The following is a 45799-nucleotide window of genomic DNA, read 5'->3' as shown; positions in this document are numbered from 1 at the left end:
CCGGATGAGTTTTACTTTAAACACCTGCCCGCAACACCCAAGGCAGCTTAAACAGAATCGCAAGATATTTCACTTAAAACTTCAAAGATTCTGTCCAACTAAACGGGGCCACCTCTGCTGGAAGAACTAAAGAAGATGTTGTTGCTGAAGGTTTAGCTAATGATGTAAAAGTATTAAATAATGAAACTCAGCATGGGAATGATTTTAATCAAAGTGAATGGGCATTATTTTATGCACCAAAAATAAAAGCTAAGCTTGGTATTCAGTAATTTTAAAATTATTATCAGTTCAAAATAAGAAACCAGCTAAATGCTGGTTTTTTGTTTTTAGAGGAGGAGTATTTTCAAGCTAGTTCCTAGGACTTGATGTTAGACCATAAGTAAATTTTGCTCTTACTTTATGTGCCGAGTTAAACCTCAGATGTACTCAAAGATTATTAATATTAAATCGCTAAATATTTTAAGCATAGGACGGTAGTCCTTGGGCACTAAAAATATAGGGGTTTTTATGCTGAAAATAAGCCGTTTTGAGAGAAAATTTTTTATCCAAAAATATGATGAAATCTACACATTTTCTATTTTCTGTGTGCCTATAGAGTGCCTACGAACTATTTACCAAAGAAAAAGGACTTACAAAACGGTGATTTGTTCTGTAAGTCCTTGATTTTGTTGGTGGTGAAAGAGGGACTTGAACCCTCGACCCCAGGATTATGAATCCTGTGCTCTAACCAGCTGAGCTACATCACCATTAAAACTGAAGGCGCAATTCTATTGATTTAGTGTTGTTTTGTCAAAGTAAAAAGCATGAATTGCTGCGCATAATTTAAGTGGTTGTGGGGTGCAGGGCTTACACGTTAAAGCGGAAGTGCATCACATCGCCATCCTGCACAATGTATTCTTTGCCTTCGAGGCGCATTTTGCCCGCTTCTTGTGCGCCTTTTTCGCCTTTGTTTTTGACATATTCATCGTAAGCAATCACTTCTGCACGGATAAAGCCACGTTCAAAGTCGGTGTGGATGACGCCGGCCGCTTGCGGTGCAGTGGCGCCTTTTTTCACGGTCCAGGCGCGTACTTCTTGTACGCCTGCGGTGAAGTAGGTTTGCAGGCCCAGTAAATCATACGCAGCGCGAATCACGCGGTTGAGGCCGGGTTCATCCTGGCCGAGTTCTTGTAAAAATGCGAGTTTGTCTTCTTCATCCAGCTCGGAGATTTCACCTTCAATTTTGGCGCAAATGGTGACGACGGGTGCTTTTTCTGTTTTGGCCAGGGCCAGTACTTTGTCCAGGTGCGGGTTGTTTTCAAAGCCATTTTCGGTCACGTTGGTAATGTACATCACCGGTTTGACGGTAATCAGGCATAGCGGTTTGAGCAGGTTGAGCTCGTCGCTATCCAAATTGAGTGTGCGCACGGCTTTGGCTTCGTTGAGGCATGGCAGTACTTTATCCAGCACCTTCATCAGGGCGATGGCATCTTTATCGCCACTCTTGGCTTTTTTGCCTTCGCGCTGCATGGTTTTTTCAACGGTTTCCATGTCGGCCAGTGCCAGCTCGGTGTTAATCACTTCAATGTCGGCCAACGGGTCTACTTTGCCTGCGACGTGAATCACGTTGCCATCTTCAAAACAACGCACCACGTGGGCAATGGCGTCAGTTTCGCGGATATTAGCCAAAAACTTGTTACCCAGGCCTTCGCCTTTGGAGGCGCCTGCCACCAGGCCTGCGATGTCTACAAATTCAACAATCGCAGGCTGCACTTTTTGTGGCTTGACGATATCGATCAGTGGTTGCATGCGGGTGTCAGGGACTTCGACGATGCCGACATTGGGTTCGATGGTACAGAAGGGGTAGTTTTCTGCAGCAATCCCCGCTTTGGTAATGGCGTTAAACAGGGTGGATTTGCCTACATTGGGCAGGCCGACAATACCGCATTTCATAGTGGATTACCTTAACAGTCTGTGCTGCTGCATTTTTTTGCAGCATCAATTGAATAAAAGCAGTATTTTACCGTTAGTAAACACATAGAACCAAATGAATCTTGATGACTGCCTGTTTGCGGGTCGTTTCAACAAATATTAGTCATGTACAAGATAAGGGTGTGGGGGCATAATTATTATCATCGCACCTTATCGAAAAGGATGTGGAATGTTTCGTTTAAATATAGCCTCATTGCGTCAGTTGATGCTGTCGAGGTGGATTGTTGGGCTGTTGTTGCTCAGTGCGTTGCAAACCACATTCATGTTATGGATGAATGAGCGGCAGCATGCTGAAGCCTTGCAATCTTACAAGTTTCGGCAGGCGGTACAGTCTGCTGATGACAGCATTCAGCGCCAGATGGATACCTATCGGCAAACACTCAAGAGTGTGGAGCAGTTGTACGTTTCTTCTAATCATGTTTCGGCAGAAGAGTTTAAGCTGTTTGTGGATGATTACACCGAGAGCCCGCAAGATCATGGTTTGCGCGCTATCGGTTTTATCAAATACATTCACTTGCGGCAGCCGCAAACCTATCGTGATCTCGATATTCCTATCCCGCAATTGTTAAAAAAGGTGCAACCTGTCGCAGGGGATGACGAATTGGCACCCGTGCTCTATGTTGAGCCAAGAACAGATGCCAATCAGGAGCGGTTGTTGCAGAATACCTTTGCCAACCCGCAGTTACGTGCAGATTTGCGCGCGTCGAGCGAGCCCGGCCGGCTGGTGATGTCTACGCAGTTGGCTATTGAGGGTGATGGGCTGCAGCGCCCACAGTTTATGTTGCAGGCCCCCGTGTATTGGGGGGAGTTGCTCAAGGCTGATCAGTTCACAAGGCAGCATCATTTAAATGGATGGGTGTTTTTACGTTTTGATGTGCAGGTTTTTCTAAGTGGCGCATTGCACGCGGTAGAGCAGCGGCAACTGCATATTGATGTGTTTGATATTACACGTGGTCAGCCACATATTCCGCTCTATCATTCAGTCGCAACGCAGGACAATGTGCATGAAACGCGTGCCATGTTTGCAATGACGCGTACATTCAGTGTGAATGGACAGCCTTGGCAGATGCGTGTGCGATCTACACCGGCATTTGATGCCACGATTGATTACAGCGATGCCAACCGGATAGGGATGTTTGGTTTGTTTTTGAGTATTCTGGCGGCGGGCGTGGTCTATTTTGCGGTGATGCGGCATCGTACTCAGCGTGAACTTGAAAAAAATAGTCAGGAGTTAATGACCAGCGAACAGCGCTGGAAGTTTGCGCTTGAAGGGACGGGAGATGGTATTTGGGATTGGAATGTGCCCGAGAATCAAGTGATTTACTCTGATCGCTGGAAGGGGATGCTGGGGTTTGCGTCGCATGAGTTTGATTGTCTGCCCGCCAGTTGGCATCAGCGCATTCATGCCGAAGACTATGCCAGCGCGATATCGATATTGGAGCAGGTGCTCAAAGGCAAGCGCGAAAAGTTCGCGCTGGAGTATCGCTTGCAGTGCAAGGATGGAAGCTGGAAGTGGGTGTTTGACCGCGGTATGGTACTGCTGCGTGATGAGCGTGGCTTGCCGCTGCGTATTTTGGGGACCTTGGCCGACATTACCAAGATCAAACAGTCTGAAGAGGCTGTGTGGCAATATGCCAACGTGGATACACTCACCGGCTTGCTCAATCGGCGCATGTTTTTTGCCAGACTTGATCAGGAGCTCCGCAAAGTCAAACGTAGCGGCCAAAAGTTGGCGATTATCTTTCTTGATTTGGATCGTTTTAAAGAGGTCAACGATATGCTGGGGCATGCCCAGGGCGACAAATTGCTGCAACATGCCGGTAAGCGTCTGGTGGAGTGTGTGAGGGATGATGATCTTGTGTCGCGTCTCGGTGGGGATGAGTTTGTGCTGATGCTGAGCGCTGCGGATGTTAACTATGTGGAAGATGTGGCACAAAAGGTACTTGATGCCTTGGTACAGCCTTTCCGCCTCGATCAAAGTCATGTCTATGTGTCGGCCAGTCTGGGGATTGCCATTTTCCCCGATGATGCCGATAACAAAGAAGACCTGATGAAGCGGGTTGATCAGGCCATCTATGCTTCCAAACAAAAAGGGGGGAGCTGCTTTACCTATTTCACGCCACGTATGCAGGAGCATGCAGAACGCAGAATGCTGCTTTCAAATGATTTGCGATTGGCGATTTCTAAAAAGCAATTCTTCCTTGAGTATCAGCCTGTGGTCAATTTGCAGAACAATACAGTGTTCAAGGCCGAGGCGTTGATCCGCTGGCGCCACCCGGAAAAAGGCGTGATTCCTCCGATGGAGTTTATTGGCATTGCCGAGGATAATCTGCTGATTCTGCAAATTGGGCAGTGGGTATTTAAAACTGCGATTGAACAATGCAGGCACTGGCGTGAGAGCTTGCATCCGGCGTTTCAGGTGGCCATTAATAAATCTCCTGTGCAGTTTGTCAGTGAGCAGAAAAGGCAGCAAGACTGGTTTTTTAAAATGGCGCAGAATCATTTGCCTGGTGACATGGTGACGGTTGAAATTACCGAGCGTTTGTTACTGGATGCCAACCCGCATGTCAGCGAGCGTTTGGCACAATATCGCCGTGCAGGTGTGCAGGTTGCGCTGGATGATTTTGGAACCGGCTATTCAGCCTTGTCTTATTTGAAAAAATTCCCCATAGATTATGTCAAAATTGACCGCTCTTTTGTGCGTGAGCTGGGCAGCTCGCATGAAGATGGCGCCTTGTGTCAGGCCATTATTGTGATGGCGCACAGTCTAGGTATGCAGGTAGTCGCCGAAGGCATTGAAAATCAGCGGCAACTGGACATGTTGCGCGAAATGGGCTGTGACTATGGGCAAGGATATTATTTCTCGCCCCCGTTGCGACCAGCCGCATTTGAAGCCTGGCATCAGGCCTGGAACAAATCCATGCAGGTCTCATGACTTGAGTGAGTGATTTGTTTGTGGGTCGAGAATGGTGACTAAAACGGGTGATGATTTATTTACTGTGCAGTTGCAGCATGGCTTTTTCAAATTGTCCTTGTGCCAGTAAATCGCTGATTGTGCTGGCTTTGATCAGGCTGTCATCTATTGCGCGCTGCTCCTCTTTGCCCGCTGGTTTGAGCACAAAGTTTACAACTTCAGCTTTATTGCCAGGATGGCCGATGCCGATACGCAGGCGCCAGTAATCCGGCGTGCCAAGGGCGGCATGGATATCGCGCAAGCCATTGTGGCCACCATGGCCGCCGCCAAACTTGAGTTTGGCTTGTCCTGGCAGCAAGTCCAACTCGTCATGGACGACCAGAATTTCTGCCGGTAGTATTTTGTAATAGTTTGCCATGGCAGCAACGGCTTTGCCGCTGGCATTCATAAATGTGCTGGGTTTGAGTAGCCATTTGTCAGTATGGGGTTGCCATTTACCTGCGATGCCAAACAGTTTCACTTCAGCTGATAAACGGCTGCCTGACTGCGAGGCAAGCATGTCCACAAACCAGAAGCCTGCATTGTGGCGGGTCTGCGTGTATTTCTCGCCCGGATTTCCCAAGCCAACAATTAATTTTATTCCACTCATGATCATTATCTGGATAAGGTAATGGACGCACAAAACGTGCACCAAAAAAAACGCGCACAAAGTTGTGCGCGTTTATTGTAGCGGACAACCGCTGGCTTTGCTTAAGCGGCTGGTGTTTCTTCAGCCACTTCTTCGCTGCCACCACGTGGTTTGGCAATTGAAACCACTGCAGCGTCATCGCCATGCACCAGTTGCACGAACTCAATGCCTTTAGGCAATTTGATTTCGGACAAGTGAATCGCATGACCAGCTTCCAGTGTGCCCAGATCGACTTCGATAAACTCTGGCAGGTCTTTTGCCAGGCAGCTGACGTCAGCTTCGGTCTGGATGTGTGAAATGTTGCCGCCGCCAGTTTTCACGCCTGGTGCCACATCTTCATTAATGAAGTGGAATGGCACTTTTACGTGGATTTTTTCAGTGGCAGACACACGTTGAAAGTCGATGTGCTGAATGGTGTTACGCACTGGGTGCAGTTGATAGTCACGCAACAATACGCTTTCAGCTTTACCATCCAGCACCAGGCTCAGGATAGAAGCGTGGAAGGCTTCATGACGGAATTGCATGAACAAGTCCTTGTGGTTCAACTCGATAGACACAGCGGCTTGCTCGCCACCGTAGACTACACCCGGCACATTGCCAGCGCGACGCAGGCGGCGGCTCGCACCCGTACCTCTAACGTCACGTTTGACTGCTTTAATTTCGATGCTCATTTGAGACTCCTAAAAACGCCATCATTGGCGGTACTGCACTTGAAATCCGCCTGCCGCGACCAGCAGGCGGGGTAAAAATTAGTCCATAAACAGCGAGGAAACTGATTCCTCCTGGCTGATGCGTTTAATGGTTTCAGCCAGCAGAGGCGCTGCACTCAACTGGCGGATTTTGCTGCATGCCAGCGCACCGGCGTTCAGGGCAATTGTATTCGTGACAACCAGTTCATCGAGTTCAGAATTGGTAATGCGCTCACCCGCGCCACCGGATAATACCGGATGTGTGGCATAGGCAACGACTTTGTGCGCACCTTGCTTTTTCAGTGCGGCAGCGGCCTCACACAGTGTATTCGCAGTATCCACCATGTCATCCATAATGACGCAGGTGCGGCCTTCAACTTCACCAATGATGTTCATCACCTTGGCCACATTGGCTTTGGGGCGACGCTTGTCGATAATGGCGAGATCGGCATTCAGTTGTTTTGCTGCGGCACGCGCACGTACCACCCCCCCCACGTCTGGTGAAACTACTACCAGATTTTCATGGTGTTTTTTAGCCAGGTCTTCCAGCAAAATCGGGGTGGCATAAATGTTATCCACCGGGATATCAAAAAATCCTTGAATCTGGTCGGAGTGCAAATCCATGGTCAATAGACGATTAACGCCTACGCTGGTCAGCATGTTGGCCACGACTTTGGCTGTAATTGCAACGCGGGCAGAACGTGGACGTCGATCTTGACGTGAATAGCCCAAGTAGGGGATCGCTGCCGTAATGCGGCCTGCCGAGGAGCGGCGCAATGCATCAACCATGACCATGACTTCCATCAGGCTGTCATTGGTCGGATAGCTGGTGGATTGCAACACAAACACGTCACGGCCACGCACATTTTCCAGGAGCTCCAGCATGATTTCGCCATCAGAGAAGCGGCCTACATCGGCACGCCCTAATTCAATGCCCAAATGCTTGGCAACTTCTTGTGCCAATACCGGATTGGCATTGCCGGTAAAAACCATCATGTTGGCGTTACTCAACGTTGTACCCTTTTTCAGCGATGACCATGTCGAAAAACTCAGATTATGCTTTTGTTAAGCCGTCTATTTAGATCAGACGGCTTCGGCTTGAATCTGCAAAAAAATTAAGCGTGTAAATTGTCAAATCTACACGCTTATATTTGGCTGAGGAGGAAGGATTCGAACCTTCGCATGCCGGAATCAAAATCCGGTGCCTTAACCAGCTTGGCGACTCCCCAAAAAACTTGTCTTTATCCGCTTGCTACCAGACTTCTTGTTAATCAGAAGTCATCGCGAAAAGCGGATGGTATTCTAACCCTTTTGCCCTAAAACCAGAAGTGTTTTCTGGCCTGTTTTTAAGCAATTCATCGGCTTTTTTCACACTGTCCACGCTGACAAACACAGAAGCACCAGAGCCGCTCATGCGCGCATCTCCAAATTGCTTCAGCCAGTCCAGTGTGTCTGCGACCGCAGGATACAGTGAGCAAACGACTGCTTCCATATCGTTTCTGGTTTGTTGCCAGAACGCGCTTGATTGAGCGCCGTTTGAAAAGTCCGCTATTCTCAATGGTTTTGAATCTCTTGTCAATGCTTGGTGCGCAAAAATTTGAGCTGTTGGCACCTGAACATGTGGTGTCAGTACCACGAAGTACTTTTCGAACATATTTGCATCGAGTGTCACTGGCGTTAATTGCTCACCCACGCCCTCGGCCCAGGCGGTTTGTCCAAAAATAAATACCGGCACATCTGCGCCCAGTGTCAGGCCTATCTGCATCAGTTGCTGCCTGGGGTAATGTAGTCCCCATAGCTGATTGAGTACAATCAGCACGGTGGCAGCATCGGAACTGCCTCCGCCGAGGCCGCCACCCATTGGCGTGCGCTTTTCGCAGGTGATTTCTGCGCCCAGCCGACGGCCGCTGACAGCGCGCAAAGCATGGGCTGCACGGATTGCCAGATCCTGCTCGGCAGGCACACCTGGCAGTGGATTGCCATGCACGATTTGACCATCATCACGTTGTGTGATGGTCAATGTGTCGCCATGGTCTAACAGCAGAAATAAGCTTTGCAGGCGATGGTAGCCATTGGGCAGTTGGCCGGTGATGTGTAAAAACAGGTTGAGTTTGCAAGGTGCAAAAAACGTTGTTGGATGCATGCTCACATTGTAATGCATGCCTGCGCTGGCAGGCTACTCAAGGATCATTCGGCCCTGCCCGTCTTGCAGAGGACGCTGGTTGGCTGCGCCTAGCGCCTTTTGCAGCGTTTCAATTTGCTGTTTGGACAGGTGAACAGGTTCTTTCATGATAATCCATTGCACGCCCTCGCTACATGGGGGGGTTGTGAGTGAGCCGCTGTAGCGATAGTAGGCTGGCTTGTTTGGCATGAGTTCGGCCGGGGTGATGCGCATGGTCAGCGGCTTACTGTCCTCGGTGTCTTTGGGCAAGCTGCTCAGCAGTTTTTCAAATGCTGCATGGGCGCTGCCTTCCTCAAGGATGACGGCAATAATCACGCGATGGCCGGCCTTGTCCTCATGTACCATTTGTATTTCTGCGGCATAGGATTTTTGCTTGATCTGGTGTTCGGCTGGCGCGTGCAGGCTGATATATTTGAGTTGGTATGGTTTTTGGTCCAGCACCATCATATTGCCTGCCCCAGCATCCACTACCAACCCGTGTTCTTTGCGATTGATGCTTTTGAGCGGGAATTTCTGCAGGCGTTTAATTGGTTTTAGTGCCGCAGGGATCGTATTGTCAATATTGATAGGCGATTGCTGGCTACCATTGCCGCAGCTTGCAAAAGCAGGATTCAAGCTCGCCCATTTATCAGGACCTTCGCTGCCAGTATATGCCCAAGGTTTATTTTCAGCTTTATCTGTTTTTGTTTTGCCTGCGTCTGCTGCGTGCTTTTCCTCACTGGTTGGCTTGCCCGATTTGTCTTTGGCTGCGGCAGGCTTGTCATCGTTCAGCTTTTTTTGTGCATCTTTGACAGGGGTGTTTTTTGCCGGTGCCGCTGGTTTTGTCTGTTCTTTGTTGTCGGTTTTTGTGGCGGGTGCCGTGGCTGCTGGCGGGCTGTCCGAAGCTGTGCCAGCCGTGTTGTCTGCCGGACTTTCTTTACTTTTTGCAACTGCTGGCATGACCGGGTTAGCCGCAGCCGCAGCGCGCTTGGCTTGCGTCTCCGCGAGTTGTTTTTGCTTGGTTTGCCATTTACATACGTACTGCTGAGCTACCTCAACTTCTGACTCGGGTAACGGCTCAATGAAGTCCGCTTGTTTGGCTGTGGTGCCTGCGGAGTATACCAGCTCCTGATTTTCATACTGAAACACTTGTATAGTGGCCGCTTTGCGCTTGTCGCAATCGAAGTACCACAAGGCTTTGGCATGGTTGTAGACGCGGTCTACAGACTCAACGTTTTTTTGCGGGGTGCCGTACTCCACTTTAATCCAAGCCTTGATATAGGGTTTTTCTTCAAGTAATGAATGCTTGTCAATCATCAGCTGGCTATTATCAGTTTTTTTAATGGATAGCCATTGAGTGGCCCATGCAGCATGCGGCGGCAAGGCAAGTGCCAGTAGCAGGCACAAAGTCAGCATCTGGCACAAGCGGGAGGTGGGTGAAAATAAAAGACGGCTCATATAGCCGTTATCGACGGTTTGTACGCAATCTTTAGCGCGCAAACTGATGGAAAGAGGCTTACTCCCAGTGTTGAATGAGGAGCTTCAGTCGAATGTCGTCCTGCTGCAGGCGCACAAGGCCGGGCAGACTCTCGGTGATTTCCGGCAGTATCGTTGGTTTGTAGTCATCGTATGCAATCTGCCATCCATCCTGCCGCAAGGTGTGTGGCTCTCCCGTGGAGAGGTAGCTGGCCTCGTACTCTGTGTGGGGATGTGGAGTGCCAAGCACCCACTGGCTCAAGCCGGTGAGCGGCAGGCGCCAGCCCAGCAGTTTTTCCGTGAGACTGGCAACGTCACCGGCATGGTGTTGCTTACCCGACTGGTCTGTGAGGGTCACACTTTCTGCTGAGCGATCAATCAGTGCAATCTGCTGGCCCAGTGGACTAAAAATACGCAATTGGTCGGTTGCAGGTGTGTGTTGCCATTGTAATCTGGCGGTGTAGCCTTTGCCGTTAAACTGCACGGCCAGCTTGGCTTCCAGTGCGAATTGTGTGACTGCCAGCAGCCGTTGATCGCGTTGCTGGCTGGCTGGCGTGGCGGATATCACTGCCGGTGCAGTGGGGACACTGGAGCAGGCAGTGACTCCTGTCGTGCAGGCGAGAGCCAGTCCCACCGCAATCAATGCCTGGCGACCACTGCCAGGCCGGAAGGGGGGGCGCAACATTACAGTGCAGATTTCAACTTTTGTGCCGTGGAAGCCAGGACTTCGTTTTCTGGGTTAGCCGAAAGTGCTTTATCCAGAATGCTTTGCGCTTCATCACGTTGCCCTTGTTTCCATAGTACTTCAGCCAAGTGGGCTGCGATTTCAGGATCCTGCTGAACAGCATAGGCCCGGCGCAACTGCTCACTGGCGTGGGTGAGATCCCCCAGGCGGTAATAGACCCAGCCCAGGCTATCCATAATATAGTGGTCTTCTGGCGAAAGTCTGGTGGCTGTTTCAATCAGGTTTTTGGCTTCTACCAGCTTGATGTTGCGATCGGCATAAGAGTAGCCCAGTGCGTTATAGGCCGCTGCAAAATCCGGCTTCATTTTGATGATCTTGTTGAGCTGATCTTCCATCATCTCGAATTTGCCTGTGCGCTCGGCGGTCAGCGCAAAGTCATACATGAGGTCGGGATTGTCGGGGATGCTCTTGACTGCTTTTTCAAGCAGGGTATACGCCTCATCAGTGCGTTTTGCCTGATTGAGCATCATGGCTTCATTTTGAATGACCAATGCTTGCTGGTCACTGGTCAGGCCGTCGACATTGTCGAGCATGGAAATCGCGCCATCAATGCCATCACGGCGCGCAATGATGGCAGAAGCTGCCAATCTGCCCGCTAGAAATTGTTCACCCTCGCCAATTTTGTCATACCATTGTAAAGCACGCGCATCGTCTTTTTGTTCGGCGGCAGAACGGCCAAGATTAAAGTAGAGCTTGTTCGGTTCTTTAAACCCTGTTTCCAGTGCATGTTGCAGGTAACGGTCAGCAAATGCATACTCTTTCGCATCCAGTGCCAGCAAGCCGACGATGACATTCATCTCCGGGTTGTTTTTATGTTTTTCAACCAGCTTGGAAAACTCCACTTTTGCCTCGGCGTTTTTTTTCTGACCAAGCAAAGCCCGACCCAAAGCCAAGCGGATTTGATCGGCATCGGGATGGGCTTTCACAAAGTCCTTGTAAAAAGCAATGCCTTGTTGCGGGTCTTTTTCCATTAACATCTGACCGCGGATCTGTGCAGGAGGCTCCCACCCCGGTCGCAGTTTGGCGGCCAGCATTAACTCGGCCTCCATCAGTGATTCGTCATGGGCGAAGTAAGCGGCTTGTGCGATTGCAAAATGGGCTTCAGGCAGTTTTGAATAGGTGCCGGCCAGTTGCTGAATCGCTGTCAATACACTCGTTTTATCCGTGATTCGCATCATTAATGCATTTAATTCCATAAATGCATTGGCGCGCACGGCTTCGTTAGACAGGACTTTCTGGATTTGCGGAATGGCTTTTTTCAGTTCACCGTTAGCAATGTACATCTGGCTGGCGGCTTCAGCGGCCTGCATTGAGTCTGGCGCCAGTTCTGCCCATAAGGCGGCAGAAGGCACCGCCAGTTGCGGGATACGCGCAATGGATGCCGCTTGTGTTGCACGCTCTGCCAGGCTCGGGTTGCGCGTTTGTTTCGCCAGATCCAGAAACAGCTGACTGGCCAGTCCGAATTCTCCGCGCTGGGCGGCAACTTCACCCAGCAAATATTTGTAGACGAATTCGGCGGTGGGTTCAGTGATGCTGGCGCTGCTGCTTGCAGACCAGGCGCAGGGTGTCATCAGCGCGAGCCAAAGTGCCAACGCCCCTCGACGCGAAGGCGTCAATGATGCAAGTGAGCGGCTCAACTTTGGAATACTGGACTTTGGAATGCTGAAGGGGGGCATAAAGTTTCCTGTGAATAATGACGGGCGTGACATTCTTTATTTATAAGGGTTTAAGCAAAGTAAATGCGCTTGCTTTATTAGTGTTTAGTCCGTGACAGTTGGTGCAAGTTCATCCATAATGTGCGATTTGTAACTGAATTGTAATTAGCGAAGAAATACAGCGCTTTGCCGTTGATCATCACTATAACTTTTTGGTGAAAACTTTGTCTAGGGATTTACTCGTTCTGCCCTTGATATCGCGCCAGCTGCGCGATAAAGTCGGTCAGTGGTTCCCGGAAATAGGTGTGGTAAATAAATTATGGCAAATTTGACAGTAGAAGCAATTGAATTGACACGGCTGTATGGCGGCCGTGCCGCAGTCAGTGACGTAACATTTAATCTGCAGCAAGGGCAGGTGCTTGGTTTTCTCGGTCCCAACGGTGCCGGTAAGTCCACCACCATGAAAATGCTGACAGGTAATTTGGCACCCAGTGCAGGTAGCGTGAAAATCTGTGGCATCGACATGATGGAAAGCCCGAAAGAGGCCAAAGCGCTGATCGGCTACTTGCCGGAAATGCGACCACTGTATAAAGAGTTTACTGTTGACGAGTATTTGACGATTGCTGCACGTTTGCACAATGTGTCCGGCAAGCATCTCAAAAAAGCTGTCGAGCACGCCAAAGAGCGCTGTGGGTTGAGCCATATGAGCAAGCGCCTGATTGAGAACCTGTCTAACGGTTATCAGCAACGGGTGGGCATTGCCCAGGCGATTATTCATAATCCGATGGTGGTGATTCTGGATGAACCCACGGTTGGACTCGATCCGATTCAAATCCGCGATATCCGCGCGCTGATTAAAGAGATTGGTCAGGCCCATAGTGTGATTGTCTCTACCCATATTTTGCCTGAGGTAGAAATGGTGTGTGACCATGTGCAGATTATTGATAAAGGCAAACTGGTGTTTAACGGCGGCATTGATGTGCTCAAACAGCAGCGCATTGGTAACAAGCTGCTGGTTGGCTTGCGCCAGCCGCCGTCTGCCGAAGTCTTGAAGACCATTGCAGGCGTCACTGAAGTTGAACTGGTAGACAGCATGTGGCGCATCCGTTTTGCCGAGGGCAGCCAGCCACATGAAGCCATTGTGCAGGCAGCCGTGCATCACAACTGGGGGCTCTATCACATCGCACCAGACCAGACCAGCCTGGAAGATGTGTTCGTGCAGCTCACCTATCATGAGTCAGTGCCTGTGGCCGAAGTCGCGCAAGCTGCGTAAAAGTTGTTTCTGAAAGCGTTGTTATGTTGAATATTGCAAGAAAAGAACTTAAAAGTATGTTCGCCTCACCAATGGGGTGGATTATTCTGGCGTTGTTGACGTTTTCGTTTGGTACCTATTATCTGAATGGCGTGAACAACTATTTTGAAGTCATGTCTGGTTCGATACGGCCTGCTGAGCGTGTGGGGGTGACCCAGTTTGTCGGGCAAACAGTGTATGGCCTGGCATCGTTTATTATGTTGTTTGCCGTGCCATTGCTGTCCATGCGTCTGATTTCCGAAGAGCGTCGCAGCCAAACCTTGCCTTTCCTGTTCAGTGCGCCGTTATCGATCAGTGAAATTGTGCTGGGCAAGTTTCTGGGGCTGGTGATTTTTTTGAGCATACTGGTGGTGTACATCGCAGTGATGCTCTCTACCTTGAATATCTGGGCGGATATTGATTTCGGCTACATTTTTGCCAACTCATTGGGTCTGTTGCTGCTGGTATCGAGCTTCTCGGCACTTGGCCTGTATTTTTCCAGCCTGACTGCACAGCCGATTGTGGCTGGTATTCTGAGTTTTGTGGCCTTGTTTGTGCTGATGATCCTGGACCGTTTTTTTGCCGGTGACCCAACCAGTACCATGCTCAAGTTTTCGTTAATGCGGCACTTTCAGTCATTTGCCGGGGGATTGATGGACACGGCAGACCTGGCTTATTTCGGGCTGTTTATCCTGACCTTCCTGACCCTCACCATTCGTCGTTTGGATGCTGACCGGCTGCGCGGCTAGTCCTCACTGTTTTAGAGTAAAAGTATTATGAAAATTAACCGCATTTTAAGACTGCAACTGCTGGCACAAAACTGGATGTTTGTGCTGGTGTTTTTATTACTGATTGTGCTGGTGGGCTATCTGACCACCGAGTATCGCTGGGCCAAGGATATCACCCAGTCCAACCGTAATATCCTCACACAGGGCAGCGTCAATGTGCTCAAGCAGATGGACGGTGATATCAATATCACCGTATTCGCCACCAATGATGATGCCAATAACGGGGATACCTTCCGTAAGGGCATGCTGGACTTTGTGGCGCGTTACCAGCGTGAAAAGAAAAACGTGTTCATTACCTTTGTGAATCCCTCGGAAGAGCCCAAACTGGCGCAAGAGGCCGGGGTCAAGGTGGACGGTGAAACGGTGGTGGAATATAACAAGCGCAGCGAGCACATCACGCCGCCGTTTGCGGAGCAGGAGATGACTAACCTGCTGGTCCGCCTTTCACGCACCAATAACCAGCCTGTGATGTATCTGGATGGGCATGGTGAGCGCCTGTTGCAAGGGGTGAAAAATCATGATCTCGGTGAGTTTGGTAAACAGCTGGAAAGCAAGGGCTTCAAGTTTGCCAACCCGGATTTAACCATTGCACAGGAAGTGCCCAGCAATGGCGCCATGCTGGTGATTGCAGCACCGCAGGTGGATGTCAGCGCGGTTGAGGCCAAAAAAATCAAGGCCTACATTGAAGCGGGTGGCAATGTGTTGTGGTTGCTCGATGATGATAATTTACATGGCTTGCAAGAGGTGGCTGATTACCTGGGGATCAAGGTTTCGCCCGGGATTGTGGTCGATCGCGCCGCCGAACAGTATGGCGCAGATCCGAAAATGGCGTTTGCCAGCCTGTATGGAGATCATGCTATCACCCGCAATTTTATGTTGCGCACAGTGTTTCCCGAATCGCACGAAGTGGATGGCAGAGCCTCGGATGATCTGGGTTGGAAAGTGGGGCGGTTGATTGATGTGGCGCCGAATGGCTGGCTGGAGTCTGACAAAATCCCTGAGGGCTCACAGAATTTGAAGGTGCGCTTTGATCAGGGCAAGGACAAGGCCGGGCCGATTAATATTGGTGTGGCGCTCGAGCGCACCTATGGCAAGAAAGGCCAGCGCGTGGTGGTGGTTGGCAATGCCAACTTCCTGGCGAATACCTTTATTACCAATGGTGGCAATCTCGATCTGGGCATCAATATGATCAACTGGCTGGCCGGTGACGACCGTTTGATTACCATACAGCCGATGCCATTGAAAGATATCAATGTGACGATCCCGGCGACAGACCAGGGGCGTTTGGTCGCATGGACAGTGTTTCATGCCTTCCAGTTTTTTATACCGATAGGCTTGTTTGTGTCAGGCTTGCTATTGTGGTGGAAACGCCGCAAGGCTTGAGTCTGGCAGGAGAACGGGCATGAAAAAAAGATGGTTAGTTAACCTGTTAATGCTGTTGCTGGTCGTGGGCATTGCAACATTTTTACACTTGAAGCCGCAGCATGAAGCGGTTTCAAACATGGTTGAAATTTCTACGCTGAAAATGGGAGGCTTCGACGCGGTTAAAGCCGAATTTCCAACGAAAGCGCCGACGATTTTTGAAAAACACAATGGTTACTGGGTGATGCGCAAACCCTACGCGGCGCGCGCAGACCAGTTGTCAGTACAGCGTGTCCTTTCCATTATTGCGGCAACCACCGCGACCAAACTGCCGTTGAAAGATGCGGCCAAATATGGTTTGGATCAACCAAGCCTGAAACTGACCTTGTCCGGCAGCCAAGGCACGCATGTGTTCAGTTTTGGCACGTTTAACCCGGTCACGGAAGAGCAGTATGTCGGTTATCAGAATCAGGTATTTTTACTCAGTGGTCAGTATGGCGAAGCGGCTGCGACACAAGCGATTGAAATGGTAGACAAGGTGCCCTTGGCCAGTGCCGAGCGCAAACAACTGGCCGGGTTTGATCTGGCGCATCTGGAACAATGGGAAGAAAACGCCCTGAAAGTGCAATTGGGTAACGATGGTAAATGGACAGCCAATGACCCCAAAGCCAAGCCCACACAGAATGAGATGAACGAATGGATGGATTTCAGCTGGGTGCAGGCGCAAGCCAAGTCTGTCGAGTTTTATACGCCTGATCGTAAACAAACTTATCCATCGTTTGAAGTGTTGTTGCGCGATGGTAAAAAAGTGCATTTTGATAAAATGCAGGAATCCCCGGAGTATTTGCTGGCCCGGCCAGATGAAGGCATTATTTATCATTTTGCCAATGACGCGGGCTTTACCATGGTGAATCCGCCAGTCAATATCAAATAGCCCCATGCCCGAGTTACCAGAGGTTGAAGTCACGCGTATTGGCTTGCTGCCTGTCACCGGCGCCAGTATATCCACTGTCACTATCCGTCACCATGGCTTGCGCTGGCCAGTACCGGCGGATTTGCCCGGCAAGTTACAGGGCAAGCGCGTATTGCAACTCAAACGGCGTGCCAAATATATTCTGGCTGACATTGGGGATACCGTCTCTGAGGGTGTGTTGCTGTTGCATCTCGGTATGTCTGGTCGCCTGTGTCTGCTTGATCGTCAATATCCCCCCGAAAAACATGATCATCTCGATATTGCATTTGACGATGGCCGGGTGATCCGTCTACGTGATCCACGCCGCTTCGGCGCGGTGTTGTGGCTGGAAGGGGACGGCATGCAGCATCCTCTGTTATCCAGCCTCGGCCCCGAGCCGCTGGAGCCAGGCTTCACCGGAGCGTTTCTGTATCAAGGCATACGCACGCGCAGCGCCTCGATTAAAACCACCATCATGGATGCCCATCTGGTGGTTGGGGTAGGGAATATTTATGCCAGTGAATCCCTGTTCAGGGCGCGTATTCATCCTGAAACGCCAGCCAGCCGCCTGACACGCAAGCAATGTGATGTGCTGGTGCAGGAAATCAAAACAACATTGCAAGAAGCGCTCAACGCGGGTGGCAGCAGCCTTAGAGACTTTTTTGGTGCGGATGGCAATCCCGGCTATTTTCAGCAAACCTATTATGTGTATGGCCGCACGGCTGAGCCTTGTCGTGTGTGCGGTCAGCCCATTTTTAATATTCGTCTGGGCCAACGTTCAACCTTTTACTGTGCTAGCTGCCAGAAGCCATAGCAGACAGAGGATGCACCGTTATTCAGTGGCGGCGGGGTCCGGTTTGATGCAGTTTCTGCCTGCATTTTTGGCCTGATACAAGTGGTGGTCGGCGCGCTCGACGATTTGACCAAGGGTCTCTTCTTCCTGCATCTGGGCAATCCCGGCACTGAGGGTGATTTTCGCCACTGCGTTGTTGACCGGAAACTGTAAAGCGGCGACTGCTGAACGAATCACTTCTGTAATGTCACGGGCATGCGCCAGATCACAACCTGATAACATCACTAAAAATTCTTCCCCGCCCCAGCGGCAGACGACATCTTCTTCGCGCACATGCGATTTAATCAGTTGCGCGACTCTGTTAAGTACCCGGTCTCCTGCCTGATGGCCATAGTTGTCGTTAATCATCTTGAATAAATCAATATCGAGCAAAACCAGTGCGAGTGGCTCATCGCGCCGTTTGCATCTGGCCACTGCCTGTTTGAAGTAAAACTCGAACACCTGTCGGCTGGCGGCGCCTGTAAGCTTGTCTTGCGTGGCCATGGTTTCAAGTTTGTCATGGTAACCACGTACGGCAACATGCGCCAGAAGCAATACAATCGCACTGATCACCAGAGCAACGCCCATATTAATCAGGAATGCCGTTTCAAGGCGTTCGGAGCTTGGGTCGTTGACTTGCTCAACAATCAGGTACCAGTCAAATTCGGGCACCAGACGACTATTGAGGTATAACACACTGCCATTGCTGGTTTTGAATGAAAATGATGCGCTGGGTGAGGTCAATATTTGGACAAAAGCCTTGTCGAGCCCCGCTTTGTTTTGTATGTGAAGCTCTGGATTGTAATGGCTGCTTTGCAGCATCACATCCCCCTCGCGATTCACAAAATATATTTCCCGGCCATAGCGTTTCTGGTAATTTTCAATCAGTTCAACCACGGTTTGTAAGGACAAGCCTACGCCGATGACACCAATAAAATTACCGGATTTATCTTCAATGCGGTAGTTCACAAATATGCTGAGGCGGTGCTGGTCTGCAGTATCGCGGTCTATATTAATGACATAAGGCTGGCGTGCTGCACGGGCTTGAAAGTACCAGCCATCTTCGGGATTGCTGGCCGAGACTTTTTTCAGGACACCTGTCGGATGGTAATACTGACCTGTGCTCTCTGAAACAAAAAATGCTGTGATCGTATGGTATTTCTTTTGAATCTGCGCCAGGTAACTGGTCATCTTGCTGGCATCTTGTTCGCCATTGTTGACCCAGTCAAACACAAATACATCGTTGGCCATCAGTGAGGAAATTAACAGCGGTTGTAACAAGTCACGCTGGATTTCAGAGTATATATTATCGCTGGTGAGCGGTAGCATTTCCTGTTGCAGGCGATCAGTCAGGGAATCTTTGGCCACAAAATACCCGATCAGGCTGGTGGCCAAAAAACCGGCCAGCACGATGATGCTCAATAAAAGGGTATACAACCGTTTGTTTACAACCATTAAAACAGCCTAACTTGATTAAAAAATGCGTTGAATTTATAGCAATAAATCATTATCGCAAATCTGTTCTAAATGCTTTCGGCAGAACAGTGCGAACTTTCTGTTCCATTTCTGCTTGACTCACTCAGGCAAAGCTTGAGGTCCCCGCACGACTATTTAATGAGGATGGCTTCGGGCGGCATGCTCATGTAGGTAGCCATGCGGTGTAGCGGGCGTCCCGCCTATTTTTTGCGGCAGCAATGAGCCAACCACCATGGACAGTGCGCTGATCACCAGACCGATGAGTTGGGCCGGAATCAAACTATGTTCACCTACCCATACTTCCATGAGTATCCAACTGCCTATCCCGAGAATAATGGCGGTTAAAGCGCCCTGGCTGGTGGCTCGCTTCCAGAATGCGCCAAAAAACAACGGCACAAATGCACCTGCCAGGGTGATTTTGTAAGCGCTTTCGACCATGCCAAAAATAGAGAGCTCCGAATTTAATGCATATAGCAGTACGATGCCAGAAAATCCGACCAGGCATAGCCGCATGACCCGCAAAAACGCATGGTCATTCAAATGCGGCATAAATCCTTTTATCACGTTTTCAGCAAAAGTGACTGAAGGCGCCAGCAGGGTGGCTGATGAACAACTCATGATTGCGGAAAGGACTGCCCCAAAAAAGATGGCTTGCGCCAGTAACGGTGTGTGCGTCAGCACCAATGTGGGCAGTACGCGCTGTGAGTCAGTTTGAACCAGCGTGCCAAATACGCCTGGGTCAATCAGCGTGGCTGCATAGGCAATAAACATGGGCACAAAGGTAAAGCAGAAGTAAATGCTGGCACCCAGTAATGAGCCCCAGAAAGCAATCTTTGCTGTCTTTGCCGAGGTGATGCGCTGAAAAACGTCCTGCTGCGGAATTGAGCCCAGCATCATGGTCAACCAGCCGCCGAGAAAAGTCAGCCATAGGGTCCAGTTGGCTGATTGCGGAAAAAAATGCAGTTTGCCAGCTTGTCTGGCATGTTCAATCACTGGTGCCACGCCACCGGCTTGCCCCGAAACAATGTTGGCGATATACAGCAGCCCACCAATCACCACGATCATCTGGACAAAGTCCAGAATAGCTACCGACAGCATGCCGCCCAGCGTAGTGTAGGTCAGTACAATGGCAGTCCCCAGGATCATGCCGCTGTTTTCAGAAATGCCGCCATTGGTAATCAGGTTGAAAATCAGGCCGAGTGCCTTGATTTGGGCCGCGACCCAGCCCATGTAGGAAATGACAATCGCAATCGTGGTCAGCACTTCCACCGTACGGTTGTAGCGCATGCGGTAGAAGTCACCCAGTGTCAGGATGTTGAGTTTATACAAGCGGCTGGAGAAGAAAATGCCGGCAAAAATGAGGCACATGCTGGAACCGAATGGATCAGCCGCAACCCCATTTAAGCCTTCACGTACGAATGTAGCAGACACGCCAAATACGGCCTCGGCGCCAAACCAGGTAGCAAACACAGTGGCCGTTACTACAGGCAGCGGTAGATGACGACCTGCAACCGCATAGTCTTTGGTGCTGTGAACATTTCTGGCCGCGATCAGGCCAATAGCGATAGAGACCAGTAGATACGCCACTACAAACCAAATGAGCACCGCTTGATTTCCTTTGAGTTTATGACAAAAGCCTGATTTTAAAGCAAAACTATACCAAAACATGGTTTTTCTGACCGGCATGAAATTAAAAAAGGTCTGAAACTCAGACCTTGTTCAACTCTGCACCGCCTACTCACCTGGAAGTTGTAATGTGGCATGCCGCTGGATGACAATCGCCTAATCAAAAGTCAGACTTTAAAGCACAAGCTAAAAAAACTCGACGTCTAATGCTCAGTCTGAATGGTGTGTGTTTGGCACGCACGCAGACATTCCTTAATCGTTAAATAGCAGGTACATGCTTACCAGTTGCACCACCACCAATGCAATAATGGCTGCTGTGGCCCATTTTTGCCAAGTAGCTTGTTTGTGCTGAAGGGTGATGAGTGCATGCATGCGTTGTTGTTGGGTAGCTATTTCGGTTTGATTGCGCAGGTACTGCTCAACCAGTCTGGGCATTTCAGCCGCATGTGTCAGCATATAAGGTAACTCGCGCCGGGCAGACTTAATCAGGCTGCGCCAGCCTATCTGTTCACTCATCCAGCGTTTGAGGAAAGGTTTGGCACTTAGCCAAAGATCAATATTGGGATCCAGTTCGCGTCCCAGCCCTTCGATGTTGAGCAGGGTTTTCTGCAACATGATGAGTTGCGGTTGTATGTTCACGCCAAAGCGGCGTGACATCTGGAACAGACTGAGCAGGGTGCGGCCAAAGGAAATATCCTTAAGCGGTTTTTCAAAAATAGGCTCACAAATCGCACGCACCGCGGTTTCCAATGCTTCAACACTGGTATCTTTGGGCACCCAGCCAGATTCAATATGGGCGACAGCCACATCCCGGTAATCACGGTTAAAAAAAGCCAGAAAGTTGCGTGCCAGATAGTATTGGTCGGTGGGCGACAGACTGCCCATAATGCCAAAGTCCAGTGCAATAAACTTGCCTTTGTCTGGCCCGGCCGTCGCCACTTGTATATTGCCGGGATGCATGTCGGCATGAAAAAAACCGTCGCGGAAGACCTGGGTGAAAAAGATTTCCACACCCTCATGAGCAAGTTGGGTGAGGTTGATGCCGTATGCCTGTAGCGCTGCAGTGTCGCGTACTGGCGTGCCAAACATGCGCTGCATGGTCATTACCTGCTTGCGGGAATAATCCCAGTAAACGGTGGGTACCAGCAGTCGGCGATCACTAAAGTTGCGGCCTAGTTGGGCGCATTGGGCGGCTTCTAGCGTTAAGTCCAATTCATGTTCGGTATGCCGGGCGAATTCATCGACCATCTCTTCGGGCTTAAGTCGCTTGCCCTCACTGGACAATGTTTTCAGCCACCAAGCCAAAGTACGCAAGAGTGCGATATCGCCATGAATGATACCGGCAATCCCCGGGCGTAGCACTTTCACCGCTACCTGCTCGCCGCTGTGCAGCGTGGCGAAATGCACCTGCGCGACCGAGGCGCTCGCAATCGGTGTTTGCTCAAATTGGGCGTAGGTGCGGCCGAGCGGCGCTTCAAACGCCTCTTCCACAATGGTTTGTACCTGCACAAATGGAAAAGGCGGCACCTGATCTTGCAGTTTGGTTAACTCGTCAGCCACGTCCGGCGGTAACAGGTCGCGGCGGGTAGACAGCATCTGGCCAAATTTGACGAAAATAGGACCTAGTTGTTCAAGCGCCAGTCGCAGGCGGATTGCTCTTGGCTGCGCCGGTTTACGCCAGAAAAAAATCAGCTTGAACAGTTGATGCAGCAGCGTGGTTCGGCGGTCACCAGCAAGAAAAATATCCAGCCGATACCAGACAAGCACACAGACAATATGAATGAATCTTATCCAGTGCATCAATCACCGGCTTTCTGAGGAGTGTTGCTGCGCAAGCAGAAGTTTATCAAGCCGTAATTGCAGTCGGTCAGTATCCTCACGCAACGTGTCGACTGCACGATTGAAATGATCAATCGCTATTTTTTTTGCAATCAGCGGACGTTCTTCCTGCCAGTATTCCACCAGCATTTCGGTCAGTGTGTGTACGCGATCTCGCAGGGTCTCAATTTTCTTCTGACCGAGTTGCACTATTTGATAAGCCGCAATGTCACCGACCACTTTGCTCAAGTCGCCTTCAATGTCCCAGCGGACAGTTGCCAGAATTTTTGCCACTTCTGTTGCTAATCCGGTATTCCCGTCAATTTTGATCAGGCTGGTTGCCAGCGGGTCTTTGCGCAGCAAGCGCATCGCCAGGCTTGGTGGCAGGTGGATGGTTGTATCAGCAGTTGCTGAGTCTGCGGCTACTGCCAGTTCTCCATTGTCCAATATCGTTAGCGTGGCTTGCGCAACTTTGAAATCGATACAGATGGTTTGATTGGCAAATGGTTGCAGCAGGGGAGCCGTCCAGGCGTTTTGGTGCATCAGGTGTTGCAGTACAAACTGAATCAGGGGTTTGAACATGGCGCTTAAACCTTCACCCCTTTATGTAAGGCCACTACACCAGCCGTCAGATTGTAGTAGTCGACTTTGCCAAATCCTGCCTCGTGCATCATGGTTTTCAGTGTTTCCTGGTCGGGATGCATGCGAATACTTTCTGCCAGATAGCGATAGCTTGGTTCGTCTTTAGCAATCCATTTGCCAAGTTTTGGCAGCAGTTTAAAAGAGTAGCTATCGTAGAGTTTTTCCAGTGGTTGCCAGACCTTGGAAAACTCGAGAACCAACAACCGACCGCCGGGTTTAAGCACGCGCTGCATTTCTTTTAAGGCGGCCTCTTTGTGCGTCATGTTGCGTAAACCAAAAGCAACCGTTACACAATTAAAGCTGTTGTCAGCAAATGGCAGAAACTCGGCATTACATTGTGCAGCAGGAATCGTCAACCCGGCATCTATCATGCGGTCGCGGCCTACCCCCAGCATGGAGGCGTTGATGTCGGTGAGAATCACCTGCCCAGGGTTGTGTGCAGACTGGGTCCCTACTTTTTTAGCAAACAGCTTGGACAAATCACCACTGCCGCCCGCGATATCCAGCACCTTGTCACCTTGGCCGACGCCGCTGACATCTACCGTAAAGCGCTTCCAAATACGGTGCAGCCCAGCTGACATGACATCATTCATGATGTCGTATTTTTGCGCCACAGAATGAAAGACCTCGCCGACTTTTTTCTGTTTTTCATGTTCGGCCACAGTTTCAAAGCCAAAATGGGTGGTGTGATGATCCGAGTGTTCGGATGTCTGCGGTTTATTTTGCATGTGCCGGTTCCTTGCGTGTATGTCCTGCCATGGTCAGTTTGCTGATGTAGTCCTGCCACAGGCTCTCGTAATGCTGTGCCAGATAGTAGAGATAATCCCAGGAATACAGGCCGGTATCATGACCATCATCAAAGATCAATTTGATTGCATAACGCCCCACCGGTTCAATACCACTAATGTTGACGTTTTCCTTGCCAACTTGCAGTACTTCCTGGCCGGCGCCATGTCCGCGTACTTCGGCGGAAGGCGAGTAAACACGCAAGAACTCGCAAGAAAGCATGCATTCTGTCTGGTTGTCAAAGTGAATTTCCAGCAGCCTCGACCCCTGGTGTAGTTGAATCTGGGTAGGCAGTGGTGTATCTGGAGTCAAGCCGCTCATAAATAGTAAAGAAACCCGGTGAACTGACCGTTTAATAGAGTGTGAACTATCATATCAGATGCTGGCATGCTACGCATGGCCTTCATGCCTAGTGTCTTAGGGTTGATAATTCATTTAATTTATGAATTAATGTCTATACTGGCATGATTTATTTGAACTTTTATAGAATCGTGTTAGATTAACGAATAACAGGTAATCATGCATAGGTCACCCTACAAACATTAAGCAGACAATCATTCAGTAGGCGTTATGGAAAATAATAGACTGGCACAACAATTTGATTTGTATGCACGCTGGCGACAAGCAATCGCTGACGCATTGGGAGAGTATCAACGCTGGTTGATGGAAAAGCAACTGGGCGATATGCAAATTGAGCAGCGTATTCAGCATCAACTCAATCGCTTGCGTGAGGATAAGCTGAATGTGGCATTTGTTGCTGAATTTTCACGTGGCAAGTCAGAGCTGATTAACGCCATTTTCTTTTCGGATTACGGACACCGCCTGTTACCTTCCGGTGCCGGGCGCACCACCATGTGTCCGACCGAGTTACGCTACGACATCGGTCAGCCGGTGAGCCTTTCATTACTTCCTATCGAAACCAGTGCACATCAGATCTCCATTAGCGACTACAGGCGTATGCCACAAGCGTGGTCCGTGGTGGAGTTCGATATGCATTCCCGCCAGAGTATGGTCGAGGCATTCAAGGAGGTGAGCCGTACCCGCCGCGTCACGGTAGATCAGGCACAGGCGCTTGGCTTGTATGATCCGGAGCAACCGGATGACTCCATGTTGATTGGCGCGGATGGCCTGCTGGAAATTCCCTGTTGGCGCTACGCCATGATTAATTTTCCGCATCCCTTGCTCAAGCAGGGTCTGGTGATTCTGGATACCCCTGGACTGAATGCGATCGGCGCCGAGCCTGAGCTGACCATGAGTATGTTGCCAAATGCGCATGCAGTGTTGTTTATTCTGGGCGCCGATACCGGTGTGACCAAGTCCGAGATGGAAGTCTGGCGGCGCTATATCAGCGGTGCGCGCTGGAAGCAAAAAGGCCGTATGGCAGTATTGAACAAAATTGATGGCTTGTGGGATGCACTGAAAACAGATGATGAAATAGAAACTGAACTGTATCGTCAATTGCAGTCAACCGCTGAATTGTTAGGCCTGGATCGCGACCAGATTTTACCGACCTCCGCGCAAAAAGGCTTGTTGGCCAAAGTCAAAGGTGACCGCCAGCTATTATTGAAAAGCCGTCTGCCGCAACTTGAAAAAACCCTGTCTGATGAATTAATCCCGGCCAAGCAGGAAATCGTGCGTGAAAGCATCCAGCATGAGGTTGAGGATATGATGCAGCAGACGCAATTTGTTCTGGATGCACGTTTGCAGAGTGTGCTTGACCAGGCCGAAGAGTTGCGATGCCTGCAAGGAAAAAACGAAGATGTCATCGCGCAAATGATGGCCAAGGTCAAGCAGGATAAAGCCAATTTCGAAACCGGCCTGCAGCGGTATCAGGCCTTACGAAGTGTGTTTTCTGTACAGTCCAATCAGCTGTTTCATCATTTGGGCATGCCAGGGCTTAAGGTCAAGGTACGCGAAACCCGCGAAACCATGGTCAAGGCGGCATTTACTAAAACGATACGCCAGGCCATGGATGATTTTTTCAGCGAGCTTAAACGGCGCATGATGGACGCTGATGTGCATGTCCATGAAATCCGAAAAATGATGGAGGCGATGTATGAGAAGTTTGCCAAAGAGCATGGCTTGCTGCAAAAGACGCCGCCACCTTTTTCCACCTCACGGTATTTAAAAGCGCTGAATAAACTGGAAACCATTTACCGGGATCAGTTTAATACCACCTTCAACATGATTGCACATGAAAAACTCGCGCTGACAAGCAAGTTTTTTGAAACTTTGGCCAGCCATGTCATTCTTGAATATGAAGCTGCAAATCGCGATGCCGAAAGCTGGCTCAAAGCGGTGATTGCTCCGATGGAAACGCAGATGCGTGAGCATCATGTGCAGCTCAAGCGCCGGGTGGAAAGCATCAAACGGATTTATCAGGCAACTGATACGCTGGAAGAGCGGATTGAAGACCTGCAACGGGTCGAATTATCCATTCGACAACAATTGACGGAACTCGAACAGTTGCGCCACCACACCATGGATGCGCTGGAGCGTCGAGAGGTGATTGCGCAGGCAGCCTAGATTTGAGGGCATACGCAGCCATCTTGATGACTGATGCTAAAAACAGAAACGGGGGCATTTGCCCCCGTTTCTGTTTTTAGCAGTAAAAAGAGTTACTTGCTTTCCAGCATAAACGTTTTGATTTTTTGCATCGCTTTTTGCTCAATCTGGCGAATACGCTCCGCAGATACATTAAACTCGGCGGCCAGGTCATGCAAAGTGGATGCGCTACCTTCCGTTAACCAGCGTGCCTGTAATACACGGCGGCTGCGATCATCCAGTTGCTGTAAGGCCATACTCAGGCCCTCGCTTTGCAAATGCTCGGTTTGCAGGTTTTCCAGCAAGATAGAAGGTTCCGGGCCTTCATCTTCCAGATACGCAATCGGACTGTAAACATCTTCACCGTCATCATCCATCTGTGCATCGAGAGAAATCTCCTGACCATTCAGGCGGTACTCCATCTCGGACACTTCTTCCGGTTTGACATTCAGTTCGGTCGCGATGCGCTGCACGTCATCCTGACTCAGCGTTTCATACCCTTGCTTCATGCTGCGCAAGTTGAAAAACAGCTTGCGTTGCGCTTTGGTGGTGGCTGTTTTTACCAGGCGCCAGTTACGCACAATATATTCATGAATCTCGGCCTTAATCCAGTGCATGGCAAAAGAAACCAGACGCACACCACGATCAGGGTCAAAGCGTTTAACCGCTTTCATCAGGCCAATGTTACCTTCCTGAATCAGATCTGATTGTGGTAAGCCATAGCCGCTGTAACCGCGTGCAATACTGGCAACCAAGCGCAGGTGCGACACGATCAGTGCGCGTGCGGCTTCCAGATCGCCGCTCTGCTTGAGCTGGGTGGCGTAGGTATGTTCCTCCTCTGCGCTGAGCACCGGAAATTGTTTGATGGTGCGCAAGTAATGGTCCAGACTATCAGCCGAGGCAATCACAGGTAATGTTAAAGCGTTGATAATAAAGCTCCTTATATAGAAGATTTAAGTTAATTTTAGCACTCAAATCATGAGAGTGCTAGTCTGTGAAAAAGTTCTATTCAACTCACTGTCGATGGTTGCAGCAAGGGGCAGCCTTAAAGGCATTTGCAAATAAAGCAGGGGCGTAACTCAACAGCTTGCGCCATCATCTTTAAAAGTATGGCATGGCCCAGTCTCAACCAAACGCTGAAAAAGCACTATTCACTTATGCTTTTTCAACGCTCACTGATTCAATGGACACCACTGAGTGATGATAACGACAGGCTGGAATATGTTTTACCTTAGCCTCTCAAGTATCTTTAGATACTATCCGGGGCAGATGTTTGCACTCTTGATAAGGGGGGGCTTAGTGTGGGCCATGACCTCGGCCGTTTCCTCTACCAGGGCCCTCATGCTTGTGGCCGTGCCCATGGTCATCCCAGTGGTTTTCCGGCCCATGGCCAGGCCTGCCAGCCTCTGCGTTATAGCGGGGTGCGTATACGTTTTGATACCAGGTGTTCTGTACAAAATATACTTGTCGGCCGCATGCACCATAGCCGCCACAATAACGGCCCCATTGTTTCCTGTGGCCAGGTGGCACGCGCAAATACATGGGTGGCTGCACAATGGCCACGGGTGGTGGCTGGATAATCACTGGCTGAGGATAAATGACTTGTGGAGCCGGATAGCTATTGCCCAGCACAAGCTGTCCATAAAAGCCCGGTTGTCCCACGCTGACAGCCACACCTACATCTGCAATCGCAGTCACTGACCCTGCCATGAATAACGCACCCACTATTAATTTTTTAATCATTACGCATCCCATATTTAATTAGCGCATCGTTGCCTGTCTCACTCTAGAGGTGGTCGTCAATGCATGAGCGCATTGTGTAAAAACAGGTCTTCTGAGGGCAGTCATAAAAGTCTGATATGCGTGTAAGAATCTGCTGACAGCCATGTCTGCTGGCAAACGTGAACTGGGAGTAGATGCGTGAACATGCGGTTTGCAGAATAAAAAATGACCGGCGAAAGCCGGTCATAGATTGTGTTGATCAACTTTCCTGACGAAGCCGCTTACTTAATATTACGCACAGCCATCCAGCCAAGGTCATGCATGCAGACGACAAATGCACGCTTATAGGTTTGTGTTTTGTAATCGGGCAAATAATCCTGCCCCAGTTTTTTCTCGCAACTGCGCTGATCCTGCTTCAGCTTGTCAGGGAAGGCGCCCATTTTCCACCACGAATTAATTGCATATTCAACGTCAGGGCCATCATTGAGTGTTGAATGGGCGGGCGGCGTAGTCGCAAGCTCGCTTTGCGCAGGCAAATCAGGGGTTGCTGCAGGCTGTTGTGGTGTTTTTACCACAGCGGCTGGCGAAGTTTTAGGCACAGGTTTTGGCGCTATTTCAATGATAGGGCTGGGTTTGCCCGCCTGATCTTGCCGGTTATCTGTCACGCTGACCGTGGCAAACAAAGGGTCAAACTGATCGGCCTGCGGTTTTTGCCAGCCATGCTCAGCCAGGCATGCATTCAGTTCGTCACCACTGCCACGGCAGGCGCGATGGGCTCGTTCTATATCTTGGGGCGAGCCGCCTTGTTTGTAAGAAAGCTCGCCACAACTCGCAAGTAAGCCAGCCAATATCAGGTAAGTTAAAAAACGCATTGTCCATCCAATCACATATTGTTAAGCGCAGTCTAGCTGCGATTCTGTACTCACGACACTACGCAAATTGACGTATTTGTCCGGCATCGCCTGCTCGTTAAGCTACACCCAAGTTTTGATCGACTGAAGTAGTTTCAATTTAACGAGAAAGGGAGTTTTATGATGAATTTGAAAAAATGTGCCTTACATACTGCAGTAGCCATGGTGTGCGCAACTGGTGCACAACTGGCAAACGCAGGGGCTACGATTAGTTTCGGCGAAGACAAGTATATCAGTGCAGGCTTCGGTTTTATCACCAGTTATAACTCTGTTGAGGATGCGGTAAATAGCAACAGTGATCGTTCCAATGACTTTACATTAGACAGTGCCCGTTTGTATTTGTCTGGTTCATTTAACAAATATATTAAAGGCATGCTGAACACTGAAAAATCAGGTGGCGGCTCTGCTGGTTCTAACGTCGAAGTGATTGACGCGAACGTTCAGTTCCAGTTAACGCCGGAAGTTTCTATCTGGGCGGGTCGTTTCCTATCACCTAGTGACCGTGCAAATATGGCTGGTCCTTACTACTCTATGGGTGGCGGCTACTGGGCCAATATTGCTTCACGTTATGGCTGGAACGGCGGCGTAATTGGTCGTGACGACGGTGTAGCTGTTGTTTCCAGCTTCCTCGAAGACCACCTTGCTATCTCATTTGGTGCGTTTGAAGGTAATCAGATTTTCCGCTTTAGTGGTGTAGGTGCGCAGTCACAATCTACAACAACTAAAGATAATTTGATGTATGCCGGTCGCGTGCAATACAACTTTTGGGATGCTGAGCCAGGGTACTACGGCACAGGTAACTACTTTGGTGCCAAAGATATTCTCTCAATCGGCATTGCTGGCCGTATGAAAAAAGATGGTTCAGTTGCCCCGTCAGTGTCCAATGCGGTTGGTGATTACAAATCTTACAGCGTTGATTTCTTGTTAGAGAAAAAAGATGTGGGCCCAGGCACATTCTCAGCTGAAGCAGCCTACTACTACTATGACACCGACAATGTATTTCTGGGTGAACAAGGCAAAGCGTACTCAGCCGGTTTGGGCTATTTGTTTAGCGAGCCAGTAGGTTGGGGCAAATTTATGCCTATCGTACGCTACCAAAAGTTTGATGCCGATGGTACTACCTCGTTTAATTCGACCACTAATGTTTTCACCAACTCCAGAACAGGTGGCGACACCAAGCGTATGGAAGTCGGTGCTAACTACGTGATTGCGCCATACAACTCTGTCATCACGGCAACTTACGGCAAGACAGATACTTCAGGTGCATCGAGCGACAATTTCTTAAAAGTCGCCCTGCAAATGCAATTCTAATGAATGACTTATAACCCTTTCTCACAAAGGAGATGAGTGTAATGAAAACAATAGTGAAGTTGGATTTGGATAAGAAACCCTGGGAGCAAGACGGTCAGATTCATAACCGTTGGCACCCCGACCTGCCCATGATTGCCATGGTCAAGCCGGGTGACGAGTTCCGTGTGGAATGTATGGACTGGACCGGTGGCCAGATTGGCAACAACGACAGCGCCAATGACATTCGTGACGTGGACTTGACCCAGGTGCACTACCTGAGTGGCCCGATCGGCGTTGAAGGTGCCGAGCCGGGCGACCTGATGGTGGTGGATATTCTGGATGTGGGTACTTTTGAGGATTCTCAGTGGGGTTTTAACGGTATTTTTGCAAAGGAAAATGGCGGCGGCTTTCTCGTTGACCACTTTCCTGAAGCCAGCAAATCCATCTGGGATTTCCACGGGGTATACACCACTTCGCGCCATATTCCAAAAGTGCGTTATGCCGGCATTATGCACCCTGGCCTGATTGGCTGTTTGCCTTCACGTGAATTGCTCGAAACCTGGAACAAGCGTGAAGCGGCCTTGATTGCAACCGATCCTGACCGTGTACCGGCGCTGGCCTTGCCGCCAGAACCAAAAGCCGCGGTGATGGGTAAGTTGACCGGCGATGCAGCCAAAGCTGCGGCTGCTGAGGGTGCGCGTACTGTGCCGCCGCGTGACCATGGTGGTAACTGCGACATCAAAAACCTGACCAAGGGTTCAAAAGTGTATTTCCCTGTTTATGTGAAAGACGGTGGCCTGTCCATGGGTGACCTGCACTTCTCACAAGGCGATGGCGAAATTACTTTCTGCGGCGCGATTGAGATGGCCGGTTATCTGGATATCAAAGTTAGCCTGATTAAAGATGGCGTGAAGAAATACGGTATTAAAAACCCGATTTTCCAACCAAGTCCAATTACACCCACCTACCGTGATTATGTGATTTTTGAAGGGATCTCGGTTGATGAGGCTGGCAAACAGCACTATCTGGATGTGCATGTGGCTTACCGTCAGGCTTGCCTGAACGCGATTGAGTACCTGAAGAAATTTGGTTACAGCGGCGAACAGGCGGTATCGATTCTGGGTACCGCACCGGTTGAAGGGCATATCAGCGGTATTGTCGATATCCCTAACGCCTGCGCCACCTTGTGGATCCCCACCGAGATCTTTGAGTTCGACATTCGTCCGAATGCTGACGGACCGAAGATCATGGTGCCACCGGGTATTGATGTTTCCTATACTTCATAAGGAGGTGTGCAGATGCCTTTGTACGAATATGAATGTGACAGTTGTGGCGTATTTACTGCGCTGCGCAAAATGAGCGAGTCCAGCTTGCCAGCCGAGTGTGATTGTTGTGGGGCCGTCAGCCCACGCATCCTGTCGGTGCCCAAGCTGGCCATCATGAGCAAATTGCAACGGTCTGCGCATGAGCGTAACGAGAAATCTGCACATGAGCCTCGGAGTGCAAGACGTTCAAGCTGTGGGTGTACAGGCAGTCATACCTGTAAAACCACCACCAAGGTGAATGAAGAAACTGGCAAGCCTGCATTGCAAATGCAGACCAAAAGAACGGCCCGGCCGTGGATGGTTGGACATTAAGTGTCAGGCCGCTGCCAAGCAATATTTTAATGATGTCATTTGTTGATTTATCCATAAAGGAGAAGATGTAATGAGTACCTTAAACAGAAGAGGTTTTATGAAAGTCAGTGGTGCGCTGGTTGGCGCCATGATGGCAGCAGGCCTCGTGACTGGCCACGCATTTGCTGCGGATTATCCGACTGCTAAAGTCAATACGACGGGTCTGGCAGTGACAGACACTACAGTCAAAGTAGGTATTCTTCACTCTGCCACCGGCACCATGGCGATCAGTGAAACCGGATCTATTCAAGCTGAAAAGCTGGCGATTGAACAAATCAATGCCATGGGCGGTATCTTGGGTCGCAAGATCGAAGTGATTCAGGAAGATGGTGCATCTGACTGGCCAACATTTGCTGAAAAAGCAAAGAAACTGCTGGAAAAAGACAAAGTGGCTTCTGTGATGGGTTGCTGGACTTCAGCTTCACGTAAAGCGGCCTTGCCAGTGTTTGAAAAAGACAATGGCTTGTTGTTCTACCCAACCTTCTACGAAGGTCTGGAGCAATCCAAAAACGTGTTCTACACAGGTCAGGAAGCCACACAACAAATTCTGGCAGGTCTGGACTGGATCGCTAAAGAGAAGAAAGCCAAAACGTTCTACCTGATTGGGTCTGACTACATCTGGCCACGTACTTCGATGAAAATTGCGCGTAAACACATCGAGCAACATCTGGGCGGTAAAGTGGTAGGTGAAGAGTACATCGCTTTGGGTGACACGCAATTTGGTTCTGTGATCAACAAAATCAAACTGAAAAAGCCTGACGTGATCTACGCAGCGGTCGTGGGCGGCAGTAACGTGGCATGGTTCAAACAGTTGAACGCAGCGGGCTTGAACTCAAGCAAGCAAACCATGCTGACCATCTCCGTGACTGAAGATGAAGTATTGGGTATTGGCGGTGAAAACCTGGCTGGTTTCTACTCAGCCATGAAATACTTCCAGTCGCAAGACAATGATGCCAACAAGAAATTTGTGGAAGCATTCAAAAAACGCTGGGGTAAAGATGCTGTAATCGGCGACGTGACTCAAGCTGCTTATCTGGGCCCATGGTTGTACAAAGCTGCAGTTGAACGTGCCGGTAGCTTTGACGTAGACAAGGTACAAGCTGCATTGCCAGGTTACGAGTTCAAAGATGCACCTGAAGGTCCTGTGACTGTAGAAGCTAACCATCACCTGACCACCAAGCTGCGTATTGGTCAATGGGGTAAAGATGGTCAAGCTAAAGTGGTCTACACTTCTGGCTACATCAAACCTGATCCATTTCCAAAAGGCTACCAATAATCTGGTAGTGGCCTAAAGGCTTAAACGGTAGCCGGAATTCTCCGGCTACCGTTTGGCACAAGTAGTGAAAATCCAATAAAGAAGTGATGTTTTAAGGAGACCGATATGTTTGGTTATTCGATGGCAGAAATAGGCAATATTGTGGTGATGCAGGGTTTTTCAGGCCTGAGCATGTTTACAGTGTTGCTGCTGATGGCGCTGGGTCTCGCGATTATTTTCGGGCAGATGGGTGTGATTAACATGGCGCATGGTGAGTTTATGACCATTGGTGCCTATACCACCGTGATGATTTCCAAGGTGGCAGCCAGTTACGGCTTCACCGATTACTATTTTATTTTCGCCATTATCATTGCATTTGGGCTGGCCTTTGCAGTGGGGTATCTGGTCGAGTTTGCCATTATCCGGCATCTCTACAAGCGGCCTTTGGATACCTTGCTCGCCACCTGGGGCTTGAGCCTGGTCATGCAGCAAATCTTCCGCTCCACCTTCGGTGCCAAAGAAGTCAGTGCCGAATTGCCTGAGTGGATGCTCGGTTCGGTCAATCCAACGCCGGATATTGATATCCCGATTAACGGTCTGTTTGTGATGGGTCTGGCAGCACTGGTCACTTTCGGCGTATACATGTTCATGTATAAATCACGCTGGGGCTTGCGTGTGCGTGCTACGGTACAAAACCGTACCATGGCAGGCGCTGTCGGTATCAATACGGCCAAAGTGGACCGTGTGACGTTTGCTCTGGGGTGCGGCATTGCCGGCATTGCGGGTGCCGCCTTTACCACGATTGCCTCCACAGGCCCAACCACCGGTACGCTCTATATTGTGGACAGCTTTATGGTGGTGGTGTTTGGTGGCGCAGCCAGTATTGTGGGCACGATTGCGTCTGCCTTCGGTATCGCCCAGGCGCAGTCTGTACTGCAGTTCTTTATGACCAGCTCGATGGGCAAGGTCAGTACCTTGCTGGCCATCGTCACTATTCTGATGATGAAACCGGAAGGCCTGTTTGCCTCCAAACTGCGTAAATAACAGATCGGGCAACGCCTGCACAGATTGCGCACGCGTTGCCATAAGTAAATAGACGTATTAGTACTTTATATCTGTCGCAATAGAATTGACGCATCAACCGAGGAGAATCTTGATGACTTTATGGGAAAAAATGTGTGCCAGCGATTTGCTGGGCGGTAAGCAGGGGGTAATCGGGCTGGCAGTGCTGGCCGCTGTGATCTTCCTGGTGTTACCGCTGGGGGTGGATATTTTTCGCCTCAACCTGATCGGTAAATATCTGACTTACGCTTTTGTGGCTGTTGGCCTGGTACTGTTGTGGGGGCATGGCGGGATTTTAAGTCTGGGCCAGGGCATATTTTTTGGGCTGGGCGGTTATGCCATGGCCATGTTCCTCAAGCTGGAAGCTTCAGACCCCATCACGACCAAAATCCAGTCTACACCGGGCATTCCCGACTTTATGGACTGGAACCAGTTGACGGCCTTGCCATGGTTCTGGGAGCCGTTCAAGAGTCTGCCGTTTACCATTTTTGCAGTACTGACCATTCCCGCACTGTTTGCCTACATTATTGGTTATGCCATGTTCAAACGCCGTGTAGGCGGGGTGTACTTCTCTATCATCACCCAGGCCGTGGCACTGATTCTGAGTATTCTGATTGTGGGTCAGCAAGGCTACACCGGTGGTGTGAACGGCATGACTGACTTGCGTACCATGCTTGGCTGGGATATTCGTACCGATTCTGCAAAATACATTTTGTACTATGCCAACGGCCTGCTGCTGTTCGGTGCCATTTTCCTGTCTAAATACGTCATGAGCAGCAAGTTCGGCATGTTGCTGCTGGCCATGCGAGATAAAGAAGAACGCGTGCGTTTCTCTGGCTACGATGTGTCCAATTTTAAAATCTTCATCTTCTGCCTGGCCGCCATGATGTCTGCGGTGGGTGGTGCCATGTTTACGCTGCAAGTCGGCTTTATGTCGCCTTCGTTTGTCGGTATTGTGCCTTCGATCGAAATGGTGATCTTCTGTGCAGTGGGCGGGCGTGCTTCGCTGATCGGTGCAGTGTATGGCACCTTGCTGGTGAACTACGGCAAAACCGTGTTCTCCGAAACCTACCCTGAGCTGTGGCTGTTTCTGATGGGTGGCCTGTTTATTGCAGTGGTGATGTTTTTCCCGAATGGCATTGCCGGAATCTGGGATAAATACGCTACTAAATATGGCTGGTTCAAAGATAAAGCGGTGACTGCAAAAAAGCCTGAAGTAAGTACAACCGGGGTAGAAACACACGCTGTACTTACTGAAACATTGTCTGCCGAAGCAGCAGCTGCAACTGAATCTACCGATGTTGCGGCCTCCGTCAAGAAAACCACACGCAAAAAGGCAGCCATCAGCAGCCCGAATATTAGAGGAGCAGAAGCATGAGTAATACCGACTTCGTCTTGGCCGTTGAGGATCTTACCGTCTCATTTGATGGTTTTAAAGCCGTGGATAACCTGACCATGTATATCGATAAAAACGAATTGCGTGTGCTGGTCGGCCCCAACGGCGCGGGTAAAACCACCGTACTGGATTTGATCTGCGGTAAAACAAAATCTACCGGTGGATCGATCAAGTTTAACAATACCGAACTGACCAAACTGTCCGAGCACGAAATTGTGCGTTCAGGCGTGGGGCGTAAATTTCAGAATCCTTCGATTTATGAAAACCTCACGGTATACCAGAATCTGGAAGTGTCCTACCCCAAAGGCCGTGGGGTATTTGGTAGCCTGACCTTTAAACGCACACAAGAGGTGGAAGATCAGGTACGCAGAGTAGCCGCCGACATCATGCTGACCGAGTTTCTGGACATGGAATCTGCCTTGCTCAGCCATGGCCAGAAGCAATGGCTGGAAATCGGCATGCTGTTGATGCAAGAGCCTGAATTATTGATGCTGGATGAACCGGTGGCCGGCATGAGCGCGAAAGAGCGTGACCAGACGGCCGACTTGCTCAACCGTATCTGCCAGAACCGCTCGGTGATTGTGATTGAGCACGACATGGAATTCGTCAAAAAAATTGCACACAAAGTCACCGTGCTGCACCAGGGCAAAATTCTCGCCGAAGGTCCCATGGAAAAAGTGCAGGCCGACGAAAAAGTGATTGAAGTGTATTTAGGCCATTAATTAAAGCGCCATTACTTGAGGAGTATCGCATGTTTGAAATTGAAAATTTGCAGGTAAGTTATGGCCAAAGCCAGGTGATTCATGGCTTGAACTTTAAAGCGAACAAAAACGAAACCCTGGCCATCATGGGCCGTAACGGCATGGGTAAAACCACCCTGTTCAAGTCATTGATGGGCATTTTGCCCAGCAAGGCCAGCAAGGCCACGGTCGATGGCGTGGACCTGCAAGGGGCCGCTACCCATGACCGCGTCATGAAGGGCCTGGCCTATGTGCCACAAGGCCGCTGGATTTTCCCCAATATGACGGTGCAGGAAAATATTGAAACCGGGCTGGAAAAGTCAGCCACCGGCGAGATTCCTGAAGATATTTTTGCCCTGTTCCCGGTGTTGCACGAGATGCGCAAACGCAAGGGCGGCAACCTGTCTGGTGGTCAGCAACAACAACTGGCGATTGCCCGGGCACTGGTGACCAACCCGAAAGTGTTGTTGCTGGATGAGCCCACCGAGGGCATTCAACCTTCGATTATTAAAGACATTGCCAAGGTGCTCAATGAGATCCGCAAAATGCGCGAAATCACCATCATCGTTTCTGAGCAGGTACTGAGCTTTACCATGGAAGTGGCCGATCGTATTATCGTGATTGATAAAGGCCGCTTTATTCACGAAGATACCCGCGACAATGTAGATGCTGCCAAGGTGAAAAGCTACCTGTCTGTGTAGTCTCTGCTTTAGCCACAGAGGACCCAGCGCGCAAAGCATTTTAAATGCGAAACAAGTTTTCTCTGCGACCTCTGTGGCCAGTATTAAAAATAATATTTTTGGTTTGTCTGTGGCATGATGCCGTTATGGATGATTTGAAGCATACGCCACCCCCGTCATTACAAGTAACTGGAGTCAAACACTGGCAAGCCAGGCTTGAGCTAGGCTTCGCCAGACGTGATGCACGCTCTTACCTGGCGCACCGCCTGCACAAAGGCCCGCTGGTGGTGCAGAAAAGTTTGCATCCTGAAGGGGATGATGTATGTCATGCCGTGGTCGTGCATCCGCCCGGTGGCGTTGCAGGCGGTGATGCCTTGCAGTTGCACGTGACACTCCAGGCCGGTGCGCGCGCCTTGCTGACGACCCCGGGTGCCGGCAAGTGGTACAAAGCCAATGGCACCCGCGCGACACAAACCCTGCAATTTCAGCTTGAAGCTGGCAGCGGGCTCGAATGGTTGCCACAAGAAACTATTTTATTTGATGCCGCTGAAGTTGGGTTCAGCGCAGAGATTCAGCTGGCGGCAGATGCCACTTACGCCGCCTGGGATATCGTCTGCCTTGGGCGGCAGGCACAGCAGGAAATATGGCAGCGCGGGGTGTATCAGTGGCATCAGCGCATTCACCGTAATGACCAGTTGATCTGGAATGAACGGGCACATATGCAGGCCGATGATCTGCTCAAAACCAGCCTTGTCGGCTTGGGCGATGCGGCCGTGTTTGGTACATTTCTGGTATGTGCTGGCGCGGTCCCCGCCGAGGTGCTGCAAGCGTGTCGAGCGATTACAGTGGCAGGTGCAAAAGTGGGCGTCACTGCATTGCCTGACGTGTTATGCATACGCTACGTCGGTCATGCCTCGCAACAAGCCAAGCAATATTTTGAACAGTGCTGGCAGCAATTGCGGCCATGGTATTATCAAAAACCGGCGATCAGGCCGCGTATCTGGAACACTTAAGGTGTGTGCAGAATAAACAGAGAATAAACCGATGGAATTAACCCCAAGAGAAAAAGACAAGTTACTGATATTCACGGCCTCTTTGCTGGCTGAACGACGCAAGGCGCGTGGATTGAAGTTGAATTACCCTGAAGCGGTTGCATTTATTTCCGCAGCCATTATGGAAGGTGCGCGCGACGGTAAAACGGTGGCTGAGCTGATGAGCTATGGCACCACACTGCTGACGCGTGATGAGGTGATGGAAGGGGTGCCTGAAATGATCCCGGATATACAAATTGAAGCGACTTTTCCGGATGGGACAAAACTCGTCACCGTCCACCACCCCATTCCATAGGGGCTTGGTGTTGCAAGCGCAGATAGCGGTGTTCACAACCATGCCGTACGGATTGTACTGCCTGCGCATGTACACTTTGCCCTCAATACTTGCAGTACCATGCCTCGGCATCACTAAATATGAAACAGTTAGATAAACAGACTTCAACTCACTGGAGCAATGCATGATTCCCGGCGAAATGCAGGTCGCGGCTGGCGACATCGAATTAAACACCGGGCGTGACACCGTCACGCTGGATGTGGCAAACAAGGGTGACCGTCCCATACAGGTGGGTTCGCATTACCACTTTTATGAAACCAACGATGCGCTCTCGTTTGACCGCGCGCTGGCTTATGGCTGTCGCCTCAATATTGCCGCGGGCACCGCCGTGCGGTTTGAACCCGGCCAAACGCGTACGGTGGAGTTGGTCAGCCTGGCGGGTAGCCGCAAGGTCTATGGCTTTGCCGGACGTGTGATGGGGAGCCTGAAATGACTGCGCAAAAAACACTGAGTATGGATAAACGTGCCTACGCGGAAATGTTTGGCCCCACCGTGGGCGATAAAGTGCGGCTGGCGGATACCGAACTGTGGGTGGAGGTGGAAAAAGATTTCACCATTTATGGCGAAGAGGTCAAGTTTGGCGGCGGCAAGGTCATTCGCGATGGCATGGGCCAGGGGCAGGGCCTCGCGGCCGAAGTGGCCGATACGGTCATCACCAATGCCCTGATCATAGACCACTGGGGCATCATCAAAGCCGATATCGGCATCAAAGGCGGTTATATCTCGGCCATCGGCAAAGCCGGTAACCCGGATATCCAGCCCGGCGTGACCATCGCGATTGGCGCGGGCACCGAAGTGATTGCCGGGGAAGGCATGATCATCACCGCTGGCGGCATCGATACGCATATCCACTTTATCTGCCCGCAACAAATTGAAGAAGCGCTGATGTCTGGCGTGACCACCATGATCGGCGGCGGCACCGGGCCCGCCACAGGCACCTTTGCCACCACCTGTACGCCTGGCCCGTGGCATATCCACCGCATGCTGCAAGCGGCGGAGGCGTTTCCAATGAACCTCGGCTTTTTGGGCAAGGGCAATGCCAGTCTGCCAGAGCCTCTGCGCGAACAAGTCCGTGCCGGAGTGATCGGCCTGAAACTGCACGAAGACTGGGGCACCACGCCCGCCGCCATTGATAACTGCCTGAGTGTGGCCGACGAAATGGACGTACAAGTGGCGATTCACTCCGATACGCTGAATGAATCCGGCTTTGTCGAGACCACCATCGGCGCGTTTAAAGGCCGTACTATCCACACTTTCCACACCGAAGGGGCGGGCGGTGGCCATGCGCCGGATATTATCAAAGCGGCCAGCCAGCCCAATGTGCTGCCCTCATCGACCAATCCGACACGGCCCTTTACCGTCAACACCATCGACGAGCATCTGGATATGCTGATGGTCTGCCATCACCTGGACCCGGCCATCGCCGAGGATATTGCCTTTGCCGAAAGCCGTATCCGCCGCGAAACGATTGCCGCCGAAGATATTTTTCATGATCTGGGCGCCTTCTCCATGATGTCGTCTGATTCGCAGGCCATGGGCCGGGTGGGGGAAGTGATTATTCGTACCTGGCAAACCGCGCACAAAATGAAAATCCAGCGTGGCCCGTTGGCAGAAGATGCCGCAGGCAACGATAACTATCGTATCAAGCGCTACATTGCCAAATACACGATTAATCCGGCCATTACCCATGGCATCTCGCATGTGGTCGGCTCGGTCGAAGTCGGCAAGCTGGCCGACCTCGTGGTGTGGAAACCTGCCTTTTTTGGCGTGAAGCCGTTTACCATCATCAAAGGTGGCATGATTGCGGCCGCGGCCATGGGTGACCCTAACGCGTCTATCCCTACCCCGCAACCGGTACATTACCGCCCGATGTTTGGCGCGTATGGGGGCGGCCTGAAAACCGCAGTGACTTTTGTCTCGCAATCCGCCCTTGAAAACCCCGAAGTGCACGCATTGGGCCTGCAAAAACCACTGGTGCCGGTTAAAAATACGCGCGAAGTGAAAAAGTCAGACATGGTGCATAACACCTGGATGCCCAAGATTGAAGTAGACCCGGAAACCTATGAAGTGCTGGCAGATGGCATGCCGCTGGTGTGCGAACCGGCAGAGGTGCTGCCCATGGCACAGCGGTACTTCCTGTTTTAATCATGATCCATTTAACCGAACGCATTGCCCTCAGTGGCCATATCGACGACACCCTGGAACTGCCCTTTGACCAGCGGCAAAAAAGCCGTTTGCGTGTCATGCTGGCTTCGGGCCGTGAAGCCGCTTTGTTTTTAACCCGTGGCATCATTCTGCGCGGGGGCGATCTGGTGCAGGCCGAAGATGGCAGCCTGGTGGTGCAAATCGTCGCCGCGCAAGAGCCGGTGTATAACGTCATGGCAGCCACACCGCGCGACCTCATGTGCGCCGCTTACCACCTGGGTAACCGCCACGTGCCGTTGCAAATTGGTGATGGCTGGCTCAGGCTGGAGCAGGACTACGTGTTGCGTGACATGCTACTGGGCCTGGGCATGCAAGTGAGTGAAGTGATGGCACCCTTTGAGCCGGAAGCCGGGGCGTATGGTGGCGGTCATCGCCATGGTCATGCGGAGGACAGCGCCCCACATTTACGCCCACCTGCCAGAGGCAAACACCATGGCTAACGCCTTGGCACTCAGCCGCTTGTTACAACTGGCGAGCCCCATGTTGCCGGTGGGTGCGTACACCTATTCGCAAGGGCTGGAGTGGGCAATTGAGTCCGGTGAGGTGCATGACCTTGACAGCGCCAAACAGTGGATAGGCGATGTGCTCATTGGCTATCAGGCACGTTTTGAGTTACCTGTGCTGCAACGCTTATACCTGGCATGGCAGCAGAAAGATATGGCAGCTGTACTCGAGTGGGATGCTTTTTACCGCGCCGGACGGGATACCGCCGAAGGCTGGGCCGAAACCCGGCAGATGGGCTACTCGCTGGTGCGCTTGTTGCAAGATTTAAATGACCTGCCAACACCGTTGTTGACAGAAATTAAACAACTCTCGCAGCCTGCATTCCCTACGGTGTATGCGGCCGTGGCACAACACTGGCAAATTCCATTAGCCGATGCCTTGCAGGCTTATGCCTGGGGCTGGCTGGAAAATCAGGCCAGTGCCGCCATGAAAACCGTGCCGCTGGGTCAGGTGGCCGGGCAGAAGATTTTGCTGGCCCTGGGCGAGCGCCTGCCCGACATGGTGGCGCAAGCCATGGCCTTGCCAGAAGACCATATTAGCAACTTTAACCCTTTGCTCAGCATTGCTGGGTGCTGTCACGAAACCCAATACAGCCGATTATTCCGATCATGAAAATACACAGTCAATTTAGCAGCCCCACCCCCGAAGTCACCGAGTTTAAAGAGCCGCTGCGCGTAGGCATTGGCGGCCCGGTCGGCTCCGGCAAAACCGCACTCACCCTGGCGTTGTGCCAGCGCCTGCGCGAGGTGTACAACATTGCCGTGGTCACCAACGATATTTTTACCAAAGAAGACGCCGACTTTTTAACCCGCAACGAAGCGCTGGAACCCGAACGGATTATTGGCGTGGAAACCGGCGGTTGCCCGCACACCGCCATCCGCGAAGATGCCTCTATTAACCTCGAAGCGGTTAACCAGCTCAGCAAGCGCTTTCAAACGCTGGATATCGTATTTGTCGAAAGTGGCGGCGATAACCTGGCAGCCACCTTCAGCCCCGAGTTATCCGACCTTACTATTTACGTGATTGACGTGGCCGCAGGCGAAAAAATCCCGCGTAAAGGCGGCCCCGGTATTACCAAATCTGACTTATTGGTGATTAACAAAATTGATCTTGCCCCAATGGTTGGCGCCTCGCTCGATGTGATGGCGACGGATGCCAAACGCATGCGGGGTGAAAAACCCTTTATTTTCAGTAACCTGAAAGAGGGCAAAGGGTTGGAGGAGGTAGTCAGCTTTATCGAAAAACAAGGCCTCATGCTTTGAAAATTGGCACTATGCGTCCGTGGCAAGCCGATACAACACCGCCACAAACGCGTAGTGCCAATTTTAGCCTTTTAATCAATGTACAGAGTTTTGGTGGGTAACCCATATTACGCATCGTAAATACAATTCGTTTGGAGAAGACTCAATGAAAAAAAATATGCTTTTAGCGCTTGCTGCATTCACCGCTTCCACCAGCGCGTTTGCCCACCCGGGCCATGGCCTTGAAAGTGGTTTTGCCGCAGGCTTGATGCATCCGCTTACCGGCTGGGATCACCTGCTGGTGATGGTTGCGCTGGGCATTTGGGCGGCACGCCGTCCGGCCGCACAAGGCTGGCAATTGCCGGTATTGTTTGTGAGTGTCATGGCGTTGGCCGCGTCAGCCGCCATGACCTGGTTGCCCGTTTCGCTGGCTGAAGCGCTGGTCGCGGCCAGCGTGGTCATCATGGGGGTGTTACTGATCAGCCCTCTGCAAATGCCTCGCGCGCTGCAAATTAGCGTCATCAGCATCGCTGCGGCCGCGCATGGCTATGTGCATGGCATGGAAATCGGCAACCAATGGTCAGGCCTCGCGGGTATGGTGCTGGCAACGGCAATGTTACATGCCCTCGGTTGGGTCTTGGGTCGCCAGACCCATCCACAGTTACAAAAAGCAACCCAGTTGCTGGGTGGTGTGATGTTGGGCTTGGGCGCTATGTGGATGCTGGCTTAAACCTGATGGGTGACGCACTGATAAAAGCACTTTGAATATTGCATGCGCGTGTTGACCGCAGTGTGAAAAAATAAAAGCCAGCCTTAGATGCTGGCTTTTTATTTGTGTTGAGGGTTATATTGACTGTTGGCTCTTTAAAACCTCCGCTGTCAGTGCGTCAATAAAGGCATCGTCAAATGCATTCAGTACTTCCATTAGAAAAGCGTTGATTGAAGGCGTACACAGTGGCGAACCACAATTTTTTGACGCCGCCATTTTTAAACAACGCATGCTCGCCAATGGCTAAAATGGCTGCCAGACCACGCACGATATTGCTATCTTTTAGCCAGTTTATTTGGCTGGTTTATGCATGAAACCAGTCTAATAATTTAAGCCCATCCACCCGCGCAAACTCTTTGGTGTTATTGGTCACCAGTGTCACATCCAGGCTTAGCGCATGTGCTGCAATCATGGTATCCAAAGGGCCGATGGGCGTGCCTTGTTTTTCCAGGCTGGCACGTAAAGCCCCATAATACTGCGTAGCGGCTTCATCAAAATCGGCCACATCCAGCGGCAATACAAACGCATCCAGCGCCGCCTGATTGGCTTCACGCTGCTGGCTTTTGGCCACCCCATAGCGCAATTCCGCCAAGGTGACAGATGAAACACCAATATCGCCAATTTGATACGCCGCAAACTGCTGCAAAACCGCGGGCGGCTTTTGCTTGATAATCGCAATGCAGATATTGGTATCAAGCATCAACTTCATGATGGATGCACCCTCAAAACAAATCCTCACGGCTTTGCTGTGCTGGCTGCGCACGTTCCGCCATAAAATCATCGCTAAACTGGTCCAGGCTGCTAAATAAGCTATCCCACGAATGGTTGGCAGGAATCAACACCACCGCATTGCCCGAGCGCTTGATAAACACCTCATCGCCCTCAAACCGAAACTCCTTGGGCAAGCGCACCGCCTGGCTTTGACCATTTTGAAAAAGTTTGGCTGTTTTCATCATCGCCTCCTTTTGAGTATATATTTAAAGTATATATTATGAGGTGGATGCGTCAACTGTTTTCACAAGCACTGTCATTCCGCGCTTCTCTCCATCATTCCGATGTAATGGTTTAAGCAGGCAAGCAGCGAAGCGGATGCGCGCAAAATCGAAATCTAACTGCTTTAAGTCACCATATTTAGGTGTCGGAAACAAGCTGACAAAACGGGTAGGGGGCAATTGAAACTGACCCCATCAATTTTGGGGCTTCTGCAGCTTGTAGGTGCTGTGGAATTGCACGGAGGCTGCTGTACTTACCCTCCGAAATTGGGGCTTCTGCAGCTCGCAGTAGGTCTGACAATATGACCAGAGTGCTGTACTTACCCTCCGAAATTGGGGCTTCTGCAGCGAGCAAATCCCGCGTCTGGTGCAATACGCGGCTGTACTTACCCTCCGAAATTGGGGCTTCTGCAGCCTTTTAACTGATGTATTGACGATTGAAGTGGCTGTACTTACCCTCCGAAATTGGGGCTTCTGCAGCAGGATGATATGACACAGAAGATTGTTACAGGCTGTACTTACCCTCCGAAATTGGGGCTTCTGCAGCCACAACCCTTGGCGCTGGTACTACCCTTATGCTGTACTTACCCTCCGAAATTGGGGCTTCTGCAGCGGAACGCCTGAGGGTATATTGATCGAATTTGCTGTACTTACCCTCCGAAATTGGGGCTTCTGCAGCTGCACGGGCGGTCATATCACGCGCTTGAGCGCTGTACTTACCCTCCGAAATTGGGGCTTCTGCAGCACCGTCGGCTCTAGTAAGTGGATTACGCTAGCTGTACTTACCCTCCGAAATTGGGGCTTCTGCAGCACCCGCGCAGCTTTTGATTCGCTACCATCAGCTGTACTTACCCTCCGAAATTGGGGCTTCTGCAGCTAATATCATTTAACCTATTGTTTATAATTAATTTCTTCACATTGACTACTTTCAATTTTCCTCCCTTCTGTCTGTTAAAACTGTAAATCGTTGCTTTTTCGATACAAATTGCTTAACTCATTTTTTAATAAATCCTGCATTTGCTCATAGTCGGTTTTGAATTTGCTTACCAACTCAGCGTTTTCTATTAATACGCGCTGTGAGGTGCTACCTTTTTCTTTGAGGCAAAAACCGTAGAGGATACTGCGGTATTCAAACACAATGCCTTTTAACTCAGGTGTCCAGAATAAGCCGCTATGTTGTTGGTAAAACACTTGCGGCAATATTTCTTGAATAAATCGTTGAGCATTCGGGATGTGAATATAGTATTGCTCTTGTGCGTCTTTACCTTTGCCGGTGCGCTCAAATTGCAAAATGGCATGCTGGTTTTCAGTAGGACTCATATATTGCAATAAGTGCCATGCGCTTTGTAGTGCCTCCGCATAACGTTGGTTGCGGTCTTGGCTAATTTGAATCTGTGTTTGAGTGTGCATTTGCCGTATGGCGTAACGGTAAGCCAAAAGAGGTGGCCCCGTTTAGTTGGACAGAATCTTTGAAGTTTTAAGTGAAATATCTTGCGATTCTGTTTAAGCTGCCTTGGGTGTTGCGGGCAGGTGTTTAAAGTAAAACTCATCCGG

Annotated in this window: 43 protein-coding genes, 2 tRNA genes and 1 CRISPR repeat array; of the genes, 23 read left to right on the top strand and 22 right to left on the bottom strand. The window is 50.5% G+C overall.

Annotated elements, in window-relative coordinates:
* Positions 1 to 669: 669 nt before the first annotated feature.
* A tRNA-Met gene (locus Q9291_RS13145) sits at positions 670 to 746 on the bottom strand.
* A 100-nt stretch (positions 747 to 846) separates the two neighbouring features.
* Positions 847 to 1932, bottom strand: a complete 1086-nt coding sequence (ychF, locus tag Q9291_RS13140) for a redox-regulated ATPase YchF (RefSeq protein WP_306390560.1) — start codon at positions 1930 to 1932, stop codon at positions 847 to 849.
* Between the two features lie 208 nt (positions 1933 to 2140).
* Between ychF and Q9291_RS13135 the strand changes: the two genes are divergently transcribed.
* Positions 2141 to 4906, top strand: a complete 2766-nt coding sequence (locus tag Q9291_RS13135; protein WP_306390559.1) for a bifunctional diguanylate cyclase/phosphodiesterase — start codon at positions 2141 to 2143, stop codon at positions 4904 to 4906.
* A 55-nt stretch (positions 4907 to 4961) separates the two neighbouring features.
* On the opposite strand, the gene pth is transcribed toward Q9291_RS13135, so the two are convergent.
* The 8 genes from pth to Q9291_RS13095 all read right to left on the bottom strand — a co-directional run bounded on the left by pth (position 4962) and on the right by Q9291_RS13095 (position 12320).
* Positions 4962 to 5534 carry an aminoacyl-tRNA hydrolase gene (gene pth, locus Q9291_RS13130; RefSeq protein ID WP_306390558.1) on the bottom strand — a complete coding sequence of 191 codons (573 nt, stop codon included), beginning with the start codon at positions 5532 to 5534 and terminating at the stop codon, positions 4962 to 4964.
* Positions 5535 to 5635: 101 nt separating this feature from the next.
* Positions 5636 to 6244 carry a 50S ribosomal protein L25/general stress protein Ctc gene (locus Q9291_RS13125; protein ID WP_306390556.1) on the bottom strand — a complete coding sequence of 203 codons (609 nt, stop codon included), beginning with the start codon at positions 6242 to 6244 and terminating at the stop codon, positions 5636 to 5638.
* Positions 6245 to 6322: 78 nt separating this feature from the next.
* A complete protein-coding gene (locus Q9291_RS13120; protein WP_306390554.1) occupies positions 6323 to 7258 on the bottom strand; it encodes a ribose-phosphate pyrophosphokinase in 936 nt (311 codons plus the stop codon).
* A 156-nt stretch (positions 7259 to 7414) separates the two neighbouring features.
* Positions 7415 to 7491 (bottom strand) — tRNA-Gln (locus tag Q9291_RS13115).
* 38 nt (positions 7492 to 7529) lie between these two features.
* Positions 7530 to 8405 (bottom strand): 4-(cytidine 5'-diphospho)-2-C-methyl-D-erythritol kinase, encoded by an 876-nt coding sequence (gene ispE / locus Q9291_RS13110; protein ID WP_306390552.1) that lies wholly within the window; start codon positions 8403 to 8405, stop codon positions 7530 to 7532.
* A gap of 33 nt (positions 8406 to 8438) precedes the next feature.
* Complete coding sequence (locus Q9291_RS13105; RefSeq protein ID WP_306390550.1) at positions 8439 to 9881, bottom strand: carbonic anhydrase; 1443 nt, start codon at positions 9879 to 9881, stop codon at positions 8439 to 8441.
* Positions 9882 to 9939: 58 nt separating this feature from the next.
* Positions 9940 to 10584, bottom strand: coding sequence for a lipoprotein insertase outer membrane protein LolB (lolB, locus tag Q9291_RS13100; protein WP_306390549.1), 645 nt, complete (start codon positions 10582 to 10584; stop codon positions 9940 to 9942).
* Positions 10584 to 12320, bottom strand: coding sequence for a tetratricopeptide repeat protein (locus Q9291_RS13095; protein WP_306390547.1), 1737 nt, complete (start codon positions 12318 to 12320; stop codon positions 10584 to 10586). The genes lolB and Q9291_RS13095 overlap by 1 nt, the downstream gene beginning before the upstream one ends.
* Positions 12321 to 12618: 298 nt before the next feature.
* Between Q9291_RS13095 and Q9291_RS13090 the strand changes: the two genes are divergently transcribed.
* The 5 genes from Q9291_RS13090 to mutM all read left to right on the top strand — a co-directional run bounded on the left by Q9291_RS13090 (position 12619) and on the right by mutM (position 17506).
* Positions 12619 to 13572 carry an ATP-binding cassette domain-containing protein gene (locus Q9291_RS13090; protein ID WP_306390546.1) on the top strand — a complete coding sequence of 318 codons (954 nt, stop codon included), beginning with the start codon at positions 12619 to 12621 and terminating at the stop codon, positions 13570 to 13572.
* Between the two features lie 71 nt (positions 13573 to 13643).
* Positions 13644 to 14339 carry an ABC transporter permease gene (locus Q9291_RS13085; protein ID WP_370530761.1) on the top strand — a complete coding sequence of 232 codons (696 nt, stop codon included), beginning with the start codon at positions 13644 to 13646 and terminating at the stop codon, positions 14337 to 14339.
* Positions 14340 to 14366: 27 nt separating this feature from the next.
* On the top strand, positions 14367 to 15761 hold the full coding sequence (locus Q9291_RS13080; protein ID WP_306390544.1) for a GldG family protein: 1395 nt from the start codon (positions 14367 to 14369) through the stop codon (positions 15759 to 15761).
* Positions 15762 to 15780: 19 nt separating this feature from the next.
* Positions 15781 to 16674 (top strand): DUF4340 domain-containing protein, encoded by an 894-nt coding sequence (locus tag Q9291_RS13075; protein ID WP_306390543.1) that lies wholly within the window; start codon positions 15781 to 15783, stop codon positions 16672 to 16674.
* A gap of 4 nt (positions 16675 to 16678) precedes the next feature.
* A complete protein-coding gene (gene mutM / locus Q9291_RS13070) occupies positions 16679 to 17506 on the top strand; it encodes a bifunctional DNA-formamidopyrimidine glycosylase/DNA-(apurinic or apyrimidinic site) lyase (protein WP_306390541.1) in 828 nt (275 codons plus the stop codon).
* Positions 17507 to 17524: 18 nt separating this feature from the next.
* Here mutM and Q9291_RS13065 read toward each other — a convergent pair whose 3' ends face one another.
* The 6 genes from Q9291_RS13065 to Q9291_RS13040 form a co-directional block, all read right to left on the bottom strand.
* Positions 17525 to 18979 carry a sensor domain-containing diguanylate cyclase gene (locus Q9291_RS13065; RefSeq protein ID WP_306390540.1) on the bottom strand — a complete coding sequence of 485 codons (1455 nt, stop codon included), beginning with the start codon at positions 18977 to 18979 and terminating at the stop codon, positions 17525 to 17527.
* 156 nt (positions 18980 to 19135) lie between these two features.
* On the bottom strand, positions 19136 to 20605 hold the full coding sequence (locus tag Q9291_RS13060) for a high affinity choline transporter 1 (RefSeq protein WP_306390539.1): 1470 nt from the start codon (positions 20603 to 20605) through the stop codon (positions 19136 to 19138).
* A 273-nt stretch (positions 20606 to 20878) separates the two neighbouring features.
* Positions 20879 to 22426 (bottom strand): ubiquinone biosynthesis regulatory protein kinase UbiB, encoded by a 1548-nt coding sequence (gene ubiB / locus Q9291_RS13055; protein WP_306390538.1) that lies wholly within the window; start codon positions 22424 to 22426, stop codon positions 20879 to 20881.
* A 3-nt stretch (positions 22427 to 22429) separates the two neighbouring features.
* Entirely contained in the window at positions 22430 to 23026 is a 597-nt protein-coding gene (locus tag Q9291_RS13050) for a ubiquinone biosynthesis accessory factor UbiJ (RefSeq protein WP_306390537.1), read from the bottom strand.
* Between the two features lie 5 nt (positions 23027 to 23031).
* A complete protein-coding gene (gene ubiE / locus Q9291_RS13045; RefSeq protein WP_306390536.1) occupies positions 23032 to 23814 on the bottom strand; it encodes a bifunctional demethylmenaquinone methyltransferase/2-methoxy-6-polyprenyl-1,4-benzoquinol methylase UbiE in 783 nt (260 codons plus the stop codon).
* Positions 23804 to 24193 carry a gamma-butyrobetaine hydroxylase family protein gene (locus tag Q9291_RS13040; protein WP_306390535.1) on the bottom strand — a complete coding sequence of 130 codons (390 nt, stop codon included), beginning with the start codon at positions 24191 to 24193 and terminating at the stop codon, positions 23804 to 23806. Before Q9291_RS13040 ends, ubiE begins: the two co-directional genes overlap by 11 nt.
* A gap of 249 nt (positions 24194 to 24442) precedes the next feature.
* Here Q9291_RS13040 and Q9291_RS13035 point away from each other — a divergent pair, with 249 nt between their 5' ends.
* Positions 24443 to 26398 carry a dynamin family protein gene (locus Q9291_RS13035; RefSeq protein WP_306390534.1) on the top strand — a complete coding sequence of 652 codons (1956 nt, stop codon included), beginning with the start codon at positions 24443 to 24445 and terminating at the stop codon, positions 26396 to 26398.
* A gap of 92 nt (positions 26399 to 26490) precedes the next feature.
* On the opposite strand, the gene rpoH is transcribed toward Q9291_RS13035, so the two are convergent.
* From rpoH to Q9291_RS13020, 3 genes are all read right to left on the bottom strand, one after another.
* Positions 26491 to 27324 (bottom strand): RNA polymerase sigma factor RpoH, encoded by an 834-nt coding sequence (gene rpoH / locus Q9291_RS13030; protein WP_306390532.1) that lies wholly within the window; start codon positions 27322 to 27324, stop codon positions 26491 to 26493.
* A 388-nt stretch (positions 27325 to 27712) separates the two neighbouring features.
* Entirely contained in the window at positions 27713 to 28159 is a 447-nt protein-coding gene (locus Q9291_RS13025) for a hypothetical protein (RefSeq protein ID WP_306390530.1), read from the bottom strand.
* Positions 28160 to 28419: 260 nt separating this feature from the next.
* Entirely contained in the window at positions 28420 to 29010 is a 591-nt protein-coding gene (locus tag Q9291_RS13020) for a hypothetical protein (RefSeq protein ID WP_306390529.1), read from the bottom strand.
* A 159-nt stretch (positions 29011 to 29169) separates the two neighbouring features.
* Between Q9291_RS13020 and Q9291_RS13015 the strand changes: the two genes are divergently transcribed.
* The 16 genes from Q9291_RS13015 to Q9291_RS12940 all read left to right on the top strand — a co-directional run bounded on the left by Q9291_RS13015 (position 29170) and on the right by Q9291_RS12940 (position 43214).
* Complete coding sequence (locus tag Q9291_RS13015) at positions 29170 to 30360, top strand: putative porin (RefSeq protein ID WP_306390528.1); 1191 nt, start codon at positions 29170 to 29172, stop codon at positions 30358 to 30360.
* Positions 30361 to 30401: 41 nt separating this feature from the next.
* Positions 30402 to 31625, top strand: coding sequence for a formamidase (gene fmdA / locus Q9291_RS13010; RefSeq protein ID WP_306390527.1), 1224 nt, complete (start codon positions 30402 to 30404; stop codon positions 31623 to 31625).
* Between the two features lie 12 nt (positions 31626 to 31637).
* Positions 31638 to 31976, top strand: coding sequence for an FmdB family zinc ribbon protein (locus tag Q9291_RS13005; protein ID WP_306390526.1), 339 nt, complete (start codon positions 31638 to 31640; stop codon positions 31974 to 31976).
* Positions 31977 to 32046: 70 nt separating this feature from the next.
* The gene (gene urtA / locus Q9291_RS13000) at positions 32047 to 33291 is read left to right on the top strand and encodes an urea ABC transporter substrate-binding protein (protein WP_306390524.1); all 1245 of its coding nucleotides are present in this window, start codon (positions 32047 to 32049) and stop codon (positions 33289 to 33291) included.
* A gap of 105 nt (positions 33292 to 33396) precedes the next feature.
* Entirely contained in the window at positions 33397 to 34314 is a 918-nt protein-coding gene (urtB, locus tag Q9291_RS12995; protein WP_306390523.1) for an urea ABC transporter permease subunit UrtB, read from the top strand.
* 112 nt (positions 34315 to 34426) lie between these two features.
* Positions 34427 to 35710, top strand: coding sequence for an urea ABC transporter permease subunit UrtC (gene urtC / locus Q9291_RS12990; RefSeq protein ID WP_306390522.1), 1284 nt, complete (start codon positions 34427 to 34429; stop codon positions 35708 to 35710).
* Positions 35707 to 36450 (top strand): urea ABC transporter ATP-binding protein UrtD, encoded by a 744-nt coding sequence (gene urtD / locus Q9291_RS12985; RefSeq protein ID WP_306390521.1) that lies wholly within the window; start codon positions 35707 to 35709, stop codon positions 36448 to 36450. Before urtC ends, urtD begins: the two co-directional genes overlap by 4 nt.
* Before the next feature lie 29 nt (positions 36451 to 36479).
* Entirely contained in the window at positions 36480 to 37169 is a 690-nt protein-coding gene (urtE, locus tag Q9291_RS12980; protein ID WP_306390520.1) for an urea ABC transporter ATP-binding subunit UrtE, read from the top strand.
* 125 nt (positions 37170 to 37294) lie between these two features.
* Complete coding sequence (locus tag Q9291_RS12975; RefSeq protein ID WP_306390519.1) at positions 37295 to 38161, top strand: urease accessory protein UreD; 867 nt, start codon at positions 37295 to 37297, stop codon at positions 38159 to 38161.
* Positions 38162 to 38192: 31 nt separating this feature from the next.
* A complete protein-coding gene (gene ureA / locus Q9291_RS12970; protein ID WP_306390518.1) occupies positions 38193 to 38495 on the top strand; it encodes an urease subunit gamma in 303 nt (100 codons plus the stop codon).
* A 163-nt stretch (positions 38496 to 38658) separates the two neighbouring features.
* Positions 38659 to 38967, top strand: coding sequence for an urease subunit beta (locus Q9291_RS12965; protein WP_306390517.1), 309 nt, complete (start codon positions 38659 to 38661; stop codon positions 38965 to 38967).
* On the top strand, positions 38964 to 40679 hold the full coding sequence (ureC, locus tag Q9291_RS12960) for an urease subunit alpha (RefSeq protein WP_306390516.1): 1716 nt from the start codon (positions 38964 to 38966) through the stop codon (positions 40677 to 40679). Before Q9291_RS12965 ends, ureC begins: the two co-directional genes overlap by 4 nt.
* A 2-nt stretch (positions 40680 to 40681) precedes the next feature.
* Entirely contained in the window at positions 40682 to 41179 is a 498-nt protein-coding gene (ureE, locus tag Q9291_RS12955) for an urease accessory protein UreE (RefSeq protein WP_306390515.1), read from the top strand.
* Complete coding sequence (locus tag Q9291_RS12950; protein ID WP_306390513.1) at positions 41172 to 41855, top strand: urease accessory protein UreF; 684 nt, start codon at positions 41172 to 41174, stop codon at positions 41853 to 41855. Before ureE ends, Q9291_RS12950 begins: the two co-directional genes overlap by 8 nt.
* Entirely contained in the window at positions 41852 to 42505 is a 654-nt protein-coding gene (ureG, locus tag Q9291_RS12945) for an urease accessory protein UreG (protein WP_306390512.1), read from the top strand. The genes Q9291_RS12950 and ureG overlap by 4 nt, the downstream gene beginning before the upstream one ends.
* Positions 42506 to 42650: 145 nt before the next feature.
* Complete coding sequence (locus Q9291_RS12940) at positions 42651 to 43214, top strand: HupE/UreJ family protein (protein ID WP_306390511.1); 564 nt, start codon at positions 42651 to 42653, stop codon at positions 43212 to 43214.
* A gap of 343 nt (positions 43215 to 43557) precedes the next feature.
* Here Q9291_RS12940 and vapC read toward each other — a convergent pair whose 3' ends face one another.
* The 3 genes from vapC to csx28 all read right to left on the bottom strand — a co-directional run bounded on the left by vapC (position 43558) and on the right by csx28 (position 45682).
* Positions 43558 to 43962, bottom strand: a complete 405-nt coding sequence (gene vapC, locus Q9291_RS12935) for a type II toxin-antitoxin system tRNA(fMet)-specific endonuclease VapC (protein ID WP_306390510.1) — start codon at positions 43960 to 43962, stop codon at positions 43558 to 43560.
* A gap of 13 nt (positions 43963 to 43975) precedes the next feature.
* Positions 43976 to 44206, bottom strand: coding sequence for a type II toxin-antitoxin system antitoxin VapB (gene vapB / locus Q9291_RS12930; protein ID WP_306390509.1), 231 nt, complete (start codon positions 44204 to 44206; stop codon positions 43976 to 43978).
* A gap of 286 nt (positions 44207 to 44492) precedes the next feature.
* Positions 44493 to 45122: a CRISPR direct-repeat array (repeat unit 36 nt; unit sequence GCTGTACTTACCCTCCGAAATTGGGGCTTCTGCAGC).
* Between the two features lie 74 nt (positions 45123 to 45196).
* Positions 45197 to 45682 carry a type VI-B CRISPR accessory protein Csx28 gene (csx28, locus tag Q9291_RS12925; protein ID WP_306390508.1) on the bottom strand — a complete coding sequence of 162 codons (486 nt, stop codon included), beginning with the start codon at positions 45680 to 45682 and terminating at the stop codon, positions 45197 to 45199.
* Between the last annotated feature and the right edge of the window lie 117 nt (positions 45683 to 45799).

Origin of the sequence: Methylophilus aquaticus (genome assembly GCF_030769565.1) — a bacterium.
In the GTDB taxonomy this organism is placed as follows: Bacteria; Pseudomonadota; Gammaproteobacteria; order Burkholderiales; family Methylophilaceae; genus Methylophilus; species Methylophilus aquaticus.
The sequence above is the reverse complement of the archived record's forward strand: the minus strand, read 5'-3'. Positions and strand labels throughout refer to the sequence as shown.

Bases quoted from the DNA above. Each gene is read 5' to 3' on its own strand.
- ychF (WP_306390560.1), bottom strand. From the start codon at position 1,932: ATGAAATGCGGTATTGTCGGCCTGCCCAATGTAGGCAAATCCACCCTG.
- Q9291_RS13135 (WP_306390559.1), top strand. From the start codon at position 2,141: ATGTTTCGTTTAAATATAGCCTCATTGCGTCAGTTGATGCTGTCGAGG.
- pth (WP_306390558.1), bottom strand. From the start codon at position 5,534: ATGAGTGGAATAAAATTAATTGTTGGCTTGGGAAATCCGGGCGAGAAA.
- Q9291_RS13125 (WP_306390556.1), bottom strand. From the start codon at position 6,244: ATGAGCATCGAAATTAAAGCAGTCAAACGTGACGTTAGAGGTACGGGT.
- Q9291_RS13120 (WP_306390554.1), bottom strand. From the start codon at position 7,258: ATGATGGTTTTTACCGGCAATGCCAATCCGGTATTGGCACAAGAAGTT.
- ispE (WP_306390552.1), bottom strand. From the start codon at position 8,405: ATGCATCCAACAACGTTTTTTGCACCTTGCAAACTCAACCTGTTTTTA.
- Q9291_RS13105 (WP_306390550.1), bottom strand. From the start codon at position 9,881: ATGAGCCGTCTTTTATTTTCACCCACCTCCCGCTTGTGCCAGATGCTG.
- lolB (WP_306390549.1), bottom strand. From the start codon at position 10,584: ATGTTGCGCCCCCCCTTCCGGCCTGGCAGTGGTCGCCAGGCATTGATT.
- Q9291_RS13095 (WP_306390547.1), bottom strand. From the start codon at position 12,320: ATGCCCCCCTTCAGCATTCCAAAGTCCAGTATTCCAAAGTTGAGCCGC.
- Q9291_RS13090 (WP_306390546.1), top strand. From the start codon at position 12,619: ATGGCAAATTTGACAGTAGAAGCAATTGAATTGACACGGCTGTATGGC.
- Q9291_RS13085 (WP_370530761.1), top strand. From the start codon at position 13,644: ATGGGGTGGATTATTCTGGCGTTGTTGACGTTTTCGTTTGGTACCTAT.
- Q9291_RS13080 (WP_306390544.1), top strand. From the start codon at position 14,367: ATGAAAATTAACCGCATTTTAAGACTGCAACTGCTGGCACAAAACTGG.
- Q9291_RS13075 (WP_306390543.1), top strand. From the start codon at position 15,781: ATGAAAAAAAGATGGTTAGTTAACCTGTTAATGCTGTTGCTGGTCGTG.
- mutM (WP_306390541.1), top strand. From the start codon at position 16,679: ATGCCCGAGTTACCAGAGGTTGAAGTCACGCGTATTGGCTTGCTGCCT.
- Q9291_RS13065 (WP_306390540.1), bottom strand. From the start codon at position 18,979: ATGGTTGTAAACAAACGGTTGTATACCCTTTTATTGAGCATCATCGTG.
- ubiB (WP_306390538.1), bottom strand. From the start codon at position 22,426: ATGCACTGGATAAGATTCATTCATATTGTCTGTGTGCTTGTCTGGTAT.
- Q9291_RS13050 (WP_306390537.1), bottom strand. From the start codon at position 23,026: ATGTTCAAACCCCTGATTCAGTTTGTACTGCAACACCTGATGCACCAA.
- ubiE (WP_306390536.1), bottom strand. From the start codon at position 23,814: ATGCAAAATAAACCGCAGACATCCGAACACTCGGATCATCACACCACC.
- Q9291_RS13040 (WP_306390535.1), bottom strand. From the start codon at position 24,193: ATGAGCGGCTTGACTCCAGATACACCACTGCCTACCCAGATTCAACTA.
- Q9291_RS13035 (WP_306390534.1), top strand. From the start codon at position 24,443: ATGGAAAATAATAGACTGGCACAACAATTTGATTTGTATGCACGCTGG.
- Q9291_RS13025 (WP_306390530.1), bottom strand. From the start codon at position 28,159: ATGATTAAAAAATTAATAGTGGGTGCGTTATTCATGGCAGGGTCAGTG.
- Q9291_RS13020 (WP_306390529.1), bottom strand. From the start codon at position 29,010: ATGCGTTTTTTAACTTACCTGATATTGGCTGGCTTACTTGCGAGTTGT.
- Q9291_RS13015 (WP_306390528.1), top strand. From the start codon at position 29,170: ATGATGAATTTGAAAAAATGTGCCTTACATACTGCAGTAGCCATGGTG.
- fmdA (WP_306390527.1), top strand. From the start codon at position 30,402: ATGAAAACAATAGTGAAGTTGGATTTGGATAAGAAACCCTGGGAGCAA.
- Q9291_RS13005 (WP_306390526.1), top strand. From the start codon at position 31,638: ATGCCTTTGTACGAATATGAATGTGACAGTTGTGGCGTATTTACTGCG.
- urtA (WP_306390524.1), top strand. From the start codon at position 32,047: ATGAGTACCTTAAACAGAAGAGGTTTTATGAAAGTCAGTGGTGCGCTG.
- urtB (WP_306390523.1), top strand. From the start codon at position 33,397: ATGTTTGGTTATTCGATGGCAGAAATAGGCAATATTGTGGTGATGCAG.
- urtC (WP_306390522.1), top strand. From the start codon at position 34,427: ATGACTTTATGGGAAAAAATGTGTGCCAGCGATTTGCTGGGCGGTAAG.
- urtD (WP_306390521.1), top strand. From the start codon at position 35,707: ATGAGTAATACCGACTTCGTCTTGGCCGTTGAGGATCTTACCGTCTCA.
- urtE (WP_306390520.1), top strand. From the start codon at position 36,480: ATGTTTGAAATTGAAAATTTGCAGGTAAGTTATGGCCAAAGCCAGGTG.
- Q9291_RS12975 (WP_306390519.1), top strand. From the start codon at position 37,295: ATGGATGATTTGAAGCATACGCCACCCCCGTCATTACAAGTAACTGGA.
- ureA (WP_306390518.1), top strand. From the start codon at position 38,193: ATGGAATTAACCCCAAGAGAAAAAGACAAGTTACTGATATTCACGGCC.
- Q9291_RS12965 (WP_306390517.1), top strand. From the start codon at position 38,659: ATGATTCCCGGCGAAATGCAGGTCGCGGCTGGCGACATCGAATTAAAC.
- ureC (WP_306390516.1), top strand. From the start codon at position 38,964: ATGACTGCGCAAAAAACACTGAGTATGGATAAACGTGCCTACGCGGAA.
- ureE (WP_306390515.1), top strand. From the start codon at position 40,682: ATGATCCATTTAACCGAACGCATTGCCCTCAGTGGCCATATCGACGAC.
- Q9291_RS12950 (WP_306390513.1), top strand. From the start codon at position 41,172: ATGGCTAACGCCTTGGCACTCAGCCGCTTGTTACAACTGGCGAGCCCC.
- ureG (WP_306390512.1), top strand. From the start codon at position 41,852: ATGAAAATACACAGTCAATTTAGCAGCCCCACCCCCGAAGTCACCGAG.
- Q9291_RS12940 (WP_306390511.1), top strand. From the start codon at position 42,651: ATGAAAAAAAATATGCTTTTAGCGCTTGCTGCATTCACCGCTTCCACC.
- vapC (WP_306390510.1), bottom strand. From the start codon at position 43,962: ATGAAGTTGATGCTTGATACCAATATCTGCATTGCGATTATCAAGCAA.
- vapB (WP_306390509.1), bottom strand. From the start codon at position 44,206: ATGAAAACAGCCAAACTTTTTCAAAATGGTCAAAGCCAGGCGGTGCGC.